The 57,671-nt window shown below is 34.6% G+C and carries 65 protein-coding genes (2 of these 65 cut by a window edge); 2 read left to right on the top strand and 63 right to left on the bottom strand.

The genetic code is table 11. The features are described 5' to 3' along the window. From ACTWP4_RS15550 to ACTWP4_RS15590, 9 genes are all read right to left on the bottom strand, one after another. A protein-coding gene (locus ACTWP4_RS15550) for an endonuclease/exonuclease/phosphatase family protein (protein WP_443129698.1) crosses the window boundary here: on the bottom strand, positions 1-623 show its 5' portion. Its footprint begins 94 nt before the window's first position; 623 of the gene's 717 nt are visible here — the first part of the coding sequence; it begins with the start codon at positions 621-623; its stop codon lies beyond the left edge, outside the window. 39 nt (positions 624-662) lie between these two features. Continuing rightward, a complete protein-coding gene (locus tag ACTWP4_RS15555) occupies positions 663-2,267 on the bottom strand; it encodes an alkaline phosphatase family protein (protein WP_443129699.1) in 1,605 nt (534 codons plus the stop codon). A 49-nt stretch (positions 2,268-2,316) separates the two neighbouring features. Beyond that, positions 2,317-2,931 carry a TVP38/TMEM64 family protein gene (locus tag ACTWP4_RS15560; protein WP_443129700.1) on the bottom strand — a complete coding sequence of 205 codons (615 nt, stop codon included), beginning with the start codon at positions 2,929-2,931 and terminating at the stop codon, positions 2,317-2,319. A 113-nt stretch (positions 2,932-3,044) separates the two neighbouring features. After that, positions 3,045-3,410, bottom strand: coding sequence for a DUF1360 domain-containing protein (locus tag ACTWP4_RS15565; RefSeq protein WP_443129701.1), 366 nt, complete (start codon positions 3,408-3,410; stop codon positions 3,045-3,047). A 73-nt stretch (positions 3,411-3,483) separates the two neighbouring features. After that, a complete protein-coding gene (gene sdhB / locus ACTWP4_RS15570) occupies positions 3,484-4,224 on the bottom strand; it encodes a succinate dehydrogenase iron-sulfur subunit (RefSeq protein WP_443129702.1) in 741 nt (246 codons plus the stop codon). Further along, positions 4,166-4,561 carry a hypothetical protein gene (locus ACTWP4_RS15575; protein WP_443129703.1) on the bottom strand — a complete coding sequence of 132 codons (396 nt, stop codon included), beginning with the start codon at positions 4,559-4,561 and terminating at the stop codon, positions 4,166-4,168. Before ACTWP4_RS15575 ends, sdhB begins: the two co-directional genes overlap by 59 nt. A 438-nt stretch (positions 4,562-4,999) precedes the next feature. Beyond that, positions 5,000-5,308 (bottom strand): CotD family spore coat protein, encoded by a 309-nt coding sequence (locus ACTWP4_RS15580; RefSeq protein ID WP_443129704.1) that lies wholly within the window; start codon positions 5,306-5,308, stop codon positions 5,000-5,002. Positions 5,309-5,399: 91 nt separating this feature from the next. Further along, positions 5,400-5,756: a DUF1798 family protein gene (locus ACTWP4_RS15585; protein WP_443129705.1), complete on the bottom strand. Its 357-nt coding sequence runs from the start codon at positions 5,754-5,756 to the stop codon at positions 5,400-5,402. A gap of 69 nt (positions 5,757-5,825) precedes the next feature. Continuing rightward, the gene (locus ACTWP4_RS15590; RefSeq protein WP_443129706.1) at positions 5,826-5,993 is read right to left on the bottom strand and encodes a hypothetical protein; all 168 of its coding nucleotides are present in this window, start codon (positions 5,991-5,993) and stop codon (positions 5,826-5,828) included. A 541-nt stretch (positions 5,994-6,534) separates the two neighbouring features. Here ACTWP4_RS15590 and recU point away from each other — a divergent pair. Together recU and ACTWP4_RS15600 are read left to right on the top strand one after the other, a co-directional pair. Continuing rightward, a complete protein-coding gene (gene recU / locus ACTWP4_RS15595; RefSeq protein WP_443129707.1) occupies positions 6,535-7,149 on the top strand; it encodes a Holliday junction resolvase RecU in 615 nt (204 codons plus the stop codon). Beyond that, a complete protein-coding gene (locus ACTWP4_RS15600) occupies positions 7,139-9,880 on the top strand; it encodes a transglycosylase domain-containing protein (RefSeq protein ID WP_443129708.1) in 2,742 nt (913 codons plus the stop codon). Before recU ends, ACTWP4_RS15600 begins: the two co-directional genes overlap by 11 nt. Before the next feature lie 22 nt (positions 9,881-9,902). Here the strand turns inward: ACTWP4_RS15600 and nth are convergent, their stop codons facing one another. From nth to prsW, 54 genes are all read right to left on the bottom strand, one after another. Beyond that, a complete protein-coding gene (nth, locus tag ACTWP4_RS15605; protein WP_443129709.1) occupies positions 9,903-10,559 on the bottom strand; it encodes an endonuclease III in 657 nt (218 codons plus the stop codon). Positions 10,560-10,567: 8 nt separating this feature from the next. Beyond that, positions 10,568-11,245: a DnaD domain protein gene (locus ACTWP4_RS15610; protein ID WP_443129711.1), complete on the bottom strand. Its 678-nt coding sequence runs from the start codon at positions 11,243-11,245 to the stop codon at positions 10,568-10,570. Positions 11,246-11,523: 278 nt separating this feature from the next. After that, positions 11,524-12,816 (bottom strand): asparagine--tRNA ligase, encoded by a 1,293-nt coding sequence (asnS, locus tag ACTWP4_RS15615; protein ID WP_443129712.1) that lies wholly within the window; start codon positions 12,814-12,816, stop codon positions 11,524-11,526. 26 nt (positions 12,817-12,842) lie between these two features. Then, positions 12,843-14,024, bottom strand: coding sequence for a pyridoxal phosphate-dependent aminotransferase (locus ACTWP4_RS15620; RefSeq protein ID WP_443129713.1), 1,182 nt, complete (start codon positions 14,022-14,024; stop codon positions 12,843-12,845). 17 nt (positions 14,025-14,041) lie between these two features. Continuing rightward, complete coding sequence (locus tag ACTWP4_RS15625; protein ID WP_443129714.1) at positions 14,042-14,572, bottom strand: cell wall elongation regulator TseB-like domain-containing protein; 531 nt, start codon at positions 14,570-14,572, stop codon at positions 14,042-14,044. After that, positions 14,538-14,711 (bottom strand): YpmA family protein, encoded by a 174-nt coding sequence (locus tag ACTWP4_RS15630; protein ID WP_443129792.1) that lies wholly within the window; start codon positions 14,709-14,711, stop codon positions 14,538-14,540. The genes ACTWP4_RS15625 and ACTWP4_RS15630 overlap by 35 nt, the downstream gene beginning before the upstream one ends. Before the next feature lie 158 nt (positions 14,712-14,869). Beyond that, positions 14,870-15,667, bottom strand: a complete 798-nt coding sequence (locus ACTWP4_RS15635) for a ComEC/Rec2 family competence protein (RefSeq protein ID WP_443129715.1) — start codon at positions 15,665-15,667, stop codon at positions 14,870-14,872. A 64-nt stretch (positions 15,668-15,731) separates the two neighbouring features. Continuing rightward, positions 15,732-18,374 (bottom strand): ATP-dependent DNA helicase DinG, encoded by a 2,643-nt coding sequence (gene dinG / locus ACTWP4_RS15640; protein ID WP_443129716.1) that lies wholly within the window; start codon positions 18,372-18,374, stop codon positions 15,732-15,734. A gap of 398 nt (positions 18,375-18,772) precedes the next feature. Continuing rightward, positions 18,773-19,156 (bottom strand): aspartate 1-decarboxylase, encoded by a 384-nt coding sequence (gene panD / locus ACTWP4_RS15645; protein WP_443129717.1) that lies wholly within the window; start codon positions 19,154-19,156, stop codon positions 18,773-18,775. Positions 19,157-19,167: 11 nt separating this feature from the next. Next, complete coding sequence (panC, locus tag ACTWP4_RS15650) at positions 19,168-20,040, bottom strand: pantoate--beta-alanine ligase (RefSeq protein WP_443129718.1); 873 nt, start codon at positions 20,038-20,040, stop codon at positions 19,168-19,170. A 2-nt stretch (positions 20,041-20,042) separates the two neighbouring features. Then, positions 20,043-20,879 carry a 3-methyl-2-oxobutanoate hydroxymethyltransferase gene (gene panB, locus ACTWP4_RS15655; protein ID WP_443129719.1) on the bottom strand — a complete coding sequence of 279 codons (837 nt, stop codon included), beginning with the start codon at positions 20,877-20,879 and terminating at the stop codon, positions 20,043-20,045. A 12-nt stretch (positions 20,880-20,891) separates the two neighbouring features. Beyond that, entirely contained in the window at positions 20,892-21,869 is a 978-nt protein-coding gene (locus ACTWP4_RS15660; RefSeq protein WP_443129720.1) for a biotin--[acetyl-CoA-carboxylase] ligase, read from the bottom strand. Further along, entirely contained in the window at positions 21,856-23,043 is a 1,188-nt protein-coding gene (locus ACTWP4_RS15665; RefSeq protein ID WP_443129721.1) for a CCA tRNA nucleotidyltransferase, read from the bottom strand. The genes ACTWP4_RS15660 and ACTWP4_RS15665 overlap by 14 nt, the downstream gene beginning before the upstream one ends. Continuing rightward, positions 23,033-24,169, bottom strand: coding sequence for an N-acetyl-alpha-D-glucosaminyl L-malate synthase BshA (gene bshA, locus ACTWP4_RS15670; protein WP_443129722.1), 1,137 nt, complete (start codon positions 24,167-24,169; stop codon positions 23,033-23,035). Before bshA ends, ACTWP4_RS15665 begins: the two co-directional genes overlap by 11 nt. Positions 24,170-24,195: 26 nt before the next feature. Beyond that, the gene (gene mgsA / locus ACTWP4_RS15675) at positions 24,196-24,591 is read right to left on the bottom strand and encodes a methylglyoxal synthase (RefSeq protein WP_443129723.1); all 396 of its coding nucleotides are present in this window, start codon (positions 24,589-24,591) and stop codon (positions 24,196-24,198) included. A 12-nt stretch (positions 24,592-24,603) separates the two neighbouring features. After that, positions 24,604-25,404: a 4-hydroxy-tetrahydrodipicolinate reductase gene (dapB, locus tag ACTWP4_RS15680; RefSeq protein WP_443129724.1), complete on the bottom strand. Its 801-nt coding sequence runs from the start codon at positions 25,402-25,404 to the stop codon at positions 24,604-24,606. Beyond that, positions 25,397-25,747 carry a nucleotide pyrophosphohydrolase gene (locus ACTWP4_RS15685; RefSeq protein WP_443129725.1) on the bottom strand — a complete coding sequence of 117 codons (351 nt, stop codon included), beginning with the start codon at positions 25,745-25,747 and terminating at the stop codon, positions 25,397-25,399. Before ACTWP4_RS15685 ends, dapB begins: the two co-directional genes overlap by 8 nt. A gap of 67 nt (positions 25,748-25,814) precedes the next feature. Next, positions 25,815-26,492 (bottom strand): zinc metallopeptidase, encoded by a 678-nt coding sequence (locus ACTWP4_RS15690; RefSeq protein ID WP_443129726.1) that lies wholly within the window; start codon positions 26,490-26,492, stop codon positions 25,815-25,817. A 77-nt stretch (positions 26,493-26,569) separates the two neighbouring features. Further along, complete coding sequence (locus tag ACTWP4_RS15695; RefSeq protein WP_443129727.1) at positions 26,570-27,286, bottom strand: sporulation protein YpjB; 717 nt, start codon at positions 27,284-27,286, stop codon at positions 26,570-26,572. 84 nt (positions 27,287-27,370) lie between these two features. Next, a complete protein-coding gene (locus ACTWP4_RS15700; RefSeq protein ID WP_443129728.1) occupies positions 27,371-27,955 on the bottom strand; it encodes a DUF1405 domain-containing protein in 585 nt (194 codons plus the stop codon). A 120-nt stretch (positions 27,956-28,075) separates the two neighbouring features. Continuing rightward, the gene (locus ACTWP4_RS15705; protein ID WP_443129729.1) at positions 28,076-28,873 is read right to left on the bottom strand and encodes a c-type cytochrome; all 798 of its coding nucleotides are present in this window, start codon (positions 28,871-28,873) and stop codon (positions 28,076-28,078) included. A 27-nt stretch (positions 28,874-28,900) separates the two neighbouring features. Further along, the gene (gene qcrB / locus ACTWP4_RS15710; protein ID WP_443129730.1) at positions 28,901-29,575 is read right to left on the bottom strand and encodes a menaquinol-cytochrome c reductase cytochrome b subunit; all 675 of its coding nucleotides are present in this window, start codon (positions 29,573-29,575) and stop codon (positions 28,901-28,903) included. Next, entirely contained in the window at positions 29,576-30,100 is a 525-nt protein-coding gene (locus tag ACTWP4_RS15715; protein ID WP_443129731.1) for a ubiquinol-cytochrome c reductase iron-sulfur subunit, read from the bottom strand. A gap of 142 nt (positions 30,101-30,242) precedes the next feature. Further along, a complete protein-coding gene (locus ACTWP4_RS15720; protein ID WP_443129732.1) occupies positions 30,243-30,701 on the bottom strand; it encodes a DUF2487 family protein in 459 nt (152 codons plus the stop codon). A 123-nt stretch (positions 30,702-30,824) separates the two neighbouring features. Next, entirely contained in the window at positions 30,825-31,385 is a 561-nt protein-coding gene (locus tag ACTWP4_RS15725) for a ReoY family proteolytic degradation factor (protein WP_443129733.1), read from the bottom strand. A 17-nt stretch (positions 31,386-31,402) separates the two neighbouring features. After that, positions 31,403-32,674: a tetratricopeptide repeat protein gene (locus ACTWP4_RS15730; protein WP_443129734.1), complete on the bottom strand. Its 1,272-nt coding sequence runs from the start codon at positions 32,672-32,674 to the stop codon at positions 31,403-31,405. Positions 32,675-32,945: 271 nt separating this feature from the next. Continuing rightward, entirely contained in the window at positions 32,946-34,238 is a 1,293-nt protein-coding gene (gene aroA, locus ACTWP4_RS15735; RefSeq protein WP_443129735.1) for a 3-phosphoshikimate 1-carboxyvinyltransferase, read from the bottom strand. 12 nt (positions 34,239-34,250) lie between these two features. After that, complete coding sequence (locus ACTWP4_RS15740) at positions 34,251-35,351, bottom strand: prephenate dehydrogenase (protein ID WP_443129736.1); 1,101 nt, start codon at positions 35,349-35,351, stop codon at positions 34,251-34,253. 14 nt (positions 35,352-35,365) lie between these two features. Further along, positions 35,366-36,454 (bottom strand): histidinol-phosphate transaminase, encoded by a 1,089-nt coding sequence (gene hisC, locus ACTWP4_RS15745; protein WP_443129737.1) that lies wholly within the window; start codon positions 36,452-36,454, stop codon positions 35,366-35,368. Positions 36,455-36,477: 23 nt separating this feature from the next. Further along, positions 36,478-36,849 (bottom strand): chorismate mutase, encoded by a 372-nt coding sequence (gene aroH / locus ACTWP4_RS15750; protein ID WP_443129738.1) that lies wholly within the window; start codon positions 36,847-36,849, stop codon positions 36,478-36,480. Beyond that, positions 36,846-37,925 (bottom strand): 3-dehydroquinate synthase, encoded by a 1,080-nt coding sequence (gene aroB / locus ACTWP4_RS15755; protein ID WP_443129739.1) that lies wholly within the window; start codon positions 37,923-37,925, stop codon positions 36,846-36,848. The genes aroH and aroB overlap by 4 nt, the downstream gene beginning before the upstream one ends. Then, positions 37,925-39,091, bottom strand: coding sequence for a chorismate synthase (gene aroC / locus ACTWP4_RS15760; RefSeq protein WP_443129740.1), 1,167 nt, complete (start codon positions 39,089-39,091; stop codon positions 37,925-37,927). Before aroC ends, aroB begins: the two co-directional genes overlap by 1 nt. A gap of 87 nt (positions 39,092-39,178) precedes the next feature. Further along, a complete protein-coding gene (locus tag ACTWP4_RS15765) occupies positions 39,179-39,949 on the bottom strand; it encodes a CheR family methyltransferase (RefSeq protein WP_443129741.1) in 771 nt (256 codons plus the stop codon). Between the two features lie 35 nt (positions 39,950-39,984). Beyond that, a complete protein-coding gene (gene ndk, locus ACTWP4_RS15770) occupies positions 39,985-40,431 on the bottom strand; it encodes a nucleoside-diphosphate kinase (RefSeq protein ID WP_443129742.1) in 447 nt (148 codons plus the stop codon). 13 nt (positions 40,432-40,444) lie between these two features. Beyond that, positions 40,445-41,416, bottom strand: coding sequence for a heptaprenyl diphosphate synthase component II (gene hepT, locus ACTWP4_RS15775; RefSeq protein WP_443129743.1), 972 nt, complete (start codon positions 41,414-41,416; stop codon positions 40,445-40,447). Between the two features lie 12 nt (positions 41,417-41,428). After that, entirely contained in the window at positions 41,429-42,151 is a 723-nt protein-coding gene (locus tag ACTWP4_RS15780; RefSeq protein ID WP_443129744.1) for a demethylmenaquinone methyltransferase, read from the bottom strand. After that, positions 42,148-42,930: a heptaprenyl diphosphate synthase component 1 gene (locus ACTWP4_RS15785; RefSeq protein ID WP_443129745.1), complete on the bottom strand. Its 783-nt coding sequence runs from the start codon at positions 42,928-42,930 to the stop codon at positions 42,148-42,150. Before ACTWP4_RS15785 ends, ACTWP4_RS15780 begins: the two co-directional genes overlap by 4 nt. 183 nt (positions 42,931-43,113) lie before the next feature. Further along, positions 43,114-43,386, bottom strand: coding sequence for an HU family DNA-binding protein (locus ACTWP4_RS15790; RefSeq protein WP_244716843.1), 273 nt, complete (start codon positions 43,384-43,386; stop codon positions 43,114-43,116). Between the two features lie 355 nt (positions 43,387-43,741). Continuing rightward, complete coding sequence (gene spoIVA, locus ACTWP4_RS15795) at positions 43,742-45,220, bottom strand: stage IV sporulation protein A (RefSeq protein ID WP_443129746.1); 1,479 nt, start codon at positions 45,218-45,220, stop codon at positions 43,742-43,744. A 620-nt stretch (positions 45,221-45,840) separates the two neighbouring features. Continuing rightward, positions 45,841-46,569 carry a hypothetical protein gene (locus ACTWP4_RS15800; protein WP_443129747.1) on the bottom strand — a complete coding sequence of 243 codons (729 nt, stop codon included), beginning with the start codon at positions 46,567-46,569 and terminating at the stop codon, positions 45,841-45,843. Positions 46,570-46,591: 22 nt separating this feature from the next. Further along, entirely contained in the window at positions 46,592-46,792 is a 201-nt protein-coding gene (locus tag ACTWP4_RS15805) for a DUF2768 domain-containing protein (RefSeq protein WP_091483443.1), read from the bottom strand. Positions 46,793-47,049: 257 nt separating this feature from the next. Further along, positions 47,050-47,310, bottom strand: a complete 261-nt coding sequence (locus ACTWP4_RS15810; RefSeq protein WP_443129748.1) for a stage VI sporulation protein F — start codon at positions 47,308-47,310, stop codon at positions 47,050-47,052. Between the two features lie 58 nt (positions 47,311-47,368). Then, positions 47,369-48,409: an NAD(P)H-dependent glycerol-3-phosphate dehydrogenase gene (locus tag ACTWP4_RS15815; protein ID WP_443129749.1), complete on the bottom strand. Its 1,041-nt coding sequence runs from the start codon at positions 48,407-48,409 to the stop codon at positions 47,369-47,371. 11 nt (positions 48,410-48,420) lie between these two features. Beyond that, positions 48,421-49,731, bottom strand: coding sequence for a ribosome biogenesis GTPase Der (gene der / locus ACTWP4_RS15820; protein ID WP_443129750.1), 1,311 nt, complete (start codon positions 49,729-49,731; stop codon positions 48,421-48,423). Positions 49,732-49,861: 130 nt separating this feature from the next. Continuing rightward, on the bottom strand, positions 49,862-50,047 hold the full coding sequence (locus ACTWP4_RS15825) for a capping complex subunit for YIEGIA (RefSeq protein WP_443129793.1): 186 nt from the start codon (positions 50,045-50,047) through the stop codon (positions 49,862-49,864). A 5-nt stretch (positions 50,048-50,052) separates the two neighbouring features. Next, positions 50,053-50,937: a YIEGIA family protein gene (locus ACTWP4_RS15830; RefSeq protein ID WP_443129751.1), complete on the bottom strand. Its 885-nt coding sequence runs from the start codon at positions 50,935-50,937 to the stop codon at positions 50,053-50,055. Continuing rightward, complete coding sequence (locus ACTWP4_RS15835) at positions 50,934-51,539, bottom strand: YphA family membrane protein (RefSeq protein ID WP_443129752.1); 606 nt, start codon at positions 51,537-51,539, stop codon at positions 50,934-50,936. The genes ACTWP4_RS15830 and ACTWP4_RS15835 overlap by 4 nt, the downstream gene beginning before the upstream one ends. 212 nt (positions 51,540-51,751) lie before the next feature. Then, positions 51,752-52,900 carry a 30S ribosomal protein S1 gene (gene rpsA, locus ACTWP4_RS15840; RefSeq protein WP_443129753.1) on the bottom strand — a complete coding sequence of 383 codons (1,149 nt, stop codon included), beginning with the start codon at positions 52,898-52,900 and terminating at the stop codon, positions 51,752-51,754. A gap of 98 nt (positions 52,901-52,998) precedes the next feature. Then, a complete protein-coding gene (locus tag ACTWP4_RS15845) occupies positions 52,999-53,577 on the bottom strand; it encodes a lysophospholipid acyltransferase family protein (protein WP_443129754.1) in 579 nt (192 codons plus the stop codon). A gap of 4 nt (positions 53,578-53,581) precedes the next feature. After that, positions 53,582-54,253 (bottom strand): (d)CMP kinase, encoded by a 672-nt coding sequence (gene cmk / locus ACTWP4_RS15850; RefSeq protein WP_443129755.1) that lies wholly within the window; start codon positions 54,251-54,253, stop codon positions 53,582-53,584. Positions 54,254-54,276: 23 nt separating this feature from the next. Next, complete coding sequence (locus ACTWP4_RS15855) at positions 54,277-54,924, bottom strand: flagellar brake protein (protein WP_443129756.1); 648 nt, start codon at positions 54,922-54,924, stop codon at positions 54,277-54,279. Between the two features lie 104 nt (positions 54,925-55,028). Then, the gene (gene ypeB / locus ACTWP4_RS15860) at positions 55,029-56,363 is read right to left on the bottom strand and encodes a germination protein YpeB (RefSeq protein ID WP_443129757.1); all 1,335 of its coding nucleotides are present in this window, start codon (positions 56,361-56,363) and stop codon (positions 55,029-55,031) included. Between the two features lie 17 nt (positions 56,364-56,380). Further along, positions 56,381-57,280 carry a spore cortex-lytic enzyme gene (gene sleB, locus ACTWP4_RS15865; RefSeq protein WP_443129758.1) on the bottom strand — a complete coding sequence of 300 codons (900 nt, stop codon included), beginning with the start codon at positions 57,278-57,280 and terminating at the stop codon, positions 56,381-56,383. 312 nt (positions 57,281-57,592) lie between these two features. Further along, positions 57,593-57,671: the end of a glutamic-type intramembrane protease PrsW gene (gene prsW / locus ACTWP4_RS15870; protein WP_443129759.1), read on the bottom strand. It continues 578 nt past the right edge of the window; only the last 79 of its 657 coding nucleotides appear in the window; its start codon lies beyond the right edge, outside the window; the stop codon is at positions 57,593-57,595.

Genomic DNA, 57,671 nt, shown 5'->3' on the forward strand with positions numbered 1-57,671 from the left:
ACAAAAATATAATCCAGCCTTTCTCGAGGTTTTTTGGATGGATAAGTAAAACCAGTTTCATTTCCAACGAAGTCAAATACATCCCTATACACTTTTACAATCTTCTTCCATCTCTTGGATTGTACTTTCATATTCCAATCTCCAATAATAACTGCTGGTCTTTTTGCTTTATTTATAATGAACTCACATTGTTTGTTATGAAGATAAGGATTTAAGCTTAAGTGTGTAACATAAAAATGCACCAATTTATCATTTAATGAAATAGTGGCCTCAAGTATAGATCTATCTTCAGTAAAACAAAGACGTTTGCTAAATACATAACTATTAGATGCATGTAAAGGGTAGCGAGATAGAATGGCGTTCCCATACTGCCGAATTAATTGATTATTTCTTGGTTTTAATGATAGTGAAGGACTGAAAGCACCAAAGTAATTTAATTCATTTGTAAGGTACTCCATTTGATCTTGAAAATGACTTCGTTTTGAAAAACATCTATCTACTTCATTTAAACCGATAATATCAGCATTACTGTCAGATATAACATTACAAATTCGATGAAGATTCACTTTATTATCTAAGCCTTCACCATGATGAATATTATAGCTCATTACCTTGAGATGCATGAAGTAGTCCCCCGTAAATTCCTTTCATTTTGCACTTCCTTAGTTCTTTTCTTTACTTGTATTGTTTAATATTCTTAAAATCCATTCCTTTAAATCGACCATTCGCTTATGTTCTGGTTTCAATGATGTTCCTGTAACAATCATCGGAAAATAGGAATCATGCTTATAAAGAGAACCGTGGCTAGCGCCATTCACATGAGTTGGTGATCCTTCTCCAACAAATTCAAAGCCAGGTTTTGCGTCAACAATTATATATCTCCCAGTATGTGAATAGAAAGAGCTATATAGCCGTGCGAGACCATCTGGAAAGTCTTGATAAGACACCGTATTGTCCTTTGATATCGAAAGATCTAAGATTTTTTCATTCCCTTCTATCTGCCATTTCTGTCCATATAAATCAGTGAATGTTCCATTAGGTTTAAATGAAAGCATCCCCTTCTTATCAACTGATATGACATTGACCATATCACCATGTTTCCATGCAATAAAATTAATTCGATCATCATTTTTTAATTGTGTGGCGATATGCTCTTGCTCTATCTTACTATCTAAAAGGTAAATAAAAGACATTCGTTCATTTAATCCAAGTACAATTTGATCGTGTTCTTGGATCGGACCGCTAATCTGATGTATAGTATACTCTTTTAGCAATTTCCTTAAATCTATCAAGGCCTCTTCCTTATCACTCTTAATATCACTTTGACCACTATCCCCCATTACGATCCAGATATTATCCTGTATCGCTTCTTCCCATGACGAATACGTATTAAGTAGTTCTTGTAATTGTTTATCCGATTCTTCAATTCCTTTCATTTCTTTTACTCCATTTTTGTGTACTATTTTATCATTATCAGAGAAATAAACGAGAGAAAAAGAAGGTAAATAATCTTCTTTGATCAAGTATTTAAGTTCTTGTGTTGAGAACTTATTATTAAAACCAAAAGCTTGCCAAAAATGAACCTTGTTATTATTAGGGTTAAGTTTAGATAATAGACCATAAGAAAAATATCTAGGTCCATTTATCGAATCTCCCTTTTCTAAATAACCGACCATATTCAAAATTCTAGGTACGTTTAATAATTGCTTTTGGTTTCCTCGGTATACAAGCGTGTTAATCGATGCTGATTGTCCATTTAATTCTTCATGAATGGTTTTTACATCTTTACTTAAGTGATTATGATTTAATTGAAACAAACTATTTTGAAAAACTTGCTTCATTCCTATTTTCATTATTTCCTTTCTTGCACTACCATAACTAATAAACTGTTTATTTTGTTCATCGTACCAGACTAGCGCAGGAATCTTATGTTCATTTGGATAAGTCCCAGTTAATAATGTGCTATCAATAGTAACAGACATAGTAGGATAACTACTTACCATATCTGGATAATAGTAGCCGTTGTTAATTAAAAATTCTAATGCTGGTGCTTTTCCTTCTTTCAAAGTATTTTGTAATGATTTATCCATTAATGAATCAATAATAATCATAACAACATGTTTAGATGAATGGTTTGTAGGTGGTGATCCCTTATTCGTTTTCACGATTGGCTGGATTAAATATAAATAAATAAGAAACAGTATTAACAAAATGATGAGAATAGAAATTGTTAGTTTTAACACTTGGTTCAATCTTCCTTCCTTCATAGAATGGGCCCCTCTTCCATCAGGTAATTAATCATTGTCACAATTGGATTTAACTAGTTCTCCACCAGCGATAAAAAGGAATTACAATGATTAAAAACCCTAAGTAGATACAAATTCCCATTAATAAATGTCCGATTGATTCAAATAGTTGATTACCTATAAATGCATAAACAATCATACCCGGAATTTGACCAATTGCGGTTGCTAGCATATATGTCTTAAATAACATTGAACTTAAACCAGAATAAATATTGACTACAGGTGGCGGAATTATGGGAATCATCCTACTGAATAATACAGCTATAAATGCATTATGACTAATAAGATCATCGTACTTTTTAATCTTATTAAACTTTGTAATAAGTATCTGGAATTCCTTTACAAAAACAAATCGAGCAAAAATGAATAAGATAGCTGAAGCTCCGATTGAACCAACCCAATTAATTATTCCCCCTAACCAAATACCGTATTTTGCCCCCATCAATGCACCAAATACTGAAAAGGGAACAATAGGAATAATTCCAAATAATACTGCAAGGAAAAACATCAAAGGGAGATGGGAGGGTTCACTACGATTTAACCACTGGATTAAAGGTTCATGAAAAAAGAATGCAGTGATCAAAATGAATGCATATGAAATAACGACAATGATTCCTTTTCTCATGAGTGAACTCCCTTAAACAAGCTGAAATAGATATTCGATCTAGTAATGTAAATAGAAAGTATCAGTTTATAACATGCAAGTTGCCTGAAGAGATAACGCATGTATTGTCAAAATTATTGATCACTGAACCATTTCGTCACTTTTGTCCCTACCCCTACAAATGTTTCAATGATAGCTTGTGCCCCAGCTATTGATAAAACAAAGATAATCGGCCAAGCAATAGCTGGAATATACATATAAGAGAGAGCGATAATAATAGCACTCCAAACCCCTGCACACCAATAACAGTTTAGTAAATAACCAAATTTTGATGTTGGAACATTTTTCATATGCTCGTTCCCATTATCATCGATAACCTTTTCCTTCTTTAAAAATGGTTTTCTAATAAATTCAGTTATTTTATCAAATACAATTAAATGTGTTAAACGATAACTTGCCAAAATGATAATAAAATACGTTAACCAATTTAATTTATTCAACGGTTTCCTCCCTGCTGATCTTTTATGATTTTTATTAGTTTACATAATAATAATATTGTTACCTATTCCGTTTTTAACCAAAAAAATCAAGAAAAGACTTTAAAGTTGCTTCGCGGTTGATTTTTGCAATCGAGGTAGTTAACGGGACACCTTTCGGACATACTTGTACACAGTTTTGAGAATTACCGCACGATTCTAATCCCCCATCATCCATGAACGCTTCAAGTCGTTTCTGTTTCTGCATCGCACCAGTTGGATGTATATTTTTTAATTCGATTTGACCAAAAACAAAAGGCCCTAAAAAATCGGAGTTGTCATTTACATTTGGACATGCTTCTAAGCAAACACCGCACGTAAAACATTTCGACAACTCATATCCCCATTGACGCCTTGATTCATCCATACGAGGACCTGAGCCGATATCATAAGTACCATCTATTGGAATCCAAGCCTGAACCCTTTGAAGTGCTTGAAACATTCTCTCCCTCTCAATGACTAAATCTCGAATAACTGGAAAAGTTTCCATTGGTTTTAACTTAATTGGTTGTTCTAATCGATCTACTAAAGTGGAACAGGCTTGTCTTGGAGTACCGTTGATTATCATCGAACAAGCTCCACAAATTTCTTCCAAACAGTTCATGTCCCATTGTACGGGAGCAGTATGTTTTCCTTGTTTATTAACTGGGTTACTTCTAATCGACATTAAGACGGAGATGATATTCATATTGGCGCGATAAGGAATTAGAAATTCTTCTTCATATGGATCGGAGTGTGGATCGTCTTGTCTTTGAACAATTACTTGAATATTTTCCATCGTATTTCTCCCCATTCATCTTATAAATAAACCAGTCTTCCCAATTTAATGAAACAATTTCTGAAGCAGTTAATTGAGCTGACCGTGCTTTAACCATATCCTTGTCAGAAAGTCTAATATTTAAGACACCTAACACTTTTTGGTCAGAACCTTGTTCATACCAGTCTCCAAATACTTGAATAAGATTATATAACTTATAAACAGAAATTCTATCGGCGTTAAAGTTCCACAATTGTTTATGTATACTATTCTCACAGCCTCTGCTAAAAATAATGATATTTTGTTTATTCAGCATTTCCTGTGGGTGAAAAGTGATTTTCATTGGCATAATATGCATTCTTCCACACTCCTTTCTTTCTATCTAGTATGAAACAATAAAATCTGGAATATTCATCAGCATCTGAAAAACTGCTGGTTATGACTTTACATAAGAAAAACTGGGCAAAACCCGCCCACCATTAACTATATGCTAAGTAGATCTGTGGAGTTTACTATTAGTGGCCATTATGAAATATATTAACCGTTTGACCACCACTACGGCTGCCTTGCACACATTAACATTTATAATAAATAACATCACTAGTTAACGATATCTTTATTTTTTATGACTCATTTTAAACGGGAATAGGATACCAAAATGTTGTGATAACAACAGTTATATAATTTCCCACCTCACAAAGAAAAACTGTCATGAAATTTTTTCATGACAGTTAGTGTGGAGTGGTCATTTCCAATTAGTACATTCAAGCAAAGCTGATGCCCTCTACCCTTCTGCTTATCTTGGCATCATGTTTTGTGGATTCCATTGGCCTGGTCCTGGTTGGTTACCTGGGTTACCTGGAGTATTAAATGGTCCTTGCATTGGTCCACCATATACATTAACTTGGTCAACTGTATTCTGATAAGAAGTTGTGTGTGGATAATAATGAGTATTTTTTACTAAATGATGATTAACACAAGTAGTATGGGAAGGATGGATGTGCTTTACTTCGCTTTCACTACAAGTGTGTACTTCGTTTGTTTTTGTTGGATATACAACAGTCGGTGATGGCATTCCACAACCAAAAGGTCTTCGATGTCTCATTTATAGTCACCTCACTAATTATTATTCTATACTAGCGTATGTCACGATAGTGAGGATTGTCTAAGGCATCAACCTATGATATCGATGTTTTTTACAGATTATGAATATCATTCTTTAATAAATCGAACACATATATAACTGATTGATGTAATTCCATGTATCTTTTTCTTTTTACATCTACATAATAACTGTGGAGCAACAACAATTTAATGTTTTCCTCTGTTGACTCAACTTGCTGAGGATGTACTTTTACATTCCTGTTCTTCACAAAGTTTAATGCTTCTTCATACCATTGATCTACCGTTTCGAAAACTGGTTCCGTATTATCCTTTACAAACGCAAAGAATTTCGGGTCCCTTTTATTTTCTGGACGTTCATGCGAGAGATAATATTCTTTTAACTTTACTAACTCTTTTTCTAAATCTTCTATATATGTTAACAGTAACAAACTATTAAACCGCCTTTCTATAACTGTAATAGCCATCATTACTGTAACATTATTTCAAGAATAATTCTATTATGCCCCTTCTTTCTTGTACATATCGTTATGTGCCCAGTACTGACCTTTGGACTCCTTATTTGTAGTAAATTCCCATTGTTCTTCAATATTTTCAACGAGCTCCATTAATTCATTTAATTTTTTTTCACACATCTCTTTTGTAAAGATATCATGATTGGCACTCATATTATATCCCTCCTAGTTTTTATATACTGTATTCGTTAATGAGGTTTGAAATTCCTTGCCCTTGACAAAACTAGAAATAAGATGACATGAACTTTCCAATATCCGTATGTTTTATACAAAAAGAGCCAAACTATAATCAAAGGAGGGATTGTGATGCGTGTCAACAAAAAAAGAAAAATGAATAACGGACGGGACAAACAGCATAACAAAGAGATACCGACTCAAAATGACAAAAAATTAAACGGACCTAATCGTCCATCAACTTAGTACAAAAGTCGACATTGCATCTCGTAATGTCGACTTTTTATGGACTTTTTATGGACTTTTTATGGACTTTTTATGGACTTTTTATGGACTTATTATTTTATAGATTTATCAAACAGCCCCCAATAAATTGTTACGATTTTCGAAACTTTAAGCTAGGAAATTACTATTGCACTAGGCTTTCATTATACATTTTGATTGAAGATTTTAGTTGCTTAGCGTATGATGTATCTATCCATGATATGATGGATGTGTTGATGATATTAGGAGGGAGTTTATGCAATATCCAAATGGAAAAAAATCATCAGCTTTAAAAAAAATCAATCATACTAGTCAAACGGTATACAGTAACCGAGGAATGTCTCTGGAAGATGATATTAATGATACGAATCAATATTATTTAACACACAATATTGCGATTATTCATAAGAAACCAACACCTGTTCAGATTGTCCATGTAGATTATCCGAAAAGAAGTGCAGCAGTTATAAAAGAAGCATATTTTAAACAGGCGTCGACTACAGATTATAATGGACTATATAAAGGAAAGCATATAGATTTTGAAGCGAAGGAAACAAAAAATAAACATTCTTTTCCGCTCAATAACATTCATCAACACCAGATAGATCATATGAAACAGGTAGTGAAACATGGTGGAATCTGCTTTCTATTAATCCGGTTTAGTATAAGTCAAGAAACATTCCTATTTCCTGCTGAAAAGTTATTTACTTACTGGGAACAGCAGTATAATGGTGGTAGAAAATCTATTCGTTATGAAACTGTGAAAAAGCTAGGTTATATAATACCTATTCGATATCAAGCAAAGGTAGATTACGTGGCTGTTATTGACAAGTATTATATAAAGAACGGAGGAACAACAAATGGCAGATAAAAGCCAATCTAGAATGGAAAGAAGAAAATCAAAACAAAAAAAATCGAACAACAAGCCTATGTGGAAAAAAGTGATGAAATACGCACTTATCGCCGTTTTATTAATCGGTTTAGGAATTGGTGGGTTATTTACGTATTATATCGCTACAGCTCCAGATTTAGAGGCTGATTTATTATCTGATCCAGCATCAACAAACCTTTATGATATTAATGGTGATGTATTTGCAAAATTAGGAGCAGAGAAAAGAACGAAAATAGACCATGATGACATGCCTCCTGTGTTATTAAATGCTATATTAGCTACAGAAGATGTCCGATTTCGAGAGCATATAGGGATTGATTTTAAGCGTATCGGTGGAGCCATTATTGCGAACTTCCGAGAAGGATTTGGAGCGCAAGGGGCAAGCACGATTACTCAACAAGTTGTCAAAGGTTCATTCCTGACAAATGATAAGAAATTAAAACGAAAAGTTCAGGAGCAATGGCTTGCATTAAAATTAGATCGACAATATACAAAAGATGAAATTATGGAAATGTATGTTAACAAGATCTATTATGGTGCGGGTGCTTATGGTGTAGCGACGGCAGCAGAAGTATACTTTGGTAAAACAGATCTTAATGATTTAACTCTTCCAGAAGCAGCAATCTTAGCTGGTTTACCACAACGCCCTTCTGCTTATGATCCATTTGTGAACCCGGATTTAACAAAAGAAAGAATGAATACTGTACTCGACTTAATGGTTCAGCACAATAAAATTAGTGAAGAAGAAGCAAATAAAGCTAGAGAAGTAAATATTGAAGATTTATTGACAAAAAAGAAACCAGACTTTGTGAAATATGAAGGTTTTATTCAACAAGTTCGTAAAGAGGTACAAGAAAAGACTGGAGCAGATATTTACAAAGATAGCTTAGACGTCTACACGACACTTGATCCAGATGCGCAAGAACAAGTTGAATTTCTGTTAAGTGATGATGAGGAGAATCCTATTCCATTTAGCAGTGATGAGAATCTACAAGCAGGTCTCACTGTCCTTGATACTCAAACAGGTGCTATTCGTGCAATTGGTGGTGGAAGAAACCGGGAGAATAATGGTTGGAACTATGCGATCGATGGTGAAGGACGTCAAGGTGGTTCAGTTATGAAACCAGTTGTTGCTTATGGACCGGCTATTGAACATTTACAGTGGTCCACTTATCACCAGTTAAATGATGACAAACCATATCCTGTAGCAGGAACCGATAGTGTTATTCGAAATTGGAACAGAGATTATCAAGGTTGGATGTCTGCAAGATTTGCGTTGAAATGGTCATTAAATGTACCAGCAGTAAAAACTTTTGACGAAGTTGGTGGCAGTAATGCCAAGACATTCGCAGAAGGATTAGGAGTCGATTTCCACGAGGATAAAATAACTATTAGAGATGCAATTGGCGGAACAGGAACCCGTGTGACGTCATTGCAAATGGCTGGAGCCTATGCTGCCTTTGGTAATAAAGGTATATATCACGAGCCATTTTCCGTCATTCGCGTTGACTATCCTGATCGCCGTTCAGATGAATTAGAATCTGATTCCGAAGTTGCCATGTCGGAAAGTACAGCATATATGATTACAGATATGTTAAAATCAGTGGTGCAAAGTGGTACTGGAACACAGGCTAATGTACCTGGTCTTCCTATGGCAGGAAAAACTGGTACTACCAATATGGATGATGGATCAGGAAGCCCTGACTCTTGGTTTGTCGGTTATACGACCAATTACACTGTTTCTGTATGGACTGGATATGATGAACGGGAAGCAATTAAAAACACTGATATTGCAAAATTATTATTCAAGGAAACAATGTCTCATATTTCAGAAGGTGTTGAAACTAAAGACTTTGTAAAACCTGATTCAGTAGTAGAAGTAAAAGTCGAAAAAGGATCCAATCCTGCTAAACGACCAAGTGAATATACACCAGATTCAGAAATTGTCACTGAGTTATTTGTAAAAGGAACAGAACCAGATGCCGTCTCAAAAAAATATGATAAACTTGAAAAAGTTACTGACTTAACTGCTTCTTATGATAAAGAAAAAGAAATCATTAAAGCAAAATGGAATCATAAAGCAGATGATGTACAATTCAAAGTGTCTGCAGGTACAGATGGTTCATTAAATGATTTAACAACAACAGATAAAAACGAGCTAGAAATTTCTGAAGTCGAAAAAGGAACAACTTACACGATTGAAGTTATTGCCATAAATGATGACATGGAAAGTGATCCAATGACAGTAACAGTCCAAGTTCCTGAGGATGAACCAGAGAAACTACCTCAAGTGAGCCAGTTACATCAAACTTTTGATCCAGCAAACCGATCAGCATTGATAAGCTGGAAGTATGATCAGAAAGGCCCGATTGAGTTTGAAATTGTCGTGCAAGATGGTGGTCAAACAATTGACCAATTTAACACCAATAAAAACTCAGTTAATATAACTCAGCTTGAGGCTAATAAGACCTATTCGATTCATGTCACACCATTCCTGAAGAATAAAGACGTACGAGGACCTTCTGCAAGTGTCCAAGTATCAACACAAGGATTAGAAAATGAAGAGCAACAAAATCCTGATGAAAATGATCCAGGTAACGAAGAGCAAGAAGACCAAAATGAAGAAGAGCAACAAGATGAAGGTCAACAGAATCAGGATGATCCACAGAATCCAGATGCTGAATTACCAATAATTCCAGAAGCTGGTTAACAAAAAAGCAGCAAGGTATTTCTTATACCTTGCTGCTTTTTCTCATTCTTTTTTTACCTTCACGACAAAGGTCAAGAAGTGGGCAAATTTCACATTGTGGACTTTTCGCCTTACAGTGGTAGCGCCCAAAAAAGATTAAACGATGATGTGTGTTACTCCACTCTTCTTTAGGAATTTTTCTCATTAGTGTTTTTTCAACTTCTAAAACACTATCCTTCCAACGGCAAATAGCTAATCTTTTTGAAACTCTTTCAACGTGTGTATCCACAGCAATGGCAGGCTCACCAAATGCAACTGAAGCTACCACATTTGCTGTTTTACGACCAACACCCGCAAGATTTTCTAATTCTTGTTTCGTATTAGGAACAATTCCATCATATTCTTCAATGAGAGTTGTACAAAGTTTTCGGATATTCTTTGATTTATTACGATATAAACCAATCGATCGAATATCATGCTGCAACTCCTCTAATGGAACATTTAAATAATCTTCTGGTGTTTTATATTTCTTAAAGAGATCTTTTGTCACTTTATTAACTAATGCATCGGTACATTGCGCAGATAATACAACAGCAATTAGTAATTCAAAAGGATTATCATGCACTAATTCACATTCTGCATCCGGAAACATTTCCTCGATTTTATCCAGAACAACATTTATTTCTTTTTTTGTTAACATTGCTTCCCCTACTCCTCTAACCAATTGTAATATAAAGATTTATCATAAGGATGTTCTTTCTTAACTGACGTTTTTTGCTGATGTGTGTGAAATGATTTGCTTGATTGCTGTGCTTGCTGTGAAGATTTGATTCCTTTTTTTTGCCATTCAATTAAAATACGGTCAATATATTTAAAATTTATCTTCCCCATCAATACTGCTTCTCTTAAGGCAGTATATATCAGAGAAATATCATAGTTATCTTCATCTAACCAATTATTAATCATTTCGATTTCGAAAGGCGATAAGGGTCTACCAAATTCACGTTCGAATTTTTGAAATACTTCACCCACTTTATTATCTACCTTTTCGACGGTTTGCTCAACAACATATAATTTCTTCCATAAAGGATCTAATGAATAAGTTTCCTTTATCATTTGATTATCTTCCTTATCTTCTTCAATGGACAAAAAGTCTTTTTGTATAAGTTGTCGTAGTAAGTTGGTACATACTTCATTTGAAATTGTTAAATGTTCAGCGATTTCCTCAGGTGTTGGGAAGTTGTTGCCCTTTCTTTGTGCAGTATAAATTTGCAATATAATAGCTAATTGCGTCTCATTCAGACCTAGAGAAGCAAATTTTTCTATTAATAAAGTAGGAAAATTTATTTGATCATGTAAAATAAATTGAATATTTTGTTTCATCATTTAAAACCACCTTCAACCAATATGATAACACTGTATTAGAAATAATACCCGTTCCTACACTGATCATTTAACTCACAGTAGATAAAATACTGCGAACTATTGAAAATTCTCTCAGTGTTAAGCTTCTTCCATATTAACACTCAACTCAGAAGAATAGAAGAAAGCAAATCTTAAAAGTATAACTTCACATTTTTGATTCAGTGTTATTTTTTAATGCTTCCTTTTTCTCCTTTTAAAATAGATAATCCTTTGCATGCTTTGCAAAGGATTATCTATACTTATGGGTATAAACGGTTTAAAAGTCTTGGGAACGGTATTGTTTCTCTAACGTGCTCAACGCCACTGATCCAGGCAACAGTTCGTTCTAATCCTAATCCGAAACCGGCATGTGGTACACTTCCGTATTTGCGCAAATCAAGATACCATTGATAAGCGTCACCTGTTAGGTCATGCTCCTCATAGCGCTGTTCCATTAACGATAAATCATCAATCCTTGAAGAACCACCAATGATTTCACCGTAACCTTCCGGTGCAATTAAGTCAGCACATAATACAACATCTTCACGATTAGGGCCAGGTTTCATATAAAAAGCTTTAATATCTTTCGGATAATGTGTAATAAACACAGGTTGATCAAAGCTTTCAGCAATTGCTGTTTCATGAGGAGCACCGAAATCCTCTCCCCATTCGATATCTGTAAATCCTTTATCCTTTAACATTTCAATTGCTTTATCATATGTGATACGTGGAAATGGCGCTTTGATTTTTTCTAAAGCTTCCAAATTACGTTCCAGTGTTTTAAGTTCTAATGTGCAATTTTCTAATACAGATTCTATAATAAATTGCACATAGTTTTCTTGTATCTCTAAGCTTTCTTCGTGGGTAACAAAAGCCATTTCCGGTTCAATCATCCAAAATTCAATTAAGTGTCTTCTTGTTTTTGACTTTTCGGCTCTGAACGTTGGTCCGAATGAAAATACACGACCAAGTGCCATAGCTGCTGCTTCCATATATAGTTGACCACTCTGTGATAAATAAGCTTCTTCATCAAAATACTTGGTATGGAATAGTTCAGTAGTTCCTTCGGCAGCAGAACCGGTTAAAATTGGGGGATCTACTTTAACAAATCCTTCTTTTTGGAAAAACTGATACGTAGCTTGGATAATTTGATTTCTAATTTTCATAATGGCATGTTGTTTTTTGGATCGTAACCATAAATGACGGTGATCCATTAAAAATTCTGTACCATGTTCTTTCGGTGTAATTGGATAATCCGTTGCTTCATGGATGATTTCGATTTCTTCCACCTGCATTTCATAGCCAAACGGAGAGCGAGTATCCTCAACAATCGTTCCTGTTACGTATAAGGATGATTCCTGAGTAATAGATTTCGCCAACTGAAATATTTCTTCAGACACGTCAGCTTTTACTACGACCCCTTGAATAAACCCCGTACCGTCACGCAATTGTAAAAAGGCGATTTTACCACTGGATCGTTTGTTGGCAAGCCATACACCTACCGTAACCTCTTGATTGAGATAATTTGATACCTGATTAATCGTTGTTTTCATAATATTTCCTCCACTATCCTTCTTACTTATTGATGATTTTCAACAAATCGTTTAATTCGGTTTGCTGCTTCTTCTAGTTGCTCTAATGAAATAGCATAAGAAAGACGAACATTATTTGGCGCGCCAAATCCAGAACCTGGTACTAAAGCTACTTTTTCTTCTTCTAACAAAGCAGTAACCCATTCATCCACTGTATCGAATCCGTTCATTTCCACAGCTTTTTTTACATTTGGGAATAGATAGAAAGCACCTTTAGGTTTTACACATTCAATTCCTGGAATAGCGACTAACCATTCATATAAATTTTCTAGTCGTTCACTAAATGCTTCTCGCATTACTTTTACTGGCTCTTGTGAACCACTATAAGCTGCTTCTGCTGCTACTTGTGCAATCGATGTTGGGTTTGATGTTGAATGTGATGCTAAATTCGACATCGCTTTAATAATCTGTTTGTTACCTACTGCATAACCAATTCGCCAACCAGTCATGGAATGTGATTTTGAAACACCATTGATAATAATAGTTTGTTCTTTTAATGCTGGAGAAAGCTCTGCGACAGATACATGTTCTGTTGTTGTATACGTTAATTTTTCATAAATTTCATCAGAAACGATTAAAATATTATGCTTGAGACATACTTCTCCTAAAGCTTCTAATTCTTCTTTCTCATACATGACACCTGTAGGATTACTTGGTGAATTAATAATAACAGCTCTCGTTTTTTCTGTGATGGTATTTTCTAATTGCTCTGGTGTTAATTTAAATTCATTTTCCTCTTGTGCATCAACAAATACCGGTTTACCTTCAGCTAATTTAATCTGTTCAGGATAGCTTACCCAGTAAGGAGCTGGAACAATCACTTCGTCTCCTTTATTTAGCAACACTTGAAATAAAGTGTAGAGCGCATGTTTTGCCCCAATTGTCACAATGATTTGATCAAGGTCATAGTCTAAATCTTGATCTTTCTTCATTTTAGACTGAATAGCCTGCTTTAATTCGACTGTTCCTCCAGCAGGTGTATATTTAGTAAAACCATCATACATTGCTTTAGAAGCTGCTTCTAGAATATGTTCAGGGGTATTATAATCAGGCTCTCCTGCACCTAAACCAATAACATCATGACCTGCTTGTTTTAATTCTTTAGCTTTAGCCGTTATCGCCAGTGTTGATGATGGGGTTAATGTTTGTACTCTGTTTGCTAATTCCATACTTGTTAATCACCTTTCTATTCTTGAAATGATGGGTTTAAAGTTAATCGATAATGGGATTTGTCCTTTAATAATACATGTTCATACACCAGTCTATCTGAGGTATTAATATATTTAATTTCAAGAATTGGGAGATCGTTATCTATTCCAATTGTTGAACCTAAAAGTTCACATGAAGTACATCGATCACGCCATTCTGATAACAGAATATCTTCTGAATAAAGAGATTCTTTATCATAAATGTCGTATTCCCATTTCTCCTCCGACTGATACATATATAATAAAGATGCTTGGTTATCGTTCGTTTCACCTTCTAATACATAGTATAATTGCTCTCCATGGAAGCGTTCAATGCTATGTATCACGTCAAGTGAAGTATTTTCAATTGCTAAAGTCTTCACATCGTCAAAATGTTCGGTCTTACTATTCATAATATCTTGATAAAGCGTAATGAAATAGTATAACGTGATCAATAAGACGACCATACAGAAAGAGACTATTATCCATAATTTATTACGTCCGATAAATGGTAAAGATTGCTTTTTCATCATTATCCTCACTTAATGTTAATCCGAACATAAGATTGTCTTCTTTCAATGTCCGGTTTAAACTGTCGACAATTTTATACAGATCTTCCGTATATGCCAACTGAACCGTAGATAGCGTAGTAACTTTTGAATCACTTATTTGAGACACCTCCAACTAATATAACATAAGGAAAGTAATATTTACTTTCCTTACTGCATAAAAAAGACATTCCTCTATTTATTTTGATAGACTTTGCTCAATTTTTCAACTGAAAACATGGTAGATTTTAAAATATATATGGTTATTTAAGAATGTAATCAGCTGACTGAACTATTTTCCGTGAGAATTTCGTAATCATCCTTGTATAAACGTACAAATACGGTGCCAGACTGTTTCAAAAAGTAAACATCAATCCAGGTAGCGTTTAAACGCTCAATTAAGGAATCATTTATCTTGTGTGTTTGACTTGGAAAAATGATACTCATATATGGATCAATATGTTCCAAGAAATTTTGTGACGGTGAATGTCCACTACCGAACGCAGCTACTTTTAATATATCTACATCCACTGTTTGCTGAATTAATTTTTGTTCAATTGTCGTTTCCTTGTCATTTAAAAATAATATAGATTCTTTACCGTATCGCATTAAAAAGGAAATATCGCCATCCTTTGTTTGATCCAAAGGTTTTATATTTAAATCTTTCCAAAGAGTGAATTCCTCATTTAACGTCCAAGTTTGCACGTCGACATCGTCTGAAAAATCAATATTCATGTTCGAAGGAATGATTACTTTTTCGACTTGATAGTGTTCCAAAAAATATAATAAGTTTCCAGTATATTCTTCTGACTGATTCGTTATAACAATGGTTTCTATTTTGTCCACTTGCAATTTACTTAATTGCTGGTATAACTTTTTTTGACTTCGTTTTGAAGCTGTATTCACTAAAATGTGCTGACCTTTATAATTGGTTAATAAACTTGCTTCACCATGAGGTACTTTAAAAAATATAATATCTAACTCATCGATATTTAATTTCGGTATATCAGTTTTAGCGAGTAACGGTGAACTAATCATGATTGACAGTAATAAACAACTAATCAGACGTATTTTCATTTGGAAACCTACCTCTTTGAATTTTTTATTATATATGTAGGTTTTCACAAAATGCAAAAGTTTATCATAGCCATTTACTGACACGATTTAGTAAGTTTTGCATGTTTTCATAATGAATAGGAATTTCCGGTATAGATTGAATAAATGTCTTACCATAACGTTTTGTCATGATTCTCTCATCGAAAACAAATATCATGCCATGATCTGTATCTTTTCGTATTAATCGTCCAAATCCTTGTTTGAATTGCAAAACCGCTTGTGGTAATGCTAATTCCATAAAAGGATTCTTCCCTTTTGATTTAAAATAATCAGCTTTTTTTACATAAACAGGATCTTGTGGCGACTGAAAAGGTAGCTTCACTATGATTAAACATGACAAATCATTGCCAGGGATATCAATGCCTTGCCAATAAGCATTCGTCCCTAACAAGATTGATTTTTCAAATGCTTGAAATTGTTTAATTAGCCGGTTCCTGCTACCTGTTGAAACACCTTGGCCAATGATCATATAATCCATTAACAGCTCTGTCTCTTTTAAAATAAAGTAGCTTTTCCTCAACATATCATATGAAGTAAATAATACTAACATTCTGCCATTCGTTTTTTCAGCAATTGAAATAATCGCTTCATTAATGGCAAATATAAAATCATCATTATTAGGATATTGAATAGCAGGAAGATCATTGGGGATCATAAGCTGGACATTATTTCGATAATCAAAATAATGATCTACAATATATTCTTTGGATTGCTCTGTATCAAGTCCTAACCTTTCTTTTATATAATGAAATGATTGATTCATGGTTAATGTAGCACTTATTAATATAATGGATTCACTTTTTCGAAATAAATTTTCTTTTAATGAATGCTTAACTGAAAATGGTTCATGCTGAATAAAAACAGCATTCTGTGCACCTTGTTGATCAATCTCCAGCCATGTAACAGCTGTCTGTTTTTCTGCAATTAAAAGCTCTTGAAGCAGTTCATGTATACGTAATAGTTGCTTTTTTTCATCTGTAGTATCGTCTTGAAACAATTGAGCTAATTCATTGATCACCATCATTGTTCGTTTAATACTGTCGACAAGTTCAATTGGTTTGTCATGATTCCACACAGTTTTCAAACGGCCAACATCCGTGACTGCTTTCTGTTTTTTATTATTTTCTTTGACATATTGATATAATTGTCGGAATAATAAATCTGTTTCATATTTAACTGTATCTAAATAATGTTGAAAGTTTACATTTTTGTAATAACTTTTTTCTAATTGTTGATAGAAAGCTGTTAATTCAAAATAGCTTAAAGAATCTCCAAGATAATTCGTTGCCATTTGCTCTAACTGATGGGCTTCATCAATAATCAACCTTTGATATTCAGGAAGAATCGGCTTTTCTGCTAACATGTCTATCGCTAACAGAGAATGATTAGTGACAACTATAGAAGCATCAGTTGCTTTACTTATCATTCGTCGATAAAAACAATGATTCTTCCAAGTCTCATTGGTTGCTCCGTTATTTACTACAATTTGATAAAAAATAGGGTGTTTTTCAACAGGAAACTGTATTTCATCTAAGTCCCCTGTTATTGTCTCTGTTAACCAGACTATAATCATGGCTTTTAATAATGTATCTTGATAAGAACGATAATTTGAATCATGAAAAAATTGCTCAAAATTTTGCAGACTTAAATAATGATTTTTCCCTTTAATGACAGCTGTTCGAATTGGTATGTCGAGCTTAGCTAAATCCTGATCAATTAATTGTGACTGTAAATTCGTATTAGTAGTACTAATAACCACTTTATTATGATGATTTAGTGCTTCATAAACTGCTGGAATTAAATATCCAATAGTTTTCCCCAATCCTGTTTCCGCTTCAATGAGAGCATGTTCCTTCATTCGGAAATGATCATAGATTTTCTCACTGATGAAGACTTGTGCATTTCGTTTTTCATACCGGGGATAGACTTGAGCAAGTTTGCCATGTTCATCGTACATTTCTTCTAAATATTTAGGGAAATCATGGGGGATTTTTATTTCTGCATTACTTTTTTCTTCTGGTTTCTTAAGAGAAAATCCTCTAAACTCCTCTATATCTGTACGAATTGCTTGATGGTCTAATAATTCACACAATGTAGCAAAGTCTGTGCGTAATGGTTTAGAGATAGATAAAACTTGATTTATAACATTTACCGGTAGGTATTGTAATTTGTTAATCATCATAATAAGCAAATCAGCAGTTACCAAAGCGTCAGAAATTGCTCTATGTGGATTTTTATGACTTATCATTAAATATTCAGCTAATTCATTTAATTTGTAGCTAGGTGCTTTTGGTAACAATATTCTTGCCAGTTCAACTGTGTCGACAACATAAGGATGTATTTTTGTTTCCCCTACGCGTTCAAGCTCTTCATTTAAAAAAGTTAAATCGAAAGGTACATTGTGTGCAACTAGTATTGCATTATCCAGTAAATCTTTAAACTCGGGAACGACTTCATCGAAAACGGGTTGTGTTTCTACATCTTCGTCTGTTATAGATGTTAATTGTGAAATAAAGGTAGGAATAGGCCGTTCTGGATTGATTAATTGATTATACTGTTTTGTTATTTGGTTGTCTTCGATTACTACTAAGGCTATTTCAATGATTCGGTCACCTTTTGATGCTGACTGTCCAGTAGTTTCCACATCTATTACAACAAATTTTTGCAAAGGATCATCCCCGATTCTTGATATTACGATTAAAATTTATAGTTTGCATCTTAGGCCATAATTTGTACAAACAAATACTCGCGCAGTCATTATTTGAACTAAAATTGCGAACCAGTGAAAATTTCCAGAGTAACACTTTCTACTTTACTTTCCATAGAGAGCGGCGGAATACCGCTTCGGTAGAATAGTCCGCTTTCGGTGGATCAGGCTACTTGGTAAAGAAGACCACTTTACTAAGTGGATCTTTAACTGTTAGTTCCCACAGAGGGCTACATATTCTGCCTTCGCTAATATCATTATTCTATCTTTTTAAAGTGGAAATACTCGGAAATCAATTCCAATGTATTACTTCTTTCAAAAAACAAACTCTTATCTTTGTGGATAAGAGTTTGTTTTCTTTAAAGGCTTGATAATGGTGGTTCTTGCTCTAGTATTTCTTTAATATTGTTGTGCCCATCCATCACAGCCACTTTAGGTTTAAATTTTACTAGCTCTTCATCTGATATGATGCCGTATGAAACGACTATAATAATATCGTCAGGCTGTACTAGGCGAGCGGCTGCACCATTTAAACAAAATACCTTACTGCCTCTTTCTCCAGCAATCACATAAGTTTCCAGGCGTGCTCCATTATTGTTGTTTACAATTTGCACTTTTTCATGCGGTAAAATACCTACTTTATCTAAAATATCTTCATCAATAGTAATACTACCTACATAATTTAAGTTTGCCTCTGTTACACGTGCGCGATGAATTTTCGATTTCATCATGGTACGTAACATAATTGTTCCCCCTAAATAATTACTTTAGGTACAGTTCCGTTCTCATTTATAATAATATTATCAATTAGTCTTGCTTTCGTAAATTGAACAGCTACTGCAATGATTATTTGTTGATCAATATTATCTATTTTATTCAAAGAAGGAAATGATAACAGATCAACATAATCAATTTGACCACTTGTATTTGTCTCTATATATTTTTTTACTTCCTCTATAATCATAACAGGATTTTTTTCACCGTCAATCATTAATTGTTGAGCAGTACGTAATGCCTTATGTAAGTGAACTGCTTCATCTCTTTCCTGTTCGGATAGATAAACATTTCGACTGCTCTTTGCTAAGCCATCTACTTCTCTTACTGTTGGTACGGCTACTAACTTGATAGAAAAATTAAAATCATCAATAAGTCTCTTTACAACAGCTACTTGTTGTGCATCTTTAAGGCCAAAAAAAGCAAAATCTGCTTTTGTCAGATGAAAAAGTTTTGTTAAAACAGTAGCAACACCATCAAAATGTCCTGGCCTACTTTTACCACACAGAACTTCCGTTCGTTTCTTCACTTGAATCGCAACCGTCGAATCTTGAGGATACATTTGATCAACTGTAGGCATAAACAAAATATCAACCCCATGTTGTTCTGCGATCTTTTGATCACGTTCTTCATCTCGAGGATAACGTTCGAAATCTTCATTAGGCCCAAACTGCAAAGGGTTTACAAATATACTAGTAATAAGTACATCTGCATACTTTTTGCTCTCATCCATCAGTGTTGTATGACCTTCATGTAAATAGCCCATTGTAGGTACAAAACCTATTTTCTTATTGTTATCTTTCAATGCGTCAGTAATAGTTACCAGTTCATTTACAGTCCGTACTATTTTCACTTCTATTCCTCCAAATTAAGATCACTAGCTAATTGTTTATCCATAAAAAACGTATGTTCCTCGTTTGGAAATTCTCCACTTTTAACTTGGCTGTGATACTGCATAATTGCAGACTTAATAGTTGACCCAACTTCATGATAAACTTTCACGAATGATGGCTTGAAATTCACTCCATATTGTAAAATATCATGGAAGACAAGAACTTGGCCATCACAGTCTTTGCCAGCACCAATACCTATTGTTGGAATTGATATGTGTTTACTTATGTGTTTAGCTAATCGATCTGGCACACATTCTAATACAACACTGAACGCTCCACTTTGCTCTAACATCTCCGCTTCTTTAATTAGTTGTTCAGCTGTTTCTTTATCTTTACCCTGGATTCGATAGCCGCCTAACACGTTTACCGATTGTGGTGTCAAACCGATATGGCCTACTACTGGAACACCTGCTTCTGTCAATTTTCGTATTAGCTTTAACGTATCATCAGATGCCCCTTCGACTTTAAGTGCTTGAGCATTCGTCTGTTGCATAATTTGTTGTGCATTCTCCATAGCCTTTTCTAATGACAAATGATAAGACATAAAAGGCATATCAATAACAGTAAAGGTATCAGTGGCACCTCTAGTAACAGCTTTTCCATGATGGATCATATCATCAACGGTAACCTCGATAGTTGAATTATATCCTAATACAACCATTCCGAGAGAATCACCGACCAGAATCATATCAACTTGTGCTTCTTCTGCCAATTTGGCAGATGGATAATCATATGCTGTAATCATTGAGATTTTTTCACTATTTTTTTTCATCTTTTCAAATTGAATCGTGTTTTTCACCTTCAAAACCCCTCACCATATAATTTCTGCACTATAAATAACCTTTTCAACATTCTTATCATTTAATACAATCAATGCTCCATCATTTGTTATCCCTTTGACAGTAGCAGCATACTCTTCTTGAGTTGTTATAACATAAATTTTTTCATTTAATTTATAAGCATGCTTTAACCATGCTTCTCTGATTGGTTCAAAACCGGTATCCAGATAAGTTTGATAAGCTATTTCAAAATCTTGTAAAACATTCTGAATGATTACTTGTCTGTTCCATTCCTGTCCAGATTCAATCCGAAGAGAACTAGACTTTCCTTGTAGCACTTCTGGAAAATCTTCAGATGACTGATTTACATTAATACCAAATCCGATGATCAAATATTGTATGGCTTCCAATTCTGCTTGCATCTCTGTTAAGATTCCAGATATTTTTTTACCATCGATAAATAAATCATTTGGCCATTTTATTTGTATCTGTTGCCCCGTGACACGCTCCAACGTTTCTACTAAGGTTACTGCTACAAATAAAGTCATTTGTGATGCCTGGTGTGGGGGAATGTTAGGTCTTAGGATAAGACTCATCCATATGCCGCCATCATGATCAGATACCCATCGACGGTCCATGCGTCCACGTCCAGATAATTGCTTATTGGTAGTAACAACCGTGCCATGTTCGGCCCCTTTTCTTGCTAATGTATGTGCTAAATCCTGGGTAGATGCCATCTCTTGTCTAAACTCAATATGTTTGCCAAGCCAGTTTGTATCTAATCCCCATTTTATTGTGCTTTCATTAAGTTTTTTAGGTTTAGCTAGCAAACGATATCCTTTTTTAGGAACAGATTCAAATTGATAACCATCTTTTTTTAATTCATTGATATGTTTCCATATAGCAGTACGAGAAACTTGTAATTTCTCAGATAAAGCTTGCCCAGAGATATAACGATCATCCTGTTCAGCCAATAGGGAAATTAACTCGTGGCGTTTATTTGTTGTCATATTGTAACCACTCTCTTATATCATTTTTATCATTTTTAATTACCTCTGAAACGACTGCTTTCTCTGTTTCGAGAAGCATTTGTTGAATCCATGATCCTGCCTCGCGATCGGGAAAAAAGGACATAATATCTTGTCCATTAATTACTAATTCTCTTCTATTTTTAATAATCAAGCCATTTTTCATCGATATGATATCTTCATTGTTTATTGTTTCCTTTTGTAATAAAAAACACAATGTTGTAAAATCCTCTATTAATTCTTCAGGTAAACGATACAGCACCCATGGTAATGGTTCCTTTGAATAATCTTGAACAAGTTGCACTAACACTTGACTATTTTTTTTGATCTGATTGGATAATTTCCACCTGTTTGTCCAATCAGAAATGGATATACTAGATACATTTAGCCTCATATAAGCGATAAAAGCTGCTAAACTGGGCAGCGAACGATTTAATTTTTGAAACACCTCTTGTATCATATTATGTTCAGAAATAACTGGTAGTTGGTTAACTAATCGAGTTTGTAATAGTGCTTGTTTTGCTTGATTGAAATATGTGCCTTTTAACGTTTTTTTCCATTCGACTGCAATTCTTTCTATGGAAATTTTCTCTAGCCATTTTCTGTTATCTTGAATAGCGTATAACGTTTCTTCATCCAATTTGAAACCTAGTTGACTCTGAAAACGGATAGCTCGCATCATTCTTAATGGATCTTCCAAAAAGCGTTCCTGTGCTCTACCTACTGTTCGAATTACCTTATTCTTAATATCCTTTTTGCCCATGTATGGATCAATCAGTTGTAATGATTGATCCATTGCAATTGCGTTTATAGTAAAATCTCTTCTTGCAAGATCTTCTTTTATATCCGTAACAAAGTTGACTGTGTCTGGTCTTCTAAAGTCACTGTAACCTGTTTCGGTTCGAAAGGTCGTTATCTCAAACGAAATGCCATGATATTGCACTACTACTGTGCCATGATCTATTCCAGTCGGTATTACTTTGGTGAATATTTCCTGAATTTCTTGAGGATATGCTGATGTTGCGATATCTATATCATTAATATCTCTTCCAAGTACGGAATCTCTAACAGCACCACCAACAATATAAGCTTGAAAACCATGATTTTGTATCTCTCGTACAACTTGTAGGGCTAACTTAAATAGATCAGTTTTCATTATTTTCACCTAACACTCCAGCATATAAATCTTCATATTGCTTCTTAATCTTATCAGATGAAAAATGTTGAAAAACTCTTTCTTTTGCCTTTACTGAAAAAGCATGCCATTTTTTCGTATCAGTCATTAACTCTAGTGTTCTCGTAGCAAAAGCGTCAATATCTCCTAGTTCTTCAATATAACCTGTTACTCCATCATCAATAACTTCCGGAATTCCGCCAACATTCGAACCAATACAAGGAACTCCACAAGCCATCGCTTCTAATAAAACAAGTCCAAAGCTTTCTTTTTCAGATAATAGCAATTTAATATCTGCAATGGCTAACAAAGAAGGAATATTTTTTTGTTTACCAAGGAAGTGGACTACTTTATCCAACTGTAATTCACGTACTAAATCGTGGATCCTACCGTATTCGGGACCATCTCCAATTAACATGAGTCGAGCTGGAGTCTCTTTATATACTTTAGCAAAGGTATGAATCACATCTTCTAACCTCTTTACTTTTCGAAAATTAGAAATATGTATCAATACTTTTTCATCTTGTTGGATACCGAAATTTCGTTTTAATTCTTCCTTGTTATGAGCTAGATATTCCTCTTCATTTACAAAGTTATAAATAACATGAATGGGACAGTTGATCCCTAACATTTCTTTCGTTTGCTTTACCAAACTATCTGATACAGCAGTAACGGCATCTGATTGTTCGATTCCAAATTGGATCATCTTTTTTAAACTAAGATCGATACCTAGAACAGTAATATCAGTACCATGTAATGTGGTAACAATTTTCACGGGTTGCTTTGCCATCTGTTTGGCTAAAATAGCACAAATAGCATGTGGTACAGCATAATGTGCATGAATGATATCTAATTTTTCCGTATCTATTACTTCCGCTACTTTCGTTGCCAAAGCTAAATCGTAAGGTGGATATTGAAAAACAGGATAATGATTTAATTCTACTTCGTGAAAATATATATTAGGATTAAATGAGTTCAAACGAAATGGAATACTGGATGTAATAAAATGAATTTCATGGCCTTGTTTCGCAAGCATTTTACCTAATTCGGTTGCGATTATTCCAGATCCGCCTACTGATGGATAACAAATAATTCCTATTTTTAGCATGTGGCAACCCACCTATTATCTTGGATTTATGACTGTAAATTACGCCATTCAAAAAAACCTGCATCAAGCGCTCTTATCATTACTTCTGCTCCTCCTAAATTAGTAACTAGAGGAATTTGATACACATCGCATAAACGCATAAGTGCACTTATGTCTGGTTCATGAGGCTGAGCTGTTAATGGATCACGGAAAAATATAACAAGATCCATCTCATTGGTTGCAATTTTTGCACCTATCTGCTGATCTCCACCTAATGGTCCGGATTCAAATCGTTGAATAGTTAAACCTGTTGCTTCGTTAATTTTTTTACCAGTTGTTCCAGTTGCATATAGTGTATGATGTTTCAAAATGGCTGAGTAAGCTAAACTGAAATTTACCATATCCGTTTTCTTTTTATCGTGTGCAATTAAAGCTATATTCATCTGGCTCTCTCCCTATTCAAGTATATTTTCTAATCCATAAACTAAAATATCCAATTTCATAACATTATCAATTGCCAATTTGACTCCTGTCATAAAGGACTTGCGATGAAATGAATCATGTTTAATTGTAAGATTTTCCCCGATTGAGCCGAATACTACCTCCTGGTGTGCTACAAGTCCTGGCAGACGCATACTATGAATCTTCATGCCATCGATATCAGCACCTCTTGCACCAGAAATCGTTTCTTTTTCTTCAGGATGTCCTTGTTTCTTCGTCTCACGCACTTCTTTAATCAATGATGCTGTCTTTACTGCAGTTCCAGATGGAGCGTCCAGCTTATTATCATGATGCTTTTCAATAATTTCAACATCAGGGAAGTATTTAGCGGCCCATTTCGCAAATTGCATCATTAGTACCGCACCTAATGCAAAATTTGGTGCAATTATTACGCCAACTTCCTTTTCTTCTGCTAAATCAGTCAGTTCTTGTAACTGATCGTCAGAAAAACCAGTTGTACCAACCACTGGTCTTATTCCATAGTTGATTGCTGTTTTCGTATGTAAATAACCAAATTCAGGTGTCGTCAGATCAACCAATACATCTGCTTCCACAGATTGAAAACATGTTTCAATATTTGTATAAATCATAGCATCAAAATTTGGCAATTCTTCAAACTCATTTATTTGTTTACCTTCAAATTTATGATCTAAACAAGCAACTAATTCCAAGTCTTCTTGATCTTCAATCATTCTTAGAGCTTCACTACCCATTTTACCTCTGGGTCCTGCAACAATTACTTTTACTTTACTCATTGTTATCCTCCTGATTCGCTATTCTTGTCCACCGATTTTTGTCTCTTGTTTCGATTTTATTGATTGTTTTTGCAAAGGCTTCACTTAAACTAATGTTTTGTTCATTGGCAAAACAAATCATAACAAAAAGAAGATCACCTAATTCGGCTTCGATTGTATTATCATCTTCAGAACTTTTCTTTGGTTTTTCGCCATAATGATGGTTAACTTCGCGCGCTAACTCACCAATTTCTTCCGTAAAGCGTGCGAGCATACTTAATGGTGAAAAATAACCCTCTTCAAATTGAGAAATATACTGATCTACTCTCTTTTGCATATCTTGCATACTATCTTTATTATACATTTAACACCCTCCCGAGATAAAGTAAAAAGGCAGATGCATACACATCTGCCTTTCATCATATTTAATCTTACTCCTCATTTGCAAGTAAAAACATGGAAGCAAAACGAATTAACTCTGCCACAGCTACAAGTGCTGCTGCAACATAGGTTAGTGCAGCGGCATTTAATACTTTTTTCGTTTGTCGTTCTTCATTATTGCGTATAATTCCGGAAGAAACGAGCTGACTCATAGCACGGTTAGAAGCATCAAATTCTACTGGCAATGTCACAAGCTGGAATAAAACTGCGAATGACATAAAGATAACCCCTATAAGTACCAGGTTCATTGCACCAAATATAATACCGGCAATGATAAAAATAATCGACATTTTATCCCCCAGTCCCGCAACTGGAACCAAAGTATGACGAAAGCGCAAGAGTGCATATGATTCTGCATCTTGAATAGCATGGCCTACTTCATGAGCTGCAATGGCTGCTGCTGCTGCAGAATAACCATGATAGTTATCACTAGATAAACGAACTACCTTTTTGCGAGGATCGTAATGATCAGATAACATACCTTTTGTTTCTTCTATTCTTACACTATATAAGCCATTATCATCTAAGATCTTTCTTGCAACTTGTGCACCTGTTACCATATTAGAATTCATTACTTTCGAATATTTTTTATAGGTGTTTTTTACTTTTGATTGTGCCCACAATGGGACTAGAATTAATAAAGCGAGATAAACTAAATATCCAATCATCTTCATTCCTCCATCATAAAAACATCTCACTAAGGTCAATTTTAGTCAATAAACGACAATGTGTCAATTCAAAATGATTACGTAGATTCTCCCTTGTATTTTGCCCATGCAACGTAAGATAAACTCAGGAAAATAAAACCGAACACTATAAATATAAGCCACTGTGTATAATGGGCATTTGCATTATTTAATGTGTTGATATTCAGTTTAGATATTTGGGCAAAAGTTTCTTCTAATTCAATTTCATTATACGATTGATGATTATTCGTCAGTACTTTTAATGACTCTTGATAATCTTGGTATTGTTCATCGTCCAAATGCAATTTAACAACTGGCGATATAGCTTCAACATAATATACAACTTCTTCTATATCAGATTGAGTTACTTTTTCCTGATCTAATAACTTTTTCATTTTTTCATCTAATTCATATTTCCAAGTTGTCCATAATGGAGCATTATCTGATATCATTGCATCCCATAAAATAATGGTTTGCTGTGCTGCTAATGATTTTTCAGATTCGGCAGTCTCCTCATCTTGCAGTATATCTACACATTTATTAAGGTATTCTCTCATTATTGGTTCATATGTACCTTTTTCTTTTGCTACTCTTTGTAAGATTGTCGATTGATTATTTTCGATGATTTTTACTGCCACTTGATAACGCTGTTCTTGTACAAGCCGTTCAAAGGTATACATATAATGATTATTACTTTGAGCATTAACGTCAAATGGATGAAAAGCTTGTATAATTATGAAGATGAAAAAAAATGAAATCATATATATAATTCGCACAACTACCCCTTCTTCCATCTTTCTTTTTAAAAATGTATGAAAGACAGGTTGCAGTTATGCATGCATTATAATTTGGTGGAAACGTTATGAAATAGTATATTTTAAGTTATTTTTTACAGATATGTGATAGACGATTAAAATTGTAATGATCGATAACCAAAAAGTAAAATAGCCAATATGTTGTTGGTAATCAGATAAACTTCCATAAGCAGGCATCATCCCATAAACATAATCGATCAGTTCATTATGTAATAACCAAATTGCTGCAATCGTTAAATGTCGCAATTCAATCTTATAAAGTGGTGCATACAGAAAGGCTTGAACCGCCATTGCACCATGAGAAGCGATTAACATATAACCTTGCCAACTTAAATCCCCACTTATGTAAAGAGTTAAAAGATTCATAATGACAGCCCATACTCCGTATTTGACAAGTGTCGTAAATGCTAACGCCTCTATTAACGGTACATTCTTCCCTTTTAAAATGAAAAATAAAAATATAGTAAAAAACAAACTGGCGGTAGGACTATCAGGAACAAAAGGGAGAAAATGTAAAGGTGTTTCTTGTAGTTGATTGCCATACCAAAAATAGCCGTAAATAGTTCCTAGTAAATTCACAAAAAATAATAGAGCAATAAAATACGGTTGGAACAATAATTTTTGCAACATAATATATTTCCCCTCTGCTATTTCCCTATTTAAGGTGTACGTCTGCCGAGTCATGGAGGTATACCTCAACAGAACGCTATTAAAAACCCTCGCCCATGTATTACGAGCGAGGGTAATGGTTTATTCTTGTTCTGCTGCTTGTTCATTTACTGAAACAATAAACTCTGCAAGCTGCTGTAATTCTTCTTCTGTACCTTGGAATTGATCTGCAGGCATCTGACCGACACCATTAACTGCAATATCTTTAATTTCATCTACACTCTTATCAATACCAATCAAACTTGGAGCAGCTCCTCCACCAGCTAAATCTCCACCGTGGCAGTTAAGACAGCTGTTCTCTTCATACAACGCATAACCAGGATCAGACTTATCTATTTCGACAGTTGGCTTATCCTCCGGCCATTCAGGTTTATTATTAGCTGCCTTTTCTTCCCAGTTTACGTGTTCTGCTGCCTCATATGTCAACCAGAAAACTGCAACAAAACTAAGAATCATTAAACCAGTGGCAATTGGTCGCTTATGTGGGCGACGCTCTTTTCCTCTATCAAGAAATGGTGCTAGGAATAGTGCGCCGAATGCTAATCCAGGTATAACAACTGCACCTAATACAAAGAATTGCGCACTTGCAAATTTATACTTCAATAATTGATATAAAAATAAGAAATACCAGTCTGGTAATGGTACATAACTAGTATCAGTTGGATCGGCCATTTTCTCTAATGGTGCAGGGTGTGCAATCGTTAAACATAAGAAACCTACTAAAAATACTGCCCCTACTAACCACTCTTTTAACAAGTAATTCGGCCAAAACGCTTCTGTTCTACCAGGATATTCCGAATAATCTTTTGGAATAAACTTTTGTTTGTCAGCCGTAACACGAGAATCACCGACAAACTTCATCCCTTTTCCTCGTTTCACTGCTATCCCTCCTTCGTTAGCTCTAGTTTATAGCGGACCAGAAATCCCTTGCTTACGGATCATGATAAAGTGAATACCCATCAACACAAATAGTGCTGCTGGTAAGAAGAACACGTGAATCGCAAAGAATCTAGCTAATGTTTGGGCACCAACAATAGATGGATCCCCATTAAGTAACGTTTTAGCCATTTCACCAATAAAGGGTACACCTTCTGCAATTTCAAGTGTTACTACTGTAGCAAAATATGCTTTATTATCCCATGGTAATAAGTAACCAGTTAATCCTAGTGCTAGCATAACAAAGAATAAAAGGACACCTACCATCCAGTTTAGCTCACGCGGTTTCTTATAAGCACCTTGAAAGAAAACACGTAACGTATGTAAAAATAACATCACAATAACTACACTTGCTCCCCAGTGGTGCATACCTCTTACGATTTGTCCATGTGCTACTTCTGTTTGTAAATAATAAACAGAACGCCATGCATTTTCAATATCAGGCACGTAATACATCGTTAAGAACATCCCTGATAGAATTTGGATGACTGTTACAAAGAATGTCAAGCCACCAAAACAATAAACAAACGCAGAAAAATGATGTGCAGGATTAACATGCTCCGGCACCTCGTGATCTGCAATGTCTCGCCAAAGTGGAGTTATGTCCACACGATCATCAATCCAGTCATAAATCTTCTGTAACATCTATTGAGCCCCTCCTTTCTTAACCGGATTCGGAACAATATTTCCAAGATGTAATGTTCCTTCTTTCACTTCGTATTCAAATAAGTCTAATGCCGCGTTTGGTGGTGTATTCGGGACATTTAAACCACTTTTGTAATAACGACCTTCATGACACGGACAGAAAAACTGATCAGGAAAATCAGGGTTTCCAGACCAATTCACCGCACAGCCTAAGTGTTTACACGTCGGTGATAACGCTACAATTTCATCATTTTCATCTTTATAAACCCAAGCACTTTTGGTGACGTCTGATGTGTACCATGCATCGACTTGTTTAACAGTCCAGTCAAATCGTTGAGGCTCTGTTGTGATTTCGGATACTTCGGCAACGGCATGCATCTCGCTGCCACTGTTAGCTTGTAAAACTGGATCAATAGCAAAACGAACCATTGGTGCAAGCATACTAGCAGCCATAAATCCACCAACACCTGTTAATGAATAATTTAAAAATTGACGACGGGACACTTGTTGTTTTTTCTCTGACATTATTTACCCCCCTCTACACATATTCCGACTTCATGGATTATAATCTCTTATATATTACTAGGACATTACTATGATAGCGCAAACTAAAGCTAGGGTCAATAAAATCTAATCTATAATATCTTTTTTCTATCAAGAACAACACTTACCAATAGCTTCTTATCAACTCACTGATTTGGAGTACTTGTTCGTTTACCCATTTTTTAGCTTGATCTGATTGATAGTCATCAATAGAAGTAGTAGTCAACCATATCAAATTACTATCCAAAAGTCGTTCTTGTTTTTTCCAGTTTACATCATAAGTAAGTAAAAATACATGTTTAAAATGTTCATTTGCAAGCATGCTTGTCCATTTATTGAGACTGGTACTCTCACTCTCATAATCTGCATTTCGTATGTATGTATAAGCTGGACTTAGCATTATTCTACCCGTATAATTTCTTTCTAATTCATCTGATATAATTTGTAATAACGTTTTCTGATCAGCTAATTTTGTTGCCTCTGATTCAGTTTGTAAATCCAAGGGTACTAGTGGTACACAAAGCGTATCAATATATTCTTTTGATTGAAAGAATAGTTCAAGATCTTTCTTTTTCCATTGCATCTTTGATCCTCCCTATTATATTTACTAGAACATGAAAAACTTGGCATCATGCCAAGTTAACAATAATTCACAAAAAGAAACGGAATGGCCCTTTCCTGATGGGTCTCCCGTTCAACAATCTTTTCACTTCTTAATAATATAGGATGCTTCCAGTTTCTTCAATTGATCAGAGTAATGTTCAAACAATTGTTGATTTTTTTGATCTAATGCCTCATTTATGTTTTGGAGTAATACTTCTTTTTTATATTCATATAAGGAATATTCTAACCACTCTTCAGCCATTTTTTTATCGCTTTTTGTTAAGAAGTAGTCGTCAGGTATAAACGGATTATCCTCCAATACTTTCATATAAGGGATTGATTGTTTGGAATGTTTAAAATTTAGTTGTATATAGATAGGTTCTTTAGCATGCAACCGAATATCATGAAAAGACTTATCTGCATCCGTTGTAACAATATGTTTTTTGTAAAATCGAAAAGCAATTTCCTTCGAACAATGAGTAGATATAATCATTGCTCGTGGACAAAATCGTGCTTCTAACACAAAATGAACATGTTCTAATAATTGTTCATGATTTAATAAATAATTCAGAATCCAAACACTTTCTCTTTTTTTTAGTTGATAATTCCCTAAAAACCACTGAATAAATGATTTTTTATCCTCAACACGAATTGAAGTTTCCAATTTCACTTCCCCTCCATTTAAAAGAGAGTATCATTATTTTGATCTTTCAGACGTCCGGCATATTGTTGAATATCGAAATCTGATGGTTCTATAACCATATACTCTTCAAATACTTCTAAGGCTTTACTGGTCCTCCCTTCTTCTACTAGAAAATATCCATAATCTTTTAAGAAGTCGGTATCTTGCTTTATCTTATTGTATGCATTTTGGTAAGCATTTAATGCCTGTTTAAACTCTTCTTCCTCATTATAAGCTTTGGCAAGCTCCCAGTAAAAAATGCCATCTAAAGGTTCGATATCAACTTGTTCCGTTAATAGCTGAATAATTTCGGAATCATTTCCGTGCTTTTTATAGGCTTCCACCAAGAACAAGAGTGCTTCCTGATATTCATTATCTAACGATATCGCTTTTTTCACTAAATCAAATGCTTGTGTAGTATCACCTGTCTTTAAAGTGATTCTTCCTGCAGCAAACCACATTTCTTTATTAAGTGGGTCCATTTCTACCCCTTGATTAGCTGTTTGATATGCCTCGTCAATCATCCCTTCTTCCTCATATGCTTTCGCTAAATATAAATAAACAGAAGGATATTCTAATTCTTCTTCTAATAACTTCTCCCAAGCTTGAATTGCTATTTCATACCGTTCTGACTTATAAGCTAAGAACCCGTAACGAAAGAGCGTTTCAGGATCTTCCGTATTTAATGCTTGGTAAAAATCAAGTGATTCTTCAAATTCTCCATTTAGAGCATATGCTTCTGCTAATCGACTGGCAATATTAACTCCGGCAAATTCTTCTGTTTTTTGTCTTAGTTTTTCATAATAGATAATCGATTTATGATATTCACCAGAAGAAAATAATAATTCGCCTAATGCAAAATCAATTATCGCTTCTTCAGGTGCTAGGTTTTTCGCGATCAATAATTTTCTTTCTGCTACTTCAAATAAACCTTGTGCCTGATATAAGTCCGCAAGTTGAACTAGTGCCTGGAGGTAATTTTCATCTCCTTCTTCTATTTCATTCAACAGTTGAATCGCTTGTTCGTCTTTATTATCATCAATCATTATATCTGCTAATAATACTTTCGCTTCACTCTTACCAGGCTCTATGTTTAAAATATCTTCTAATACAGATTCCGCCAAATCATGATTTCCTAATTCTACAAAAATTTGTGAAATTTCCAGTTTGGTATCTATGTCAGCTGAAATTGCCGTTTCATTAAGCAATTTTAGGGCTTCTTTTACTTCTCCAGCATGGATCATTTCAATTGCTTGCTCTATCGTATTCAATGAATTCAACCTTTCTTTATAACGTATACTTCTAACTATTCATCTTATCTGATAACAACCAATCGAGCAACTAAGACAAATTGTAAGAACAAATATTAATATAAATAAAGTGAGACTATGATCAGCCGAGGTCATACAGACGATTAGCACTGTGGGTTATTATCCCTGTGAAAGTGCATAGGCTGTGATACCAACGTTTATATATTTCCTACTTATCTTATGTAAAAAGATCCATGTTCAGTGTTATACTACTCAACATGGATCTTTTCATTTAGTTGGATATTAAGGAATGTAAATCTTCGAAAAAGGTTGGATAAGAGATAGCAATGCATTCATCATCATGTAATTCTATTTTGTCGTCTGTTAGAAGTGACGCAATTGCAATCATCATCCCAATCCTGTGATCACCATACGATTCTGTTACCCCACCATGGAGTTGTGTGTTTCCCTCAATGATCATCCCATCTTTTGTACCAGTAATTGTCGCACCCAATTTTGATAATGTAGTTACAACCGATTCAATACGATCCGTTTCTTTAAATCGCAATTCTTCAGCATCCTTTATTATCGTTTTACCTTCAGCTTGTGTTGCCAGTAATGCAATGATTGGAATTTCATCAATAATTCGTGGGATAATATCCCCTTCTATTATAGCAGCTTTTGACTGGGAAGCTTTAACTGTGATATCACCAATTGGTTCCCCACCAATTGTTCTCTTTTCAATCACATTTATAGAAACACCCATCATCTTCAATACATCAATGATGCCTGTTCGTGTCGGATTCAATCCAACATTCTCAATTGTGATATGGCTTCCTTCGGTAATAGCAGCAGCTACCAGGAAAAAAGCAGCAGATGAAATATCACCTGGTACTTCAATATCACATCCAGATAAATTTTTATTACCAGTTATTTTGACTTTAGTTCCTTCTACACTAATATTAGCACCAAACGCTTTAAGCATATTTTCCGTATGATCTCGCGTTTTTGTCACTTCTTCAACAGTTGTGACACCTTCAGTTAAAAGACCGGCCAATAATACGCCTGATTTAACCTGAGCACTTTTGACAGGAGGTTTAAAATCAATTGGTGATAAATGACCACCCCTAACAGCAATCGGAAGTAACCGGCCATTTTCTCTTCCATCAATTTTCGCACCCATTTCACGTAAAGGATTAGCAATACGATCCATTGGTCGTTTCGATAGCGAATCATCACCATATAACGTAAAATGATAGGGTAAACCTGCTAAGATACCTATTAATAGTCGAGCAGTTGTACCGGAGTTACCCAGATCAATCGGCTGAACCGGTTCTTTTAATCCGTTAATACCATCAGAATCAATAAAGACAGTATTTTCCTCACGCCTAATAGAAACTCCCATTGCTTGAAAAGCTCCGATGGTAGATAAACAGTCCTCACCAGCTAAAAAGTTAGTAATCTTGGTTTTTCCTTCTGCTAAAGAACCAAACATTACTGCTCGGTGTGAAATAGATTTATCTCCAGGTACTGTAATGTTACCAGTTAGCGTTTTTTTATCAAATGCTAATACTTTTTGCGACAAGATATACCTCTCCTATTCTTCAATCACTGTATCATAGTGATTTTTCTTCAAAATAGCTTGACTTAATTCCTGGTCATTTTTGTTTTGGAAGCTTAACCTTAAAACACCGGTAATACCTTCTCTAATCTCCAATATTTCAATATTATTAATACTAATATCGTGATTAGCTAATATCTCAATTACTTTCAAAATAGCACCTGGTTGGTCAAAAATATCAACATATATATCATAATAGGATGGAATAGCTCCCTGTTTTCTACTATCCAATCCATCACGATATTCGCGTGCTTGCTCTAAATATTGCTGGATTTGTGTTTTTTCTCCCGTGTCAATCAACTCTTTTAATTGTTTCATCTCTTCTATCCAATCAGCTAATAATCGACTCATTTTGGATCGGTTCTGAAAAAATATATCTCTCCACATTAAGGGGTTACTAGAAGCAATCCTTGTAATATCTCGAAACCCACCTGCAGCGAGCTTATGTATATATGGATGCGTTTTTTGCCAATTTCGCGCTTGATGAACAAGAGATGAAGCGATTAAGTGTGGGAAATGGGAAATGACGCTTGTCATTTCATCATGTTCATCTGGTTCTAAAATTAAAAATTTACACTTAGTTGGAGTTAATAATGCTTGCAATCGTTCTACATCCTCTTCCGTACTACTATCTGTTGGGGACAGAATATAGATCGCATTCTCAAACAAATGTTTTTTGGCAGCTTGAATTCCTTTCTTATGTGAACCTGCCATCGGGTGACCACCAATAAAAGCAATGTGAGGGGAATCAATATCACTTGCTGCATCCATAATTGGGCCTTTAACAGAGCCAACGTCTGTCACAACGATCGATTTTTCAAATGTTAATGTGTTTAAAACGTTGATCAGTTCTACCGTTACAGAAACAGGTGCAGCTAAAATACATACATCTGCCTGAACTGCTGCCTCAGTAAAATCACTAAACACTTCATCCACAATTTTATTCATTTTGGCATATTCAAGTGTACTGTAATTGGAATCATATCCTATTAATCGTACATCTTCTGTTTCTCGTATACTTAAAGCAAGCGAGCCTCCTATTAGTCCGAGACCCGCTATTAAAACCGTTTGTGTCACGATTTATTCTCCTTTTATATTGATGCTAAAAATTCTTTCATGTTTGATACTATCTCATCCATTTGCTCTTTAGAACCGATCGTAATGCGCACCCCATTAGGATGTCCTAACGCTTCACCAGAGCGAACGATGAACCCTTTTTTTAATAAATATTCAAATAGCTCATCACCAGATATCGGCAATTTCACAAAAAGAAAATTTGCTTCCGAATCATAGTAGCTTAAACCCATTTCATCACAAGCTTGCATAAATGATTTCTTATTAACTAGGTTTTCTTTATACGTATGCTCTAAAAAATCTCGATCTTCAAGAGCTGTTAGAGCGGATAATTGTGAAATGGACGTTGTATTAAATGGTCCGCGCGTTATATTTAAATTAGTAGCAATCTCTTCTGATGCAATTCCATAGCCCACTCGTAAGTTAGCTAGACCATATGCTTTGGAGAATGTACGTAAAATCACTAAATTGGGATATGTTTTTAATAATCCAATACTATCAGGGTCTTGGCTGTTTTCAATATATTCATAGTACGCTTCGTCTAATACGACCAAGACATCTGAGGAACATGTATCTAAAAATTCAACTAACTGATTACGACTAATCAGGGAACCAGTAGGATTGTTAGGTGAACATAACCAAACTACTCTTGTTTGAGCATTGATTTCCTTAAGCATTGTTTTTAAGTCATGATAACCATCGATTAAAGGTACCTCTACAATTTCTGCACCTTGAATCAATGCGTTATGTTTATATTGAGGGAACGTTGGAGTTGCCATAACAGTATTGGTTCCTTCTTCTAAGTATGTCCGACATATGATGTCCACGACTTCATCAGATCCACAACCAAAAATTAATTGTTTCTCTCCTACATTTAACTTTCTTGCCAATGTTTCACGTAATGCCGTCGCATATCCATCTGGATAAATTTCTAGGTGGTCGATCATACGTGGAATAGCATCTTTTACTTTTTGAGAATAGCCAAATGGATTTTCGTTTGAAGCTAATTTGACAATCTTAGATAAACCATATTCTTTTTTTACTTCTTCAATTTGTTTTCCTGGTGTATATGGTGACATGTTCTGAAATACTTGTTTTGCTTGCAATGACATAACTCCTTCCGATTAATTTACTTCTTTTCTTCTATTAAATCAGGTCTTAGTTTAATTGCATCATTTAAATAAATATGTTCAATATCTTTTTGAGATTTAGATGTATTAACAGTCATCATCACTCGAATGCATTTGGGTAAACTATCGGGTACATTTATTTCCGGCATACACATTACCGGGACATATTTCCATCCGTCAATTAGTCGTAACGCTTTTGCCGGAAAAGTAGCATTCAGATCAGGTGTTACTGAAATCATCACGGAAGCAATTGTTTCAGGTTCTACATCATTCTCTATAGCCATAGCTTCAATCATCTCTTTTGTTGCTTGTATTATTTCATCAGCGTCATTGTTCTTTACAGTGGCTGCTCCTCGTATTCCTCTTATCATTTTGAACCCAACTCTCTCATAAAGTTTTCTAGAAGATTGGTGAGGTCTTGATCCGGTATGTTCTCTGTTACAGGTTCACCAATGTCTTGTAATAATACCATTTGAACAGTTGCATTCTCAGATTTTTTATCTTTTTTCATACGTTCAACAAGATGAATGGTAGATATTGATGGTAAATCTAATGGATAATGATTATTCGATAACCAATTATATAATGCTTCGTATGGTAGGTTGCTACCTATCTTTTGTTCGCTTACTCTGATAGCAAATAACATGCCAATTGCAACTGCCTCACCATGGGTGATCTCCCCATAGCCAAGCTCCGATTCAATAGCATGACCTAAAGTGTGTCCAAAATTCAGAAATTTTCGAATATTGGCTTCCTTTTCATCCTGTTCTACAATCTTTGCTTTGACTGCAATCCCCTTCTGTAAATGGTCGCTCATTACAATTGGCTCTATCTCTTTCGTAAGGTCCACATCTAATATATCTTTCAAATAGGCATGATCACTAATAAAACCATGTTTAACTACTTCTGCATAGCCAGATCTTTTTTCTTTCTCAGGCAAAGAATGTAACGTATCGATATCATAAAGAACTGCTTGTGGCGGGTAAAAATTACCGATTAAATTCTTTCCTTCTGGATGATTAATCGCTACTTTCCCCCCAACACTACTATCATGAGCTAAAATAGTGGTAGGAACTTGTATGAAGTCAATGCCTCTCATATAAGTGGCGGCAACAAATCCTGCTAAATCCCCAATCATGCCTCCACCAAGCGCGATAATGAGTGATTTGCGGTCAAGTTGATGTTGAATGGCTTCCGTCAATAATTGGTAGTATTGCTCGATGCTTTTGGAAGCTTCTCCTGTTGGAACTACACTTACAGCAACTTTTGCTTCATTTGGTAAGTTTGCTACAACTTTTTCTGTATAAAGCTCGTTTACGACAGAATCCGTAATAACTAATATATTACGGTATTGTTTAGGTAGATACTCTTTCAAATCTTTTAGAATGCCTTTGCCGACAATAACATCATATTGATTTGTACTTGTTGTTATTTTCTGTTTATGCATTAGAAGCACCTAATTTCCTCGCGGTACCCGTCAATTGCTTCTTTTAATTTTGGAAATTGATCATTTGGGAATTGTTCTAAGATTGCTTTAGCAATTTCAAATGCAACGACATGTTCCATTACTACAGCAGCTGCTGGAACTGCACAGGAATCAGATCTTTCAATACTTGCATTAAAAGATTCTTTCGTTTCAATGTCTACACTTTGAAGTGGTTTGTACAATGTAGGAATTGGTTTCATAACCCCTTTTACGATAACAGGCATACCTGTCGTCATTCCACCCTCAAATCCACCTAAGCGATTCGTTCTTCGGTAATAACCACGTTCTTCTGACCATAGAATTTCATCATGTACTTCACTACCATTCTTGCGTGCTGCTTCAAATCCAATTCCAAATTCTACACCTTTAAAAGCATTGATACTTTGTACAGCACCAGCAATCCGGCCATCTAATTTTCGATCATAATGCACATACGATCCAATTCCGGCTGGAAGTCCTTCAATGGCAACTTCACAAACACCACCAATAGAATCTCCATCTTTTTTCGCTTGATCGATAGCATCCATCATTTGTTGACCCACTGTCTCATCTAAACAACGTACAGGAGAGTCTTCTGAAATACGGACCTTATCATCAATTGATAATTCTGGCTTTTCTGCTGCTTTAATTCCAGCAATTTCTTTCACATAACCAACTATTTTGATATCTAATTGTTTTAATAATGTTTTAGCTACTGCACCAGCTGCGACTCGAGCGGTTGTTTCTCTTGCAGATGACCGTTCTAAAATATTTCGCATATCTCGATGACCGTATTTTAGGGCTCCATTTAAATCCGCATGACCTGGACGTGGACGAGTTACCACTCGGCGAATATTTTGGTCTTCAGGTACAGGGTCTTCTCCCATTACATCAATCCAATGTTTAAAATCATCATTATGTACAACAAGAGCAATAGGAGAACCTAATGTATAACCATGGCGAACACCGCCTACAATATCTACTAAATCTTTCTCTATTTGCATTCGTTTTCCTCTGCCGTGCCCTTTCTGACGGCGCAAAAGCGAATCATTAATATCATCCTGAGTAATAGGCATTCTCGCTGGTAATCCTTCAATAATAGTTGTTTGTTGTTTACCATGCGATTCACCTGCTGTTAAGTATCGCATTGTTATCCCCCTCGATAATCCATTTTTGTATTACTATAACATAGCATTCAAGAAATGTGTGTAGAAATTTTCTGATTTTTATGTAATTTATTTTTTCGTATAAAAAAAAGTATCCAAAACTTGCATTCCATATTTGTCCGGCGAAAATATCTGTTCCGTACTACCTACAAAAAACACACCATCATTCGCTAACGCATTACTAAACTGATGATAAATCGTACTTTTAGCTTCTTCTGTAAAATAGATGAGCACATTTCGGCAAACTATCAAATCCACATTGGTTGGATATTTATCAGCTAACAGATTATGTTCTTTAAAAGTAATAGCCTGTTTTAACTGATCATCAACTTTAAATGTACCACCTTCTTGATGGAAATATTTCTTTTTAATATCAACAGGTACTTCTTGAAGTGCTCTCTCATTATAGATTCCTTGCCTGGCTCTAGCTAATACATTAGGATCTATATCTGTTGCCAAGATTTCAATATCTTGTAAATTCCAGAATTGATTGGCGATAATCGCTAAAGTGTATGGTTCTTCACCAGTTGAACAAGCTGCACTCCAAATTTTGATCTTTCTCTTTGTTTTTTTAAATGTCGGAATAATTTTATCCTCTAGTACTTTCCATCTGGTTGGATTTCGATAAAATTCAGATACATTGATCGTTACTTTATCTAAAAATTCCTGAAGTAATTGCTGATCCTTATTAATAGCTGTAAAATAGTTGCTAAACGACTCATAACCTCGTTTATTTCGTAAAGACGTTAAACGCCTTTTCATTTGTACTTCTTTATACAAAGATAAGTCAAGGCCAGTCTTTTTGTATATCTGACCTATAAAAGTTTGATAATCTGTCATGTCTCTTCTCCCTCAACCTAGCTGCTCAGTAGCAACTATGATAGCCAGTAATCAACATTTTTGTCATAGCTCTGTATTTCATCTTTATTAAAATATAGATTAATTTCTCTATCTGCACTCTCAGGTGAATCAGACCCATGAATGATATTACGATGAGTAACTAAACCGAAGTCTCCTCTGATTGTACCTATTTCGGCTTCTAGAGGGTTTGTTTTCCCCATCATTTTCCTTGATGCTTCAATCACATTTTCACCTTGCCAGACCATAGCAAATACAGGTCCAGAAGTAATAAAAGATATCAAATTATTATAAAACGGCTTACCTTCATGTTCAGCATAATGTTGCTTTGCTTGATGTTCCGAAACCGTCAAAAGTTTCGCTGCAACTAATTTGAAGCCTTTCTTTTCAAATCTAGCAACAATCTCACCAATTAAATTTCGTTGTACTGCATCTGGTTTTACCATTAAAAATGTTTGTTCCATTCTATTCACCTCATTATATTTTTCTATTTCCTATGTAATTAGCAATATTAGCTAAAGCTTCTTTGGCTTGAATATCTGGCAGTAAATTCAGGGAATCATACGCTTTCTGAAGATATTGATCACTCACTTCTCTAGCTTTTGTAACGGCATCCGATTTTGATATTTTTGAGATAATCGGTTGCAATAGATTTGGATTAATATTACCTCTTTCAATAAAGGCATCTTCTAACTCTTGCCGAATAGTCCGGTTTTCCATGGCAAATAAAACAGGCAAAGTAATATTTCCTTGTATCAAGTCACTTCCTGCCGGTTTTCCTAAATCTTTTTCCGAACCAGTAAAGTCTAATATATCATCAATGATTTGATAGGACATCCCCATAAAATAACCATATCTAAATAAAGCTTTTTCTGTTTCCGGATCAGTCTTTGCTACAATAGCTCCTAACTGACAACTAGATGATATTAACAGCGCCGTCTTTCTTTTTATCCTTCTTAAATAGACTCTTAAGTTCTGATCCAAGTTATATTTATCTTTAATTTGTTCAATTTCGCCTATTGTTAATTCCATCATCGTCTTAGCTAATATTTGATGTGCTCGTGGTTGATCTATTTCAGTAAATTGTTGTAATGCTTTAGCGAATATGTAGTCACCGGTGAGCATAGCAACCTGATTATCCCACTTTGCTTTTACTGTAGGTTTGCCACGTCTTATATCTGAATCATCTATGACATCATCATGCACGAGTGAGGCCATGTGAATTAATTCTAATGAACTCGCAACATTTTTGATTTTATTAAGGTTGTAATCACCAAATTTAGATGCCAATAATACAAAAACAGGCCTTAGCCTTTTGCCCCCAGCTTTTAATAATTGTGTAGATGCTTCATGCAATACTGGTTGGTCAGCGTACACCGTTTCTTCCAGTGCAAGTTCAATTAATGATAAATCTTTTTTTAAAAAAGCATATGTTTTTGCAAGCTTCATTTTACTTCACCTTTATTTCTCCACTTGTTTTTCACCTAGATGCACGGCAGCTACTCCACCTGTATAGCTTTTATATTGGACTTTAACAAGTCCAGCATCTTCAAATAAACTCTTTAATGCTTCTTTTCCAGGAAAATCCTTCGCAGACTCATGTAGCCACACATATTCTTGGTAACTTTTCGCGAAAATTTTACCGAATAAAGGCATAATATTTTTAAAATAAAAATAGTATAATTTCCGAAAGACAACTCCGGTTGGTTGCGAAGTTTCAAGGCATACAACTTTGCCGCCCGGTTTAACAACTCGGTGCATTTCCTTTAATGTTTGCAAATAATCCGGGACATTTCGTAAACCGAACCCAATCGTTACATAATCAAAATAATTATCTTCGAATGGCAGGTCCATTGCATTTCCATGAATAAATTGTACATTGTTGAATGAATGGTCAGGGTCAGCTTGTCTCTCTCTAGCCACTGATAACATGTTTTGACTAAAGTCCAAGCCGATTACTTCTCCATTTTCTCCTACAGCTTCAGATAAAGCAAAAGTCCAATCTCCAGTACCACAACATATATCTAATGCTCTAGAACCAGATTGTACTTGCATTCTTTTCATTACATCATTTCTCCATTTTTTATGTTTCTGAAATGAAATAATAGAATTCATAAAATCATAGTTATTATAAATCTTTTCAAATACTTGATGTACTTTCTCTTCTTTTGATTGTTTTGTCATTGTGATAATCCTTCTTCCAACACCATATTCCGTTTTTTCTCTAAGTCACTATAATTAAATATATCTAAATCTTTAGGTACTACTAAGTCTTTATCGTTTTCATCTAGGATTTGAGCTAAATCGTGCTTAGTTTTCTTTAAATGTTGTAGAACTTTTTTCTCGAACTGTTCCTCACTTTGTATACTTCGTACATTCTCAATTATTAGATTATGGAACAAAGTCCCATTTCCGTTACTTACCTGTATTAATTCATATTCAAGTCTCTTTGCCAAGATCCAAGTAGTTAAATATGGTAATTGCTCTTCCTTATTAACATAATAAGCGACTTTCTCTATAAGTTTACTCTCGATTACTTTATATTCGATAAGAAAACTATCCAAGTCATTAAAATCGGTATAATAAAAAGCCATCTTAGCCTGTGTTATTTCATTAATTCCATCTGCAAGCAAGCGTATAAACTGTAAGTTATTATGATTTGCTAATAAATGATAATAGATTCCTGAATAATAATCACCTGCCAACACTGTAAGCTGTTGTTTTCTTATATTTCCTTCTTTAAAATCAAAATTGATTTTGTCATGAGTATTCAGAGCGATTTGAACTAACATGGTTGTCTGAACTAATTCTTCATAGTTCGGTTTATCCTGAACTAATTCATGAAGAGAGATCATTTTATGTATTTCTAACTCAGGTTCCTCTAAATGTTTATTTAGGAAACTTTGATTAATCGTTCGCATTATTAAATTAGTATAGTGATTAATTGTGTCTATATATGTCATCAAACTCACCGCAATTCTTCAAAATCCTATTCTATATTAACATAGTATAGCATAAGTTTACATCTTACGGGATAGATAAAACTTGTGTTTTAAGAAGGGAAACTTTTCAGAGGAGAAATTAAGATAAGTGGTATGAAAAAAGGGTGCAATCTGCACCCTTTTTTGCCCATATGTAATACCATATTATTTTACGATATCTTTAAGGGCTTTACCTGGTTTAAAAGCAGGCACTTTGCTTGCTGGAATTTCGATTTCATCCCCAGTTTGTGGATTACGCCCTTTACGCGCAGCACGCTCGCGTACCTCAAAATTACCAAAACCAATTAATTGAACTTTTTCACTATCTTTAAGTGAATCCATGATAGATTCAAAAACTGCATCTACAGCCTTTGTTGCATCTTTTTTAGAAAGTTCACTTTTCTCTGCAACTGCATTAATTAGATCTGTCTTGTTCATGATATTCACCTCCTCCCAATAAAAAGCTATACATTTCTTTCAAAAGAAATACTTATAGCTAATTGCCATCCATCAAAAGATGACAAGGCTTATAATAACTGAGAATGAAAGATAATTCAACAATTATTCGCATTTCTAAGAGAAAAAATTATTATTTTCTCCAATTACTGCTAAGTTATCATGAATGTTATCATATGTTTTTTAGGGATGCAAGTGTTTTCAAACGTTGATATCATAATATTTTCAGTAATTAGGACGAATGATTTATTTATATTACCTATTATTACCATAAAATATGGATTTATTCAAAATAAAAAAGCGTAATGTTGGTACATTAACGCTTTTTCAATCTTTTTTATAAAATTATTGCAATCAATCCGCCTGAACCTTCATTGATAATTCGTTCTAAAGTCTCTTTTAATTTAAATCTAGCGTTTTCAGGCATAAGTGACAGTTTCGCTTGAATTCCTTCTCTAACGATGGAACTCAAAGATCTTCCAAATATGTCAGATTGCCAAATGGATAGAGGATCCTCCTCAAAATCTTGCATTAAATATCTGACTAATTCTTCACTTTGTTTTTCTGTCCCAATAATCGGTGCAAATTCAGATTCAACATCCACTTTTATCATGTGGATTGATGGTGCTACAGCTTTTAAACGAACCCCAAACCTTGATCCTTGTCTTATAATTTCAGGCTCTTCTAACGCCATATCGGTTAAAGCTGGAGCCGCTACACCATAGCCGGTCTGTTTTACCATTTTTAACGCTTCTGCAATTTGATCATATTCTTTTTTGGCATTCGTAAACTCTTGCATCAATTCAAGTAAATGATCCTTACCTCTAATTTCTTCACCAACGATTTCTTTTAATACTTGATCATACAACTCATCTGGAGCGTGAAGGTCAATATCTGCAATCCCTTCTCCCATCTCAATTCCTGCTAAAGAGGCTTGTTGAATATAATCAAATTGATCGAATTGACCTATTACATGGTCAACATCTCTTAATCTTCGAATATCTTTAACAGTCTCTTCAATTGCAATTTGATAATTTTGTCTTAACCAATGGGATTCATCTAACACAAGTACCCAACTTGGTAAATTAACATTTACTTCTAGTACTGGAAATTCATACAGTACTTCTCTTAATACGTTATTAACATCATGCTCAGTCATACTTTCTACACTCATAGACAGAACTGGAATATCATATTTTTCTGACAAATCTTGTCTTAACAATTCCGTTTCTTGATTATAAGGTTGTACGGAATTAATGATCATAATAAATGGCTTTCCGACTTCTTTTAATTCATCTACAATACGTGATTCTGCGTCTACATAGTCACCTCTAGGGATTTCTCCAATACTTCCGTCTGTTGTAACTACAATACCCATTGTAGAATGTTCTTGAATAACTTTCCTAGTTCCGATTTCAGCTGCATCATGAAAAGGTATAGGTTCTTCATACCACGGTGTATGAATCATCCTTGGGCCATTTTCATCTTCAAACCCTTGTGCGCCATCAACAGTATATCCGACACAATCGACTAATCGGACATTGACATCTAATCCCTCTTCAACTGTTAAGGACACAGCCTGATTCGGAACAAATTTTGGTTCAGTTGTCATAATTGTTTTTCCTGCTGCACTTTGTGGTAATTCATCTTGTGCTCGCAATCGATCACTTTCATTCGCCATGTTTGGTAACACAGTCTTTTCCATGAATTTTTTAATAAATGTAGACTTACCGGTCCGGACTGCTCCAACAACACCTAAATAAATATCACCATTCGTACGTTTAGAAATATCCTTGAAGATATCTACCCTTTCCAAATGATCCCCTCCCGATCTATTCGACCTCATCATTACTTCGAACCTTTGACAATTCTATTCTATGATGTTGTCCTATTAATTTATGCTAATTATTCGCATAATAAATAAACTTTCCTGATATACACGTCATACGGATTATCCAGTTCTAACTCCAACATATGTTATAAAAGAATAGTTTATTCACAAAAATTAGAAAAGCTTTCTTAATAGAAGAGGATTTTTTATCATGCACTTTTGTAAAACAACTTTTCACTGACTCTATTTACAACAAGCGAAATTTTAGCCACAGAGGGCTGTTAATCAATTTTTGAAGAATGGTTGTAAAAAAAGACTCACCCCCCTCTCAACAACGCACACGCCTCTATATGCACCTTTGCTTTACATGACTTTAGTAGATAACGACTGTGAAAGTTTGCTTGAGCATATGTTGAATTATGCCCTTTTGGTAATAGCGTAGTATTCTGCCGAAGCGTATGTCTCCACTCAATTAAATGCAGAGTGGAAGGAAGTAAGCCTAAGTCATAATAACCTCAAAGTTCATGTATTTGGTGAGTGTTCTTATCTATACAAAGTAAAAAAACTTACCCAAAATGGATAAGTTTTTTCTAGTAAATATTACGTTACCATCCCTCTTCTATTTCTGGGGCGAAAACTGGCTCATTGTCTGCTACAGTATAGGGAATACTATATGCCGGAACAACTGGATGATCTTCTATCAGAATAGGTCTAATATCATCGCCATTTGAATAGGAGTGATTTTTCTCTTGTAAAGCTTTGTAAAGCTCGACCCGATAATCAATTAATAGTTCACCATCTGTACTGATATAAACTGGTAATTTATTATCAGAATAAGGACTGTTTACACGTGGAGCTGCATCTAAATTAAGCTTCTCATAGTCTAGTTCATATACAGACCCTGCTACTTTATCGGCGAATGGTGGATAGGTATGTTCATCTCGAAAAATCGTTAATCGTTGTTGTATTGTTCTTATCTCATCTGTTAAATGCAAATCAATTACTTTAACAGTTGGTTTTTCTTCTACATCAACTAAAACATATTGATAACTCCCACCATTTTCAAAAGCTGTTCCTGGAATAGATTGAATAAACCCTTGTTGCTTTAACAAACTAAAATCAATGATGTACTTTTGGTATAAAGGTGTATCACTTTCTTTCGTTACAATTGGTAACATACCATTATTTTGTTCTGCATATAAATCAATAGCATTTTGTACTAGCTGTAATTGTGAATCTTTTGAGATTTGATTTTGGCTGAGGTTTTCTGATGGATACATGCAACCAGTCAGCAAAATTATACTAAAACCAAATACGATAAATTTATGTAACATTATTCTTCATCTTTCCTCCTTATCAGGCATCCGAAGGTCCACCAATCACCACTAAAGTGATTATAATGCCACCTATAATTAAACAGATATAGGCAATAAATGCCACAATACCTGACAGAATTCCTTTCAATTTATATCTACTGAGCACAATTAAAACCATGGATAAAATAAGAGCCCCCATGCCTCCAAACGATATCCACATTTTCATTAATGGATCTGACAACTGACATTCATCCTTTCTAACGGTTTCTCCAAGATTAAATACATCGTTACATATTATAACATAATTTATTTTTGTAAAGGAAAGCAAGAGGATGTTTTGTTTCAAAGGATATATAATAAAAAAATACCGAAGTAGTAGGGGCAAAATCTACTCCGGTAGTGACTAAATAAATACCCATTATCACCCTGAAAGTGAATGCTTGTGCGATTTATTGTATGCGAAGCAATAATACCTTGCATCCTCATGTGCCTATAATGTTAGTTTTTAAATAATTTAGTTAAGGAATTCATATCTTTAGGCATATTATTGTTCGTAATTGCTTTCACAATTTTATCTTCTTTTTGTTTTGACACAGGTTTACCAGAAAGACTGGCTAATTGTTTTACTAATTTTCTTACCGTTTTTTCATCCGAAAAATCAGCATTTTGCACAGACTGTGCTACTTTCATAATTTGATCAGGTTGAACATTTGATTTTTTTTGAATCTGATCAAACATATTTTGTTTAAAATCACTCAAATTAACTCCTCCTAACTACTATAGTCATTCTTATAGTATGCACGGAGGAGTTAAACAGTTAATTCGTATACCTATTTAGAAGTAACGATGAAATATCATCCACTTCATTTGTCCGGTTTCTGGTCATGAGATCATCGACTACTTCTTTCGGTGATCTTATTTCATAAATTACATCATATATTCCATTTGTTATCGGCATTTCTATATTCTCTTTTTTAGCTAATTGGTAAACTGCTTCTGTAGTACGAATTCCTTCCACTATCATGCCCATTTGGCTCAATACATCTTTTAATGGCATCCCTTTACCTAACATGTTACCTGCGCGCCAATTTCGGCTATGTGCACTAGTACAAGTAACGATAAGGTCACCAACACCAGATAAACCGATAAACGTTAATGGATTCGCTCCTTTAATCGTCGCTAATCGGGAAATTTCAGCTAATCCTCTAGTAATAAGTGCTGCCTTTGCGTTGTCCCCGTACCCCAATCCATCCGATATTCCAGCACCTAAAGCAATGATATTTTTAAGTGCACCACCTAATTCTACCCCAATGATATCCTTGCTTGTGTAAACTCGAAAATATTGATTTATAAATAAATCTTGGGTGAAAGCGGCCAATTCTCCACTTTCTGAAGCTGCTGTCAAAGTGGTAGGATGTTTGACACTCACTTCTTCCGCATGACTTGGACCAGACAATGCTACAACATCATCATACAAGTTTGAGGATAATTCCTCTTTTATCATTTCTGAAATACGATAATGACTGTCAGGTTCAATCCCTTTACTCCCATGAATGATGACTACTTTATGGTGTAATACCTTATTCAATTTTTGACATATTTCTCTTATTGCTTTTGTTGGAACAACTAATACAATAGCTTCGACTTGTTCAATAGCCTGATTGAGATCACCAAAAATCGTTAAGGAGTCCGGTAGTGAAATACCAGGTAAATATTTTTGATTTTTTTTCTCCAGTTCCATTGCTAGTTTTTGATCGCGATTATGTGTCCAGATCCTTACATCATGATGATTATCACACAAAACCATTGCAAGTGCTGTACCCCAGCTACCTGCTCCAAGAACTGCTATTTTCGACATCAGATTCACCTCTAACTTCGCTTACGAGCATAAATTTTTATTGGTGTTCCCTCAAAGCCAAAAGCTTCCCGTATTTGATTTTCAAGGAAACGTTCATAAGAAAAGTGCATTAGTTCCGGATCATTAACAAACACCACAAATGTAGGTGGTTTAACAGCCACTTGTGTTGCGTATAACACTTTCAATTTCTTACCGTGTTTCGTTGGTGCCGGATTAATTGCCAGTGAGTCCATGATTACATCATTCAATACATTCGTTTCGACTCGTTTGGTATGATTTTCACTTGCTTGTACGACTTTCGGTAAAAGTGTGTGTATTCTTTTTTTTGTTGCCGCAGATAAGTATACAATCGGTGCATAATCTAAAAATTGAAAGTGAGCTCTTACATTGTCCTCAAATTCTTTAATTGCTTGATCATGCTGTTTAATTGTATCCCACTTATTAACTACAATAACAACCGCTTTTCCGGCCTCATGAGCATAACCGGCTATTTTTTTATCTTGTTCGATTATACCAGTTTCGGCATCAATTAATGTTAAGACGACATCAGAGCGTTCAATCGCTTTTAACGCCCTTAAAATACTGTATTTTTCGGTAGTTTCATAGATTTTTCCTCTTTTTCTCATACCCGCTGTATCAATTATGACATAATCACGGCCATCTTTACTAAAATTGGTATCAATCGCATCTCGGGTTGTTCCTGCAATATCACTGACAATTACTCGCTCTTCATTTAGGATCGCATTAACTAAAGAAGATTTCCCAACATTCGGTCGACCAATTAGACTGAAATGAATGACATCTTCGTCTACCGGCTCGTTCTCTCTCTCAGGAAAAAGGTTTACAACACTATCCAATAAATCCCCTAATCCTAGTCCATGTGTACCTGAGATAGGATGAGGTTCCCCAAATCCTAAAGCATAAAATTCGTAAATCTGTTCACGCATTTCCGGGTTATCCACTTTATTTACGGCTAATACAACAGGCTTATTCGATTTATATAATATTTTGGCAACCTCTTCATCAGCTGCAGTAATCCCTTCTCTTCCATTTGCAAGAAAAACAATAACGTCTGCTTCTCTTATAGCTACTTCTGCTTGTTCACGCATTTGAATTAATAATGGTTCATCACCGATTTCAATTCCACCAGTATCTATTAAACGAAAAGTGGTATTAAGCCACTCTGCTTCTGCGTAAATACGATCTCTGGTTACTCCAGGAATATCTTCCACAATAGATATTCTTTCACCAACTAAACGATTAAAAATAGTTGATTTTCCAACATTTGGCCTTCCAACTATCGCAACTACTGAACTTCTCATGAAGGCACATCCTTCCTAAAATTGATTTTCTAAAATGTTCCTCTAACGTTTCACTTTACTAAATTACCACAACTTCTATAAATAAAACAAGTTAATTCATCTTGTTTACATAATATAATTATCGTTGCCTTTAATGTTTCACAATAATATATAATTCATCACTGAGTGCGTGACTGATACCATCTAATATGGCTTCTAAGTTTGCAGCAAATTTATCCATTTCTTCTTTGTTGTCACAGATAAAAATCGAAGTACCTGCTGTTACCTTATTGGCATTCGTCGTAATTGTAGCTAAAATAGCTTTTTCTAAAACCATCATTATCACTCCTTACTTTGTGCTTTAGATTCTGAAGGCATGCGAATCGCATTTTCTAACACTGGTACTGATTGGAATACTTTGAGAGCTTTGTTTATATCCTTATCTTGAGGTAATATAAATACACCAATGCGGCCGTCATCTAAATCACGTTTAATAAGTGGAACCAGAGCAGGAGTTCCAGAATCTCTATATACACCTAATGAAACGGATAAATCGTGTAATATAGCCTGACGTTGCCCCAAATTAGCAATAGTAGATCGCACATCAAAATTTTTAGGTGTTAATACAAACCCCATTCCATATTTTAGAATTTCCTTTTGTCTTTCCGGTATACCGATATTCATTATATATATGTTGTCAACATATAGGCCAGCTCCATCAAACGAAACAGGAGCTTGTTCGATATCGACAATGTCTCCTAGTGTTGAACCACTCATGTACTTTCGAATAATAAAATAGCACAAAACAGTGACAATAATAGCTGCATAAATATTCCAAATTAAATATGCCATAGTCACCAAAAGTGAAGTGAATATTACTAAATAATTTCTACTTTCAAAAGCAACCGCTATTCCCTCTATATAGGTGTTCCCTCTAGGGACTAATTCGTAGCTGTCCATTTCTGTAAGTGTATTTCTTTCCATATTGCGGACTTCTCTAAACTGCGATGCAGCAATGGTTAAAAACGTCACTGCTGTATATTCCTTTTCCATAATTGCTGGTACAGCAACAGCGCCGAGACTTGCTGCGATAAAACCTAACGCTAAATGAATAATTTTCCCATGCAAATAGGTTGGATATTGTCGATAGTCGGTTTTTAGCATCAGAAAACGAGCAATAATACCTAATGTAATTCCGAATAAAATGGGGTAGGTATATTCATTCACGAATTCCACCTCTTTTTGAATTCTAACATTTTCACAACGTTTTCTATTTTTGTTATTAAAAATTCCCAACTATGTTGAATAGCAATAAGCAACAGAATCGAAAATAAAATACTGAAAAAATGTGTATCATTAATCGTATATTGTAAGTAATAGCTTCGACATATAAGACTGTAAAAAAAATGACCAAAGCTAACTCCGGCAATTAAAATTGTAATTTGTTGATAAGTGCTTCTTGATGCAATTTGTACCAATAGGAATCCACTTATAACAGCAATTATAATAAAGGAAAAATCATTCAGAATAGGACTTGTAATACGCCAAATAAAATATATAGCATACAAATAACTTATAATAAGTATTGAAAAATACTTTTTGAATGACAGTTTACTATTTACAATAGAAAAAAAACTATACAATAATAGTAAAAAGAAAGATACATTCAAAGGTAAATCCATTACTATGATTTTGTACGGCAATAAAATTAAAAACAGGAGTAACAAAATTGAATATGTGTTACGCTTTCCATGTTTCGACATAAAAAAAGTCACAAAACACCATAATACCCAACATATATAAATGGTTAAATATTGATACATTGACATCACCTTTAACAGTATGTACGTTTTTCCAGCTTTTTAATCTTTTTTAAAGTACATAGTGGAAAAGAAAAAAACATGCTACAAAACGTAGCATGTTTTTTGAATAGATTAGAAAATATAATACTGGCGCATCTGTATAACTCTAACACCTAAAAGCTAGTACCGAACGCTTCAGTCCAATTTGATTGTTGCTAAACAGGAACTCTGCGCTTTTCTTATTTATCATCTTTATACTTATTTAATTTATCTCCGATCATATCGCCTAGTTGGAATCCTGATTGATCGTCATCACTTTCATACTGTTTAATTTCTTGTTGATTCTTCTCTTCTTCAATTTCTCTGATACTTAATGATATACGCTTATCTTCTCCACTTACATCAAGTACTTTTACATTGACAGTTTGTCCAACCTCAAGCACTTCGCCTGGTGTTCCGATATGCTCTGTAGAAATTTGCGAAATATGAACGAGACCTTCAACACCTGGAAGCACCTCTACAAAAGCACCGAAGTTAACTAAACGTTTTACAGTACCTTCTACTACATCATTAATCGCAATTTTTTCTTCAATATTATCCCAAGGACCAGGTTGTGTTGCTTTATGCGATAAAGATACTCTTTCATTTTCCTTATCGACAGATAAAACCTTCACTTTAAGTGTGTCGCCTTCAGAAACCACATCAGATGCTTTTTCTACATGATTATGTGCAAGTTGTGAGATATGTACTAATCCGTCTAATCCACCAATATCTACAAATACACCAAAGTCTGTAATACGTTGAACAATACCTTCAATCTCTTGACCTTCCTCAAGGGAAGTGAGTAACTCGCCTTTTTTCTTTTGTTCTTCTTCTTCAATAACCGCTCGATGCGATAAAATAATTCTATTTTGTTCTTTATCTAATTCAACAATTTTTAATGTTAGCGATTTATCTTGATAGTCAGCAAAATCCTCTACATAGTGTGTCTCTACTAATGAAGCTGGAATAAAACCTCTGACACCTACGTCTACTACAAGGCCACCTTTCACAACATCACGGACTGTAGCTTCAATAATTTCATTATTCTCAAACTTTTCTTGTAAATCGTCCCAAGCTTTTTCCGCAATTACAGCTTTCTTAGATAAGACTATTTCTTCGTCTTCTACTTTTTTCACTTGTAATTCCAGTTGGTCACCTTCACTAACTGCATCACTAGCTGTTTCTATGCGAAGTGCAGAGAGCTCACTAATCGGAACAATCCCTTCTACTTTATAACCGATATCAACTAGTACGTGTTTTTCTTCTACTTTAACCACTTTACCTTGTACAATATCGCCTACTGAAAGTTCCTTAATCTCAGAAATTTCTTGATTCATTTCATCCATGACAAAGACCTCCTTCGATTTCCAACACAAAAAACATAAATGTGCTTTTTTCTAACTTCTAACATTTAGCGTGATTTGTCAAGTTATATATATAAAACTTAATGATTTTCTTTAATTTTTTTAATTTCATTCATTATTGCATCAGTAACTTCTTGGGCAGATGCTTTCTTTTCTTTTAATGGCTCTAAATCAACTGGCTTACCATAGATAACTATAAGGGGCTCTTTACTCTTATAACTACCAACAATAGCACATGGGATCACAGTTGCTTTAGATCTAAGAGCAAAGAAACCAGCTCCTGCCAGACCTCTTTTTATCTCACCATTTTTACTTCTTGTTCCCTCTGGGAATAGTCCTAAAACATTACCTTCTTTTAATACTTCCAGACCTTTTCTTAACGCGTTACGATCTTTCATCCCACGTTTAATTGGAAAGGCGTTTACGTTATTTAAAATGAACGCAAAGATTTTATTTTTAAACAACTCTTCTTTTGCTAGAAAATGGATAGGTCGTGGACAAGTGATCCCAACAATTGGTGGGTCATAGTTCGAAATATGATTGGAACAAATAATGACTGGACCTTCTTTTGGAATATTGTCAATACCTACTTTTTTTACTTTATACTTTGGTTGTAAAACCATTTTAACCACTGTCTTTGCAAATTGATAAAAACTCATTTTCCTAACTCCTCATCTTTGAATTAACTAAAGATAATATTTTTTCTGCAACCTCATCGATGGATAATGAAGTCGTGTCTATTTCTTTTGCTCCGGGCGCTTTTTTTAGAGGTGATACAGCTCGTTCAGAATCCATTTTATCACGTTTTTCAATATCACGTTTGATTTGATCCAAGTCTGATGGAAATCCCTTTTGCAGGTTTTCTGCGTGTCTTCTTTCCGCTCGTTCTTTCACACTTGCAACCAAAAAAACTTTTACTTCCGCATCAGGAATAACTTGTGTACCAATATCTCGCCCATCCATTACAACTGCTCGTTTTTCAGCAAGTTTTTGTTGTCTTTTCACCATTTCCTCTCTTACTTCTGGAATAGAAGCTATTGCAGACACATTTTTCGTAACCTCTTCTGTCCTAATAGCATCCGTCACATTTTCGTGATTAATAAATACTTGTTGATTGGAGTTAATGTCGATTGTAATGTTATGAAGATGTTCTATAACTAAGTCAGCATTGTTTATATCAATCTGATTTTTGATTACAGAAAATGTTAACGATCTATACATTGCACCAGTATCAATGTATATGTAACCTAATTTTTTTGCAACTATTTTTGCTACTGTACTTTTACCTGCAGCAGCTGGGCCATCAATCGCAATGGCTATTTCTTTTTCTCTCATCATATTCCTTCCTACCCTTCTACCTATGAAAGACCTTTTCTACGATCTTCTAATTGTTTTGTAAAGCAGTACTGAACAATTAACTGCTGATGATGTTTATCCATTTCATTAAATTTCACAGATAAAATATCTTTATCCTCTTTTCTCTCATGTATTCGTACTGCTTCTCCAATAATATGTAAATATTCGATCTTTTTATCTAAAGGTAATACTAACATAATATCCAGTAATTCGCCCTCTTTTATTTCAATGCCTTTATCCACTAAAATAGCTAGCCCACCACCACTGATATCGTGAGTAACAGTAGTAAAAGAATCAAAATTTTGGTCTATACTTTGAACGGAAACATCCAGCATCGCTTCAACTCTTACAAATTCTCTTCGTTGGATTTTTTTAAGATTATTTACCTCGAATGAAAGAATTAGAGTTGGTATATTTTTGATTTTAGCTTTACCGATAACCTCACTAGGAAAACTAAATACTGAATTGTTTTCAATAAAGTGAACATGAAACTTTGTTCCCACAGGGAAAATATCGGAGCGATTTGTTTGCTCATCAATAGGGTAATCAATGTATACTTTATCTCTTTTTTGTTCGATGACCCTGCATTTGTACGTTGTTCTATCTTCTTTTATCTGCTCAAGCTGCAAAAATTTTCCGATTTTAATCAATGTTCATCCTCTTTCTTTGCTATTTATTTTGTTTTAATGGGAATTAGTTCAATACTTATTATCGCAAAAAAAAGAAAGAAGGAAAAGTCCTTCTTTCTCACTTTTTAATATTTCATCTCTGCTTGCTTCAGTTTATCTACTCTCACTTCACTTCCATCTGATGCATTGATGAAGATTTTGTATGTGTCTTGATTTAGTGTTCCTAAAAAAACATATGATAATACTTCTTCACCCATGTCATCTTCAATAATAGCTAGATGGTGTTCTTGAATTTTTAAGTTTGGATTTACTTTATCTCGAGCTTCTTCTTCTGATAATTCAATTTTAGGTATTTTTCTTTCATGATAATTTTCTAAATAATCTTTTGCAACAAAACCAAGTATCTCACCATTATCTAAAGCAACTTTGATTTGTATCGCATCTGGATAAATCCAAACATCATCATATTTTGGTACAAATTGAAATACACCAACATTGTCATACTGATTGCTTTCAACTAAGGCAAGCTCTTCGGTGAACTCCAATTTTGATAAATACTTTTTAGCATTTTGCATTGCCTCATGTAAACTTTTGTTTGATTCCTTTACTTTTCGATTAATCATTAAAGTTAATGGATATCCACCATTTTGGGTTATATCAATATATCCAGTTGTATCGTCTTCTTTATATGACCCACTGAATAATGGAACATTAGCGCCTTTTCCTGTTGATGCAACTGTTAATTCTGTTTCCTTATCAATTCGTAGTAGAGATCGCATTTTTTTCTTCGCTTCATCTTCTGATATCTTTTTATCTCCAAGAATTGAGAAACCATCTTTTTTACTTGAAGTTCCCATCATACTTGCATTCAGTTTTCCTTCTGAATATCCTTCTACCGTTTTTTCAACTGTTTGGAAACCATCTATAATTGTATTATCAGCTACCTGATCATTATTCACTAATGCTAGTTGTACATCCATCCATCTCAAATTATCTTTAAGTACCAAATTTTGTACTTTACGTAATTCTTTTTCTATATCTCCTGAAACTTTATAAAGAGATTCTAGAGCTTCCAATTCATCGTCAGAAAGGGGCTTTTTTTCTAAATCTCTTATAGCCGTACGATAACTAAAATCACCCATCTGTTGTAAAAATTCTTCTGTTTTGTTAAATGGTAGTAATGTTAATGGTAATTGACCTACATCATTATGTGCCATTGATGTTAACCGCCAAATTTCAGCCAATTGTGGTGATAATTGTTCTCTAGTATTCATTGCTAAAGTAGAACCAATTTTATCATGTAGTAGATCTAAGTTATAGGTTAAATCATGGAAAGATCGTTGATAATTATTTTCAGCCTGGATGAGAATTGCATTTTTTTCTTGATGTTCTTGATATCCCCATACAGATACTCCGATAACAGCTATACTTAAAAGCGTAATAAGCGTCCAACGAAACATTTTTTCACCTCCAAAAATTACATACAGAATATATGTTTTCCGATTCGTTTAATTTGTGGTCGTGACCAAATCCAGCTAGAAGTAGCAGTGTCAGGATTAAAATAATAGAGAGCCTCTCCAGTTGGGTCCCAACCATTAATAGCGTCTAATACGGCTCTTTTGGCTGTGTCATTAGGTGTTAACCAAATTTGCCCATCACTAACCGCAGTAAAGGCTCGAGGTTCAAAAATCACTCCTGATACAGTATTTGGAAACGATGAGCTTTCAACACGATTTAAAATAACTGAGGCAACTGCTACTTGGCCTTCATACGGTTCACCCCTTGCTTCACCATAAACAGCATTTGCCATGATTTGTATATCATTTTGTGAAAATCCTTGTGGTATATTGACAGCGGTTGGCTCTAAATCTTCATCTGTTGCTTGTGGTTGATTGTTATTTTGTTGAGCTGCTTGATTTTGATCTTGTTGTTGATTTTGCTGATTTGCATTACCATCGGATTCTTTTTGATTTGTATTAGGAGTTGGTTCCGTTTGTTTTTCTTTATCCATACCACCATAATAGGTGAAGTCCTTTCCTTTTTGAATTTGCTCATGCACAAAGCCTTTGTCAAATTCACTTGCTTTTTCCAACTTTTGCTTTACCTCTTGCCCTGCTAATCCATCTATTTCCATACCAAATTCATATTGAAAATTACGTAACGCCCAATACGTTCCCCAGCCGAAAACTCCATCAATATCACCATTATAAAAACCTAAATATTGAAGTCTCGCTTGGAGTTCAATAACGTCATCACCTGTAGCACCATGTTGTATCACTTGATTTGTAAATCCTTGAACCTGATTGTCTTTTCCATCAATGAAGAAAAAAGAACTAATGGCAAAAATGATAAGACAAATCGTTATCTTTTTTTTCATTAAAGCTACCTCCAAATTAATATCTAAGTGACATATTGTTATGGATAGCTTTTAATAAAAAATGAAATTTATTCATTTAAAAAAAGATACATACAATAAAAAAATTAAAATAGCTATCTTTCAATGAACAAAAAAAATACTCGTTTCATTTAAACATTGAAACGAGTAAGTAAAGAACCGTTTGAAAAGTTTACTCTTGCAAGGAGGCTGAAGCGTTTCCCGCTTGTTTTAACGAAAGAATGTCACCAATGAGAATTGCATTACTGCAAATTATTGCTCTATTTCGATGTGAGTTTCTTTTGATATCATTATTTAAACTTGTTGCTGACTGATTTCATTAGCCACTTTTACTTTCCTAAGGCTAAGCAACCACAGTATAACCATAAACGGG

It is taken from the genome of Gracilibacillus sp. D59, assembly GCF_052246695.1.
Lineage (GTDB): Bacteria > Bacillota > Bacilli > Bacillales > Amphibacillaceae > Gracilibacillus.

Excerpts from the sequence above, each read along its gene's own strand:
- hepT (WP_443129743.1), bottom strand. The coding sequence starts at position 41,416 with ATGAAGCTTGCAAAAACATATGCTTTTTTAAAAAAAGATTTATCATTA.
- panD (WP_443129717.1), bottom strand. The coding sequence starts at position 19,156 with ATGTTACGTACCATGATGAAATCGAAAATTCATCGCGCACGTGTAACA.
- ACTWP4_RS15580 (WP_443129704.1), bottom strand. The coding sequence starts at position 5,308 with ATGAGACATCGAAGACCTTTTGGTTGTGGAATGCCATCACCGACTGTT.
- ACTWP4_RS15715 (WP_443129731.1), bottom strand. The coding sequence starts at position 30,100 with ATGTCAGAGAAAAAACAACAAGTGTCCCGTCGTCAATTTTTAAATTAT.
- ACTWP4_RS15790 (WP_244716843.1), bottom strand. The coding sequence starts at position 43,386 with ATGAACAAGACAGATCTAATTAATGCAGTTGCAGAGAAAAGTGAACTT.
- ACTWP4_RS15720 (WP_443129732.1), bottom strand. The coding sequence starts at position 30,701 with ATGCAATGGAAAAAGAAAGATCTTGAACTATTCTTTCAATCAAAAGAA.
- aroC (WP_443129740.1), bottom strand. The coding sequence starts at position 39,091 with ATGCGATACTTAACAGCAGGTGAATCGCATGGTAAACAACAAACAACT.
- ACTWP4_RS15625 (WP_443129714.1), bottom strand. The coding sequence starts at position 14,572 with ATGAAAAAGCAATCTTTACCATTTATCGGACGTAATAAATTATGGATA.
- ACTWP4_RS15825 (WP_443129793.1), bottom strand. The coding sequence starts at position 50,047 with ATGGTTTTAGAAAAAGCTATTTTAGCTACAATTACGACGAATGCCAAT.
- asnS (WP_443129712.1), bottom strand. The coding sequence starts at position 12,816 with ATGAAAACAACGATTAATCAGGTATCAAATTATCTCAATCAAGAGGTT.
- ACTWP4_RS15835 (WP_443129752.1), bottom strand. The coding sequence starts at position 51,539 with ATGTCAATGTATCAATATTTAACCATTTATATATGTTGGGTATTATGG.
- ACTWP4_RS15610 (WP_443129711.1), bottom strand. The coding sequence starts at position 11,245 with ATGATGAAACAAAATATTCAATTTATTTTACATGATCAAATAAATTTT.
- ACTWP4_RS15660 (WP_443129720.1), bottom strand. The coding sequence starts at position 21,869 with ATGACAACAAATAAACGCCACGAGTTAATTTCCCTATTGGCTGAACAG.
- dapB (WP_443129724.1), bottom strand. The coding sequence starts at position 25,404 with ATGAGTAAAGTAAAAGTAATTGTTGCAGGACCCAGAGGTAAAATGGGT.
- ACTWP4_RS15815 (WP_443129749.1), bottom strand. The coding sequence starts at position 48,409 with ATGTCGAAAATAGCAGTTCTTGGAGCAGGTAGCTGGGGTACAGCACTT.
- ACTWP4_RS15620 (WP_443129713.1), bottom strand. The coding sequence starts at position 14,024 with ATGGAATTAGCAAACAGAGTACAAACATTAACCCCATCATCAACACTG.
- ACTWP4_RS15785 (WP_443129745.1), bottom strand. The coding sequence starts at position 42,930 with ATGACATATATAGACACAATTAATCACTATACTAATTTAATAATGCGA.
- ACTWP4_RS15845 (WP_443129754.1), bottom strand. The coding sequence starts at position 53,577 with ATGAGTTTTTATCAATTTGCAAAGACAGTGGTTAAAATGGTTTTACAA.
- ACTWP4_RS15555 (WP_443129699.1), bottom strand. The coding sequence starts at position 2,267 with ATGAAGGAAGGAAGATTGAACCAAGTGTTAAAACTAACAATTTCTATT.
- ACTWP4_RS15690 (WP_443129726.1), bottom strand. The coding sequence starts at position 26,492 with ATGATTGGATATTTAGTTTATCTCGCTTTATTAATTCTAGTCCCATTG.
- sdhB (WP_443129702.1), bottom strand. The coding sequence starts at position 4,224 with ATGGAAAATATTCAAGTAATTGTTCAAAGACAAGACGATCCACACTCC.
- ACTWP4_RS15590 (WP_443129706.1), bottom strand. The coding sequence starts at position 5,993 with ATGAGTGCCAATCATGATATCTTTACAAAAGAGATGTGTGAAAAAAAA.
- ACTWP4_RS15575 (WP_443129703.1), bottom strand. The coding sequence starts at position 4,561 with ATGCATATTATGCCAATGAAAATCACTTTTCACCCACAGGAAATGCTG.
- ACTWP4_RS15665 (WP_443129721.1), bottom strand. The coding sequence starts at position 23,043 with ATGAAAACTGATCTATTTAAGTTAGCCCTACAAGTTGTACGAGAGATA.
- bshA (WP_443129722.1), bottom strand. The coding sequence starts at position 24,169 with ATGCTAAAAATAGGAATTATTTGTTATCCATCAGTAGGCGGATCTGGA.
- ACTWP4_RS15765 (WP_443129741.1), bottom strand. The coding sequence starts at position 39,949 with ATGACAGATTATCAAACTTTTATAGGTCAGATATACAAAAAGACTGGC.
- mgsA (WP_443129723.1), bottom strand. The coding sequence starts at position 24,591 with ATGAATATAGCTTTAATTGCACACGATAAAAAGAAAACGGATATGGTA.
- ACTWP4_RS15685 (WP_443129725.1), bottom strand. The coding sequence starts at position 25,747 with ATGTATAATAAAGATAGTATGCAAGATATGCAAAAGAGAGTAGATCAG.
- nth (WP_443129709.1), bottom strand. The coding sequence starts at position 10,559 with ATGTTAACAAAAAAAGAAATAAATGTTGTTCTGGATAAAATCGAGGAA.
- ACTWP4_RS15635 (WP_443129715.1), bottom strand. The coding sequence starts at position 15,667 with ATGAAAATACGTCTGATTAGTTGTTTATTACTGTCAATCATGATTAGT.
- sleB (WP_443129758.1), bottom strand. The coding sequence starts at position 57,280 with ATGAAAAAAAAGATAACGATTTGTCTTATCATTTTTGCCATTAGTTCT.
- aroB (WP_443129739.1), bottom strand. The coding sequence starts at position 37,925 with ATGCATAAACAGAAAATAACAACAAGTACAAATCAATATGATGTTATT.
- recU (WP_443129707.1), top strand. The coding sequence starts at position 6,535 with ATGCAATATCCAAATGGAAAAAAATCATCAGCTTTAAAAAAAATCAAT.
- ypeB (WP_443129757.1), bottom strand. The coding sequence starts at position 56,363 with ATGTTTCGTTGGACGCTTATTACGCTTTTAAGTATAGCTGTTATCGGA.
- ACTWP4_RS15600 (WP_443129708.1), top strand. The coding sequence starts at position 7,139 with ATGGCAGATAAAAGCCAATCTAGAATGGAAAGAAGAAAATCAAAACAA.
- ACTWP4_RS15560 (WP_443129700.1), bottom strand. The coding sequence starts at position 2,931 with ATGAGAAAAGGAATCATTGTCGTTATTTCATATGCATTCATTTTGATC.
- ACTWP4_RS15800 (WP_443129747.1), bottom strand. The coding sequence starts at position 46,569 with ATGTTACATAAATTTATCGTATTTGGTTTTAGTATAATTTTGCTGACT.
- qcrB (WP_443129730.1), bottom strand. The coding sequence starts at position 29,575 with ATGTTACAGAAGATTTATGACTGGATTGATGATCGTGTGGACATAACT.
- ndk (WP_443129742.1), bottom strand. The coding sequence starts at position 40,431 with ATGGAACAAACATTTTTAATGGTAAAACCAGATGCAGTACAACGAAAT.
- cmk (WP_443129755.1), bottom strand. The coding sequence starts at position 54,253 with ATGAGAGAAAAAGAAATAGCCATTGCGATTGATGGCCCAGCTGCTGCA.
- rpsA (WP_443129753.1), bottom strand. The coding sequence starts at position 52,900 with ATGGATGAAATGAATCAAGAAATTTCTGAGATTAAGGAACTTTCAGTA.
- ACTWP4_RS15700 (WP_443129728.1), bottom strand. The coding sequence starts at position 27,955 with ATGTTGCAAAAATTATTGTTCCAACCGTATTTTATTGCTCTATTATTT.
- aroH (WP_443129738.1), bottom strand. The coding sequence starts at position 36,849 with ATGATAAGAGGAATACGAGGAGCAGCCACTGTAAAGAACAATGACGCT.
- der (WP_443129750.1), bottom strand. The coding sequence starts at position 49,731 with ATGAGAAGTTCAGTAGTTGCGATAGTTGGAAGGCCAAATGTTGGAAAA.
- ACTWP4_RS15780 (WP_443129744.1), bottom strand. The coding sequence starts at position 42,151 with ATGACAAAACAATCAAAAGAAGAGAAAGTACATCAAGTATTTGAAAAG.